We start from the raw sequence: 57,553 nt of genomic DNA, 5'->3' as shown, positions 1-57,553 counted from the left end.
GGCCCGCGGCCGGCCCGGCGTCCTGCACGGCTGCCGCTCGCTGTTCCTGCAGGACGACGACGGGCAGATCACCCCGGCGCACTCCATCGCCGCCGGGCTCGACTACCCGGGGGTCGGCCCCGAGCACGCCCACCTCCGCGATCTGGGCCGGGCCCGGTACGTCACGGTGACCGACGACGAGGCCGCCGGCGCGGCGGTGCGCCTGGCGCGCACCGAGGGCATCGTCCCGGCGCTCGAATCGGCGCACGCCCTGGCCTGGGTGATCCGGGCCGCGGGCGGCGGCGAGCTGCCCGCCGGGTCGACGGTGCTGATGACGTTGTCCGGCCGGGGCGACAAGGACACCTCCACGCTGAAGGAGCTGGTATGACGAACCCCACCCTGGCCGCGGGGGCGGTCGAACACCACCTGCGCGCCCGCCGGGACGCCGGCCGCGGCCTGCTCATGCCGTACGTCACCGGGGAGATCACGCCCGGGTGGACGGACTACCTGCGGGCGTTCGCCGCCGCCGGCGCGGACGCGATCGAGGTCGGCCTGCCCTTCTCCGACCCCACGCTGGACGGCGTCACCATCCAGCAGGCGAACGACACGGCGCTGGCCCGGGGGGCGAGCACCCGCCGGATCCTCGCCGGCCTGGCCGGAGTCCCGGATCTGGGCGTGCCCCTGGTCGCCAGCACCTACTACAACCTGGTGCTGCACGACGGGGGCGAGGCGTTCTGCGCCGCGCTGCGCCGGGCCGGCGTCAGCGGTCTGATCGTGCCCGACCTGCCGGTGCACGAGGCGGACGAGCTGACCGAGGTGGCCGCCGCCGCCGGGATCGAGCTGGTCCTGCTGGCGTCGCCGGCCACGCCGGAGCCGAGGTTGCAGGAGATCTCGCGCCGCAGCCGCGGATTCGTCTACGCGGTGTCGCTGATGGGCACCACCGGCGAGCGGGCCGGACTCGCCGGCTCGGCGGCGGAGCTCGCCGCGCGGATCAGGCGGGGCACCGGCCGGCCGGTCTTGCTAGGATTTGGCATTTCCACGCCCGACCAGGCGCGGGAAGCCGGCCGGCACGCCGACGGCGTGGTGGTCGGCGCCGCGGTCATGCGGCGGGTGCTCGACGGGGCGGGTCCGGACGATCTGCTGGCCTTCCTCGCGACCCTGCGGCGGGCCCTCGACCAGGAGTGACGCACCACGATGACCCCCGACGCCGGGCACGAGGCGAGATACCGCGCCATCGCCGCCGACCTCGCCGCGAAGATCCGGTCGGGACACTACGCACCCGGAGAGGCCCTGCCGCCGCAGCGGGAGCTGAGCGCCTCCTACGGGGTGACCCTCATGACGCTGCGCCAGGCGTTGCGGGAGCTCAGCGACGAGAGGCTGATCGTGCAGCGGCCCGGCAAGGGCACGTACGTGGCCCCGCCCCATCTGGCGTACCAGCTCGGCTCGCTCCGCAGCCTGGCCGACGATCTGCGCGAGCAGGGCCACGCCGTGCGCACCGTGGTGGCCGGGCGGGCGATGCGCCGGGCCCCGGCCCCGATCGCCGCGGAGCTGCGGCTGCGTCCCGGCGACACCGCCCTGCGGCTGGAACGGGTGCGCGAGTTCGCCGGCCGTCCCGCCGTCCACCAGGTGTCCTGGGTCCGCCGGCCGGTGGCCGACCAGATCCGCGACCGCGACTTCACCGCCGTCTCCCTCTACACCGCCCTCGCCGACGCGGGAGTGGCGGTCGCCCGGGCGTCGGAGGTGGTCCGGCCGGACCTGCTCGGCCCCGCCGCCGCCCGCCGCCTCCACGAGCCCGAGGGCAGCCCCGTGCTCGTCAGCACCCGGATCACCTACACGCCCGACGCCGTTCCCCTGGTGTCCGACCATGCCACCATCCTGGGCACCATGATGGAGATCCGCACCGAACGCGCCGCCACCGGCCTGTCCCTGTCCTGGCGCGCCACCAGCTAGACCTGGCAGGAGCCGGTGCACGCCGATAGGGTCCGATGTTGTGGGGCGATCGAGGGCCGGTTCCGGGCCGGCCGAGGACCTGCTGATCGAGCTCGACCGCGACGCCGGGGTGCCCCTGCACCGGCAGATCGAGGCGTCCATCCGGGCGAGCGTCCGGGCCGGCCGGCTGCGGGCGGGCGCGTCGCTGCCGCCGACCCGCACCCTCGCGGCCGGCCTCGGGGTTTCCCGCGGGGTGGTCGTGGAGGCCTACCAGCAACTCGTGGCCGAGGGCTACCTCGCCAGCCGGTCGGGCGGCTACACCCAGGTCGCCGCGTCGATGCCGCCCGCCGCCGGTGCGCGCACCGCGGCGTCGACGGCGCGGCCGGCCGCGCGTGGCGCCGGCATCAGGGTCGACTTCGGGTACGGGCGCACCGACGTGTCGCAGTTCCCGCGGGCCGCCTGGTTGCGCTCGGTTCGTGCCGTGCTCACCACCGCGCCCAACGACCGGTTCGCCTACCTCGACGGGCGTGGCGTGCCCGAACTGCACGAGGCCCTGTGCGACTACCTCAACCGGGTGCGCGGCACGGCCGCCGTCCCCGGCAACGTGGTGATCTGCAACGGCTACGGGCAGGGCGTCGGGCTGCTCATCCAGGTGCTCGTCCAGCGCGGCGCCAGGCGCATCGCCCTGGAGGACCCGTCGTCCAACGACGACGCCCGGGTGCTGGCCGGCGCCGCCGGCCTGGACGTGGTCGGCGTCCCGGTGGGCCCGGCCGGCGTCCAGGTCGATGCGCTCCAGCGGGCCGACGCCGATGCGGTCGTGCTCACGCCGTCGCACCAGTGGCCCACCGGAGGGGTGTTGTCGGCCGCGGCGAGGGCAGCGGTGATCCGCTGGGCGAAGCGTCGCGGCGCGATGGTGGTCGAGGACGACTACGACGCCGAATACCGCTACGACCGGTCGCCGGTGGGCGCCATGCAGGGCCTGGCGCCCGATCATGTCGTCTACTGCGGCACGGCCAGCAAGACGCTCGCGCCGGGGCTGCGGCTCGGCTGGCTGGTGGTGCCTCCCCGGCTGGTCGCCGACGTCACCGCGGCGAAGGTGCTCGCCGACCGCGGTTCACCGGTCATCGACCAGTTGACGTTCGCCGACTTCCTGGCGCGCGGCGAGTTCGACCGCCACCTGCGCCGGATGCGTCCGGTGTACCGCCGCCGCCGTGACGCGCTGCTGGACGCCCTGCGCACCCACCTGCCCGATCTGGAGCCGGCGGGGGTCGCCGCCGGGCAGCATGTGGTCGCCTGGCTCCCGCCCGGCCTCGACGAGACGGCGGTGGTGACGGCCGCCGCCCGGCACGGGCTCGGCATCCGCGGCGTCGGCCCGTACCGGATCTCCGGCGGCGGACCGGGTGGCCTCATCTTCGGCTACGCCGTCCTCGGCGAGAGCGCCATCGCCGAGGGGGTCGCGCTGCTGGCGACGGCCGTCCGGGAGGCACGCGGGGCCTGACCCGCCGCGCCGGCGGCCCGCCCAGGGCATGCGCATCAGTCCGCCGGGCGGATGTTCTGGTTCAGGTGGAAGACGTTGGCCGGGTCGTACGCGGTCTTCACCGCGGTCAGCCGGGCCAGCTTCGCGGCCGAGTACGCCCGCCGGATGCCGCGCCGCCCGTCGGCCATCTCGTCGGCGGTCAACGAGTTGACGTACACCCCGCTCGCGTACGGTTCGAGTGCGGCGCCGGCGTCGCGGGCGGCGCCCATCCTGGCGTCGTCCTCGGCCGGGTCGGTCCAGCGGGAACCGGCGCCGAACTCGAACATCGTGCCGCGGTGGCTGAACGCCGCGTCCGCCTCCGGGACGTCGTCGATCGCGCCGCCGTGCGCCTGCAGGCCGACGCCCGGCAGGTACGGGCTCGCGCTCAGGTCGGCGCCGCCGCGCAGCAGGAACGCCTCGATCGCCGCGGTGGGGAATCGCCGCAGGTAGTGGCCCTTGGAGTAGCGGCGGTAGGCGTGTCCGCCGGTGGAGTCGTCGCGTCGCTGGAGTTCGAGGTACGACGGCGTGGTGACGCGCGACGCGACGGGACGCCCGAGCGCCCGCATCGCGGGCAGCAGCCGGCGGCCCTCGGCCGGGTCCCCGGCCCACACGAACCCCAGCGTGGCGATCGGGCCGGCGGGACCGCCGGCGACGCCGGCGGTGAACGTCGCCTGCCGGGGCGCGACGGCGTTCAGGTCACGCCAGCCCTCGATGGCCGGGACGGCGTCCTCTGCGCGGAAGTCGAACTCGGCGACCAGCGCACGCGTGCCGGTGCGATGCAGCCGGAACTCGAACTCGGTGACGATGCCGAAGTTGCCGCCGCCGCCGCGCAGGCCCCAGAACAGGTCGGGGTTCTGCTCGCGGCTCGCGGTCACCACGTGCCCCTCGGCGGTGACCATCGTGTAGGAGACGACGTTGTCGCAGGCCAGGCCGTACTGGCGGGCCAGCCAGCCCATGCCGCCGCCGAGCGTGAGCCCGCCGACGCCGGTGTGCGAGACGTTGCCGGCGGTGGTGGCCAGGCCGTGCGCCTGGGCCGCCCGGTCCAGCGCGCCGAGCAGCGCGCCGCCCTGCACCCGGGCCCGGCGACGGGCCGGGTCGATCCGCACGCCGCCCATCGGCGTCAGGTCGATCATGAGGCCGCCGTCGGGAACGGCGAAGCCGGCGACGTTGTGGCCGCCGCAGCGCACGCCGATCTCGAGGTCCAGTTCCCGGGCCAGCCGCACGGCGGCGACCACGTCGGCCACGCCGGCCGCACGGAGGATCATGCGTGGCCGCCGGTCGACCATGGCGTTCCAGACTGTCCGGGCGGTGTCGTAGCCGGCGTCGCCAGGTGTGAGGAGCCGGCCGTCGAAGCGGGTCGCTGTCGTTGTCATGCCCCTCAGGCTGACAGGAATTGGTACCCGCGATAAGGGCCGATTATTCAGGGTATTTCAGGACCAATTCCGCGAGGAGGACCCCCTCCGATCAGGAGACCTGGCGGGCCGGGGTGCAGTCGGGACCGTCGCGCCACAGCGTGCCGGCGGAGCCCGCGGCGAGATGGTCGGCGTACAGCGCGACCTTCGCCTGGATCACGTCCAGCGCCTCCTGCAGGTCGGCTACCTGTTGCCGCACCCTGGCCTCGTGCAGGCGCAGGATCTCGAACCGTTCCGTCTCGGTGCCCGCGCCCTTCCTGACCAGTTCGGCGTACCGGCGGATGTCCGACAGAGGCATCCCCGAGGAGCGCAGCTTCGCGCAGACCCGCAACCACCCGACTTCCTGCTCGGTGAACACCCGCCGCCCCGCGGCGTTGCGGCGCACCGCCTCGACGAACAGGCCCTCCTGCTCGTAGAAGCGCAACGTGTGCGTCGTCAGGCCGGTCAGCGCGCTGACTTCGCCGATGCTCAACATCGTTTCCGCAGCAGCCGTCATGCGGCCCAGTGTACGCGTTTGACTTCGAGTAGACTCGAACTCATACCGTCGGTGCGACACGCTGACGGAAGGAAAGAGCCCATGTCCAGAACGTGGTTCATCACCGGCACGTCCTCAGGTTTCGGCCGGCTCCTCACCGAGCGGCTGCTGGCGCGGGGCGATCGGGTCGCCGCGACGCTTCGCCGGCCGGAGGCTCTCGACGACCTTCGCGCCGCCCACGGCGAGCGTCTCTGGGTGGCCCGGCTCGACGTCACCGACGCGGCCCGGGTCCGGCACGTCGTGGACGAGGCGTTCGCGACCCTCGGCACGATCGACGTGGTGGTCAACAACGCCGGGTTCGGCGTCTTCGCCTCGGTCGAGGAGGCCGCCGACGAGCAGATCCGGCAGGTGATCGAGACGAACCTGCTCGGCTCGATCCACGTGATCCGGGCCGCGCTGCCGCACCTGCGCGCCCAAGGGCACGGCCGCATCCTGCAGGTCTCCACCGCAGGCGGGCAGACCACGTACCCGAACTTCGGCTACTACCACGCCTCCAAGTGGGGCATCGAGGGTTTCTGCGAGACCGTCGCTCGCGAGATCGAGCCGTTCGGCATCGGCCTGACCATCGTCGAGCCCGGCGCGACACCGACCGGGTTCGGCGGCGCGCTGGCCACCGCGCCGCCCATGGCCGAGTACGACCGGACACCCGCGGGCGACACCAGACGAGCCCTCGCGGACGGCACCTTCCCCCTGGACAACGACCCGGAGAAGATCGCCCGCGCGATGATCGACCTGGTGGACAGCCGCGAGGTCCCCTTGCGGCTGCCGCTCGGATCCGACACCTACCGCCACGTGCGGGAGTCCCTCGTGGCGCGCCTCGCCGAACACGACGCGCACCGGGAGGTCGCCCTGTCAGTCGTCCGTGACGACCTGGTGGCGTCGGGGTGACGTCGGGCTCGGCGGCGTCCCTGACCGCGCGCCGCTACCCGCCGCCCTCGTGGCGTGAGCCGGGCCGGAACCCCGCGGTGAGGTGGGCCGTCAAGCGCGCCGGCGCGTCCTCCTGAAGGAGGTGACCGGCCCCCTCGATCCAGTGGAGCTCGGCGTGCGGGATCCTCTCGCGCAACCACTGGGCGTGCTCCGGGGGAAGGATGCGATCCTCACGGCCCCAGATGAGGCGCACCGGCACCGGGATCCCGCCCAGCAGCTGCTCGTAGCCGGCCGTGTCCGCCTGCCTGATCTGGCTGTACTGGCGGTAGAACGCGGCCTGCCCCTGAGCGCCCCGCCACGGCGCCAGGAAGGCGTCGAGGACCCCTGGCCGGAAGCCGGCATGCGTGGCGTGGCGCAGGTGGCCGGCCACCAGGGCCTCGTGCGCGTAACCGGGAAGCTGCTCGAAGACCTCCGCCTGCTTGAGGATGAGCTGGAAGAGTCCTCTCTCCCACTGGCCGCCGCTCACCGCGTCGAAGAGGGTGAGATCCCCGAAGTCCGCTCCTTCCAGCAGCAGGGCCCGCAACGCGACCGCGCCGCCGATGTCGTGGGCGACCACGCTCGGGCGGGACACCTCCCAGTGGTCCAGCAGCCGCCGGAAGTTCCTGGCATGAGCCGCGAGGCCGAGGTCCTGGCCCTCGTGCTGGTCCGACCGGCCGAACCCGAGATGGTCGAAGACGAAGACCCTACGGGTGAGAGCCAGCGCCGGCGCGACATCCCGCCACAGGAAGGACGAGTACGGGGTGCCGTGCACGAGCACGACGGGGTCGCCGCGGCCCATGACCGCCCATCGTATGGTCCCGTCGGGCGTGTCGAATGTTTCGCGCAGCGTCCAGTCCACGGCCGTCCTCCTGTTCCGTCGTCTCCCCCCTCTCCCCGGCGACCGCGCCGTCATGCCGGACCGCCGCCTCCCCCGTCGTCCGGGACGCAGGTCGTCACGTACGTGTCGCCCGTCCGTGGGCCAGGTCCTGGAGGCCGACCACGCGCAGCAGTTCCAGCCGCTCGTAGGACCTGCTGCCCGGACGGGCGGAGTAGATGATCAGCCGCTGATCGTGCTCCGGGTTCGCCAGCACCTCGCAGTCCAGCTCCAGCAGGCCGACGACCGGGTGCAGGTAACGCTTGACGTCGGCGCGGCGCACGGCCACGTGGTGGCTGTCCCACAGCGTCGCGAACTCCTCGCTGCGGGCGCGGAGCCGGCGTACGAGCCCGGCCAGCCGTACGTCGTCCTGGCGGCGGGCGAGCGTGGCACGCAGATCCGCCACCGCCGTGCGGGCGGCACGCTCACGGTCCTCGGCCGGGAAGAGCTCCCGCGCGGCCGGGTCCGTGAAGAAGCGCCACGCGATGTTGCGGTCCGCCTCGGGGAGGGCGGAGGCGTCGCCGTGCAGCGCCTTGGCCATCGCGTTCTGGGCGAGGATGTCGCCGCGGTCGCTCAGCACCTGGGCGGGAGTGTCGGTCAGCCGGTCGAGGACGAGAAGCAGGCCGGGACGTACGTGCTCCGTGGCCGGCCGGGTGTTGCGCGGCGGCTCCTCGCCGGCCAGGTGGAAGAGGTGGTCGCGTTCGTCGCCGGTCAGCCGCAGCGCGCGGGCGACGGCGGCGAGCATCTGGCGGGACGGGCGCGAGCCCCTGGCCTGCTCAAGCCGCGTGTAGTGGTCGGTGGACATGCCCGCCAGCTGCGCCACTTCCTCGCGGCGCAGTCCGGGGGTGCGGCGCCGCGCGCCCTGCGACAGCCCGACGTCGGCAGGGGCGAGGCGGGTACGGCAGCGGCGCAGGAAGTCGGCAAGTTCGGTTCTGTCCACGCTTCCACCATGCCCGGTACGCCGTGGCGCAGCCAGGGACGGCCCGTCCCCGGACAAGGGCGTCTCTCCCGCCGCCGCCCGTACCGCCGCACGCTGGGAACCGGCACGCCCCGGAGGGGTGCCCCACGTTCATTCACGGAGAAGGGCATATCTCGCCATGCACTACCGCACGCTCGGCCGGACCGGGATCAAGGTCAGCCCCTATGCGCTCGGCGCCTTGATGTTCGCCACGTCCGTCGGCAACCCCGACCCCGGCGACTCGGCCCGCATCATCCACAAGGCGCTGGACGCGGGGATCAACGTCATCGACACCGCCGACGCCTACGGCGACTCCGAAGAGGTCGTCGGCAAGGCGCTCAAGGGGCGACGGGACAATGTCGTCCTCGCGACCAAGGTGAGCCGCCCGATGGGTGACGACCCCAACCAGCAGGGCGCCTCGCGGCGCTGGATCATGACCGCGGTCGAGAACTCGCTGCGCCGCCTGCAGACCGACCACATCGACCTCTACCAGATCCAGCGGCCCGACCCCGCCACCGACATCGAGGAGACGCTGTCCGCGCTCTCCGACCTGATCCGCAGCGGGAAGGTCCGCGCGATCGGCACGTCCACGATGCCGGCGTCCGACATCGTCGAAGCCCAGTGGGCCGGCGAGCGGCGCGCTCTGGCGCGCTTCCACACCGAGCAGCCGCCGTACTCCCTGCTCGACCGCGGCATCGAACGCGAGGTGCTGCCGGTCGCCCAGCGCCACGGGATGGGCACGCTGGTGTGGGGGTCGCTCGGGCAGGGGCTGCTCACGGGGCGCGTCCGCAAGGGCCGGCCGAACGAGCTCCGTCGCGCCGGCTTCTTCCGGCACCTCAACGACGAGCGCCGGCTCGACGTCGTCGAACGGTTCGTCTCGCTCGCCGGGGAGGCGGGCCTGCCGATGACCCACCTCGCCATGGCGTTCGCGATCGTTCATCCCGGGGTGACCAGCGCGATCGTCGGGCCGCGCACGATGAGCCACCTCGACGACCTTCTCGCCGGCGTCGACGTGGCACTCGGCGACGACATCCTCGACCGGATCGACGAGATCGTCCCGCCGGGCGCCGACGTCGGCGCGCTCGACCAGGTCCACGTGCCGCCGGCTCTCCAGCAGGCGGGCCTTCGCCGCCGGCCCGTCAGCGACCGCGCCGCCGCCTGACCGCCGCCGGTCCCGCTACCGGCTCTCGAGGTGGGCGACCAGGTCGTCGAGGGCACGGCCGAGGGCTTCGGCGTTGGCGGCGGTGAACCACGTGGTGCGGATGCGTTCGTTGTTCCCCCTCGGGGTCTCGTGGTCGCCCGCGAGCTGGTGCAGGGAACGGGACTCGTCGCTCAGGGCACGCCCGACGCCCTGGAAGAGGCTGCGCACGTAGCGGTCCGCGACGTCGGAGGGGACGCCGCGGCCGACGGCCCACGACGTGAGCGTGGCGACGTACCAGTAGTGGGTGGTGAGCGTTCCGGTCAGCGCGGAGAAGACGTTGAAGGCCGCCTCGTCCTCGACCGGGAGAACCCCTCCCAGGTGGTCGAAGAGAGAGTCGACCACCGGGTGCGACGGGCACGTCACCGTGACGGAGGCGCGCTCGCGGATGGCGGGCAGGGGAATGGCCCGCACCAAGGGGGCGTCGGTGGCGAGCATCCGGCGCAGGTCGTCGTTCCCGACGCCGGTCATCACGTTGACCACGATCTTGTCGTCGTCCACCCTCAGCCCGGCCAGCGCCTCGGACCGGTCATGAGGGCGTACGGCGATGATCACCAGCTCCGAACGGTCCACCACCACCTGGTTGGCGGCGCACACCTGCACACCCTCGTAGCGCTCGGACAGCTCCGCGGCCGTACGGGCTCCCCGAGGAGAGAGGAACACCTCCGGGGAGGTGTCACCTCCGTCACACAGTCCCGTCACGATGGCTCGGCCGATCTCGCCGACGCCGATGATGCCGACGCGCTTCACGTTCACGGTGTCCTCCCCGAAGGCCTTGGTCACCTGTGGTCCTTGGTGACCGTGCCCTCCCGCCGGCGGCGGTGACGGTCGGTCCATCATCGCGTGCTCGGCCGGAGTGCGGGGAAGCGCCTTCGGCGACCGCGGGACGTGGCTGTCAGGCGTCCGCGGCCGGCGCGCGCCCTGGCCAGTCCAGCTTGACGGCCTGCTTGACGAAGACGATGCCGTCGATCGTGCCGAGCTGGGCCTGGTCGAGAGGGAAATAGGCGAAATCGCGGGAAACGCGCTTGGCAGGTTCGGTGACGGCCTCGGCCAGGCGGCGGGCGTCGATGAGAGCCTGATCCCACGGGAGGGTGGACAGGACGCCCTCGGCGGTGTCCGGGTGCGGGGCGTCGTCGCCGACCACGCCGAAGGCCGAGGCCAGGAAGGCGTACCGGTCACCAAGGTGCTTCGCGGTGATCGCCCCCGCGCTCCACCACTCCAGCACCTGGTCGCCGAACGGCATGAGGCTCTTGTTCCGCTGCAGGTGGAGGTTGCTGGCGAAGACCAGGGCCGGGCCGCGCTCGGCGACGGCGCTCAGGTTGGCGGCCATCATCGCGTCCCGCAGGGCCGACAGCCGGGTCCACCGTGCCGGGGAGGCGTCGGCCAGCCAGTAGTGGTAGCGGAGCAGGCCGGTGGCGGTGCGCGCGTACAGCGCCGCCCGCTCCCACTCCTCCGCGCCCAGCCGGGGCGCCTGCGTGTCGAGCAGCGCCACCAGGTCGTCGGCGATCAGGCGCAGCCGCTGGGCGTCGGCGGACCGGCCGATCGACTGGGACGGATCCATGGCCGAGGCCTCGTTCGCCCACCGCTCGTCCGGGCCCAGCAGCGCGTCGAGGGTTTCCCTGGTGCAGGGCAGCGGCCCGTCGAGGAGGGCGTACAGGGCGGTGAGCGCCTGGCGCGGGCTCGCCGCCCAGTACTCCAGAGGACCGTCGAAGCCGTGGAACCGGAGCTTTTCGTCATGCTCCTCGTTGTACGCCCGCATCCAGCGCACGAGCTCGCGGTTGGCCGCGAACGTGCCGAAGTTGTGGCTGAAGCCGCGTTCCATGACGTCGTCGAGCGTGCCCGCGCCCGTCACGACATACTCGTCGACCACGAGGCCCATGAGACAGTCGCTCTCGATGGCGAACGACCGGTAGCCCTCGTGCTCGACCAGGTGCCGGAAGATCTCGTTGCGCGCCTCGCCGAGCTCTCCCACGAAGTGCCTGGCCTCGCCCAGGCCGAGCAGGAGGGGCTGGGCGGGCAACGACCGGAGGAACGCCGAGACGCCCGCGCCGTCGAGCGGCCGGGCGATGTCCTTGATATCCATATGTTCAACGGTATCGTTGAACATTCGGTATAGACTTTTCCCGCAGAATTCCCCCGTCTGTCGCGAAAACTCTCAATCGGTGGTGTATCCATGAGGCCGGTGGACCTGGCGCGCGAGCACGGCCTGTCCACGCAGGCGGTCAGGAACTACGAGGAGGCCGGCATCCTGCCCGCCGCCGAACGCACCGCCCACGGCTACCGCACCTATACGCCGCTGCACGCCCAGGCGCTGCGCGCGTTCCTCGCCCTGGCGCCCGCGCACGGCCACCAGACGGCCACGTCGATCATGCGGGCGGTCAACCGGGACGCCACCGAGGACGCGCTGCGGCTCATCGACGAGAGCCACGGCCAGCTCCTCGACGACCGGCGCACCCTCCAGGCCGTCGAAGCCGCGCTCCGCGATCTGGCGCCCGTGCCTCAGGAGCGCGGCGACACGTTCATCGGCCCGCTGGCCAGGAGGCTCGGCATCCGCCCCGCCACCCTGCGCAAATGGGAGAAAGCAGGGCTGGTCCGGCCGCGCCGCGATCCGCAGACGGGCTACCGGGTCTACAGCGCGGCCGACGTACGGGACGTCCGGCTGGCCCACCAGCTGCGGCGGGGCGGCTACCTGCTGGAGCAGATCGCGCCGCTGATCGCTCAGGTGCGCTCCGCCGGAGGCGTCGCCCCGCTCGAGTCGACCCTGCGCGACTGGCAGGCCCGCCTGTCCTCCCGGGGCCGCGCCATGGTCAAGGGCGCCGCCGCGCTGGACGCGTACCTCCGGGCCCGCGAACCCTGAGCCCGCGTCACCAGCAGCTCATCGTGACGGAGAATGCTCACGGCCTGGCGGCTTATCCGGTAAGTGACATTCCGTGAACACAAGCAGAATTTCGCGATTATATCTGGATTCAGATGTACATCAAAGAGGTTTTATGGGTTTACATAAACGGTTTCCGTTTCTAACATCGCGGTTATGGGAGCGCTCCCAAACGCCGATCCGGCGATGAGACCGCAGCTACGCGACGACGTACGGTTCGTCGAATGCCCCGACGGTGCTTACGTGCACAGCGACTACGGTGCGTGCACACTGCGAGGGCGGCAGGCGTACGCCTGGCTGGCCAGGCTGGCACCCGCACTGACCGGCCGCCACACCCTGGCCGAGCTCACGGCGCAGCTTGCCGGCGACCGGCGGGCCATGGTCGAGCGGCTGGTGGGCCAGCTCGCCGAACAACGGTTCGTGGTGGACGCGCGACAGGCGCGGCCGCACGGGCTGACCGGCGCCGAACTGCGTGCGTACGCGGAGGAGATCGCCTTCATCGGCTACGCGCTCGACTCGCCGGAGTCGCGGTTCGAGCGGATACGGCGCACCCGCCTCGTGCTGACCGGCGCGGGCCCGCTGCTGGAGGCGCTGGCGGGGGCGTGTGCCGGCTCGGGGTGGCGGCGGGTCACGGTGATCTGCCCCGCTCCTGAGGCGGCCGTCCGGGCCGCGGACGCCGCCCGCCGCGACCCCGGCCAGGAGATCAGGACGCTCTCCTCCGCCGGCGACGCCGGCGTGGTCCGCCGGACGATCGCCGACGATGCCGACGTCGTGCTCCAGGTGAGTGCCGACCTCGACGAGCTGGTGGCGACGGCCCGCGCGTGCGCGGCGGCCGGGGTCGTGCTGGGGCAGGCCCTCGTCGCCTCCGGGGAGGTCTGGCTCAGCCAGGTGGGACGGCCCGCGGTGACAGCGGCGGAGTCGGGCTGGCACCGGCTGGCCGGGCTGCCCGCCGCGGTTCCGGCCCCACCGGAGGAGGACCTGCTGTCAGGCCCGGTGCCCACGGTGGTCGCCGCCATGACGGCGCTCGCGTGCTTCGCTCACGTCACCGGGCTCGACACGGGCTCGGAACGCATGCTCACCAGGGTGGACCTGCGCACTCTCGACACGGTCCCGCACCGGTTCCTGCCCCATCCCCGGGCGGGCGCCCGTCCTGGCGCAGGCACGGCAGCGATCAGCGGGCTGGCGGAGGCGCTGGCCGGAGCGCCGGGGACCTTCCCGGCGGAGAAGGCGGCATCCGCCGCCGACGCGGAAGGACTGATCGGCCTCACCGCCGAACTGGTCGGCTCCCGGCTGGGGCTGCTCGGCATGCTGGACGAGCAGGCGCTCACGCAGTCCCCTCTGGCGGTGTGCCAGGCGGTCGTCTCCGACCCGCTCGGCGTGCTGCCCGGGTGGGCGCCGCAACCGATGGCGTACGGCTGGGGGCCGGACCAGCGCGCAGCCCGGCTGCGCTGCCTGCTCGCCGCCCTCGCCACGTACGGCCTGCTGGCCCTGGACCCCGGCGAGGAGGACGTGGTGTCGGGTGTGGAACTGCCGGACGGGCGGCCTCGCCGCGTGCCCGCGGCGGACCTCCGGCTCGCCGGCACCGGCACGCCGCACCCGCCTGTCGGCACCGGCGCCGGCCTGAGCTGGCCGCAGGCCCTGGCCGCCGGCCTTCGGGCCCACTGCGAGCACCTGCTGGCCACCCGCCTGCCTGCCACCCCCGATCACCACACCGCTCCCGAACACCACACCGGCCCGGCTCGCACAGCCGCCCCGGCCGCCTTCCCGGCACCGGCGGCGGACCCCCCAGGGGAGGGCGCGCCGCTGACACCTTCGGGAGACCCGGTCGCCGAGGCGCTGTTGCGCCAGCTCACGCTGGCCGGTGAGACCCCGCGGATCCGCGACCACACGGCCGTCCTCGGGGTGCCCGCCGTCGCACTGACGGTCCCGGGCCGGGAGCCGCTCGTGTCCGTGGCCGCCACCGTCTCGGACGCGCTGCGCGACGGCCTGGAACGGCTGCTGCTGCGCTGGCAGTCCAGGACCACCCGGCAGCACGCGTACGCCGGGGCCCGTCCCCTCTGGCCGCCGGACGGCGACCCGTCCCAGGCCGTGCGGACGATGGCCGGGGCGCTGCGCCGCGCGGGCAAGGTGCCGGTGGCGGTGCCGCTCGACGGCGATCCCGAGGCGGCCAGGCTCCTGCCCTTCGTCACCCGAGTCGTCCTGCTCGATGGCTGAGGCCACCATCACCACGGTCCCGTCCGACCCGGACCCTGACCTGGTGACCGTCCTGGGCGGTGGCCGCCTGCACGCGGCCATCAGGGAAGCCCTCACCACCGGACCTGGAGGCGGCGCCATCGTCGTCGCGAGCGACGCCGACGACGTGCGGCCGTACCCCGCGGTGGCGCGCCGCGCGGCCGGGCGGGAGGTGCCGTGGCTGCCGGTGCGTGTCGAGGCCGGCTGGGTGCTGGTGGGCCCGTCGGTCCGCCCGTCCCGGCCCGGCTGCCCGACCTGTGTGGGACGCAGGCGCGCCGGCAACCGGCCGGACGCGGTGGCACGTGACGCGCTGCGCGCCTTGTGGGCCGCCGAGCTCGACTCGCGGCCCAACGCCCTGCTCACCCCGCTCGTCTCACGTACGGTCGCCGCGCTGGTCGCCGACGAGGTGCGCCGGCTGCGGCACGACACCGGCTCCGCGCGGACCGTGGGCGCGCTGCTGAAGGTCCACCTGACGACGGCCGCGGTGCGCCGCCATCCGTTCCTGCCGGACCCGCTCTGCCCGGACTGCGGGGCGCGCCCTGACGACGGTCCACATTCCGGACGGTACGTCTCGCGCCCGGCGCCCAAGCCGGACCGGGGGACCTTCCGGGTCAGCGGGATCAGCGGCCGGGAGTCGGAACTGGAACAGCGGTTCGTCGACGCGGAGACCGGCATCGTGCAGGCCCTGATCAAGGAGGAGCACGGCGGCGGCCCGATGGCCGTCGCGCGGCTCAGCCCGGCCCGCACCGAGCACGAAAGTCACCACGGCTACGGCCGCAGCGACGACTTCGCCTCCGCTCGGGCCACCGCCGTCGCCGAGGCGCTGGAGCGTATCGCGGGCATCCACCCGCGTGGCCGGCGGACCGCCGTACGCGCCGCGTACGTGGACATCGCCGGCCAGGCCCTCGACCCGCGCACGCTGGGCCTCTATCCCGACGACTGGTACGACCAGCCGGGTTTCCTGTTCACCCGCTTCGCCCCCGAGCGCCCCACGACCTGGGTGTGGGCCTACTCCTTCGCCCGCGACGCCCCGGTGCTGGTGCCGGAGAGCTACGCCTTCTTCGGCCCCCGCCCGGCGGACGACCTCGGCTTCGCCTACGAGTGCTCCAACGGCTGCGCCCTGGGAGGCCACCCGGCGGAGGCGATCCTGTACGGCCTGCTGGAGGTGGCGGAGCGGGACGCGGCCCTGGCCACCTGGTACGCCCGGATGCCCATCCCGCGGGTCGACCTCGGCTCGGCCGCCGACCGCCGCATCCCGATGCTCGCCCAGCGGGTACGGGACCGGCTGGGGTACGAGGTGCACGCGTTCGCGGCGCTGCTGGAGCAGCGGGTGCCGGTGTTCTGGGTGATGGCCGTCGACGCGCTGGGCCGGCCGGACCGGCCGCGTGCGCTGTGCGGGTCCGCCTCGCACCTGGACCCGGAACGAGCGCTCCGCCGGGCGCTGGAGGACCTGGTCCCGATGCTGGCCGGCCATGTCGAGCGCTACGACCCGGTGTCGTCGGCGCGGCTGGCGGCCGACTCCGACGAGGTGCGGCTGCTGGAGCACCATCCGCTGGTCTACGGCCACCCGGACGCGTTCGGCCGGCTGGGCTTCCTGCCGCTCGAAGGATCCTCGCTGACCGTGGCCGAGGTGGCGGCCCGGGTGGGCTGGCCCGGGCACGACGACCTCTGCGCGGACCTGGCCGAGCTGGCCGGGCGCTATCTGGCCGGCGGGCTCGACGTGATCGCCGTCGACATCACCTCGCCGGAGGCGCGGGCATGCGGCCTGCACGCCGCGAAGGTGTTCGTGCCGGGGACGATGTCCATGACCTTCGGGCACCGCTACCGGCGCGTCCACGGCCTGCCGCGGCTGCTCAGCCTGCCGCGGCTCCTCGGCTACCGGGACCGCGACCTGCGGCCCGCGGAGCTGAACCCGTACCCCCATCCGTTCCCCTGACCGGTCTCCACGGAGGAAGCGAGGCGGACGCCGCGTGCACATGACCACGGCGACGAGCGCGCCAGGCGCGGCCACGAGCCGCTACCTGGCCGCCATGCGGAACCGGGGGCCGCTGTCCATCGACTGGGCGGCCGCGCCGACCCGGCACAAGCGCTACCCCGGCGCCGAACGCGTGCGGCTGCCCTGGACCGCCGGTGACGGCCCGGCCCTGGGCCTGCTCGGCGAGCTGCTGCGGGACCTGCTCGGCATGACCAGGACCGTGTGGTCCCACCACCTCGGCGACGGCGGCGAGCCTCTGGGACGGCCGCCCATGCTGCTCACCGGCCGGCCCGCGCCGTCGGGCGGAGGGTTGTACCCGATCGAGGCGTACGCGGCCGCGGGCGGGCCGCGCCTGCCCGGCCTGCCCTCCGCCCTCTACCACTACGACCCGGTGCACCACGTGCTGGAGCGCGTGCGCGACGACGACCACGTCCCTGCGCTGACCGGCCTGCTCACGGACGTCCCTGTGGACAGCGCTCCGGCGGACCTGGCGATCCTCCTCTCCGCGGTGTTCTGGCGGTCGATGTTCAAGTACGGCGACTTCGGCTACCGCCTGATCTGCCAGGAGACCGGCGTCCTCGTGGCCCAGGCGCTGGCCGTGGGCGGGCGGCTGGGGCTGGCCGGCCGGGCCCGCCTGCGCTTCCCTGACGGCGAGATCGACCGGCTGCTCGGTCTCGACGGCGTCCGGGAGGCCGCGCTGGCCGTGCTCACCTTCACCCTGCCGTCCGGCGGGGCACGGCCCCCGGACACCGGGCGGCCGCGCGCCTCCTCCCCGTCCGGGAGGCCGCTGCCGGCGTCGTCCCCGGCCGGGGAGCTGATGTCCCGGCCGGTCGCCGATGAGAGCAGGCCGCTGCCCAGAACGATGCCCGACGGCCACGCCGCCGCCCTGCACCGGGCCTGCGCGTCCGCCTTCCCCGGCTCGCCACGTTCCGCGGACGCGCCGCGCTCCCCCGGTTCGCCTGAACCGGCCGTCGTGCCGCCGCCCCGGCCCCGGGTGCGCGCGGGCCGGGCGCTTCCGGCTCCCGAGCCCGCGGGCGGTGCCCACCCGGCCGCGGGAGTGCCGCGCCGCACGTCGCCGGTCGCCGGCTACCGTCCGGTGCCGCTCACGGGCGGGGCGCTCGGCGCGGTGCTGGCCGCGGCCGGCGGCGGCTACCCCGCCGATCTGCCCGGCGCCGCGACGGGACCGGCCGCGACGGCGCTGTGCCTGCTGTCCCTGCGGGTGGAGGGCCTGCCCCGCGGCGCCTACTGGTACGACCCGGCCCGCCACACCCTCCACGAGCTGGCCGGGGCCGGCGAGGTGGAGGCCGTGGCCACCGGGCGGCTGCTGGCCAACACGCGGGTGGCGCTGCGCGGGGCCGCCGCCGCGCTGGTTCCCGTGGGCGATCCGCTCGCGGGCGCGAACCTGTTCGGGGACCGCTGGTATCGCATGCAGCAGATGGAGGCGGGCCTGGTCGCGCATCGGGCCGCGCTGGCCGCCGCGGCGCTCGGCCTGGCCGCCCGCATCCACTCCGACGGCGCGAACGAGACCACCGACGAGGTGCTCGGCCTCGCCCCGACCTGCCTGAGGAGCCTGTCCTTCCTGGCGATGGGCACCCCACCGACCGGCGGGCCCCTGGTGGCCCGCCACATCCCGGTCCTCGCCGACGAGGAGGTGGTGCCGGATCCGACGCCATCGTGACGCGTTCGGATCGACCGAGTTCATCAGCTGTGTCCATCAACTGTGTTCATCACATCCCCATGTCAGGAGACACACATGTCGGAGAACCTCAAACTCGACCTGCGCGGCCTGGACGTCGACTCCATCGACGTCGTGTCGGCCGACTCCATCGTGGCGGAGGGGCACGGCGCCATCGAGACCGGCGCCTCCTCCTCCCCCGGCTACTGCTCGTCGTACCTGACGGCGATGAGCTGCTGGGCTCCGGAGCTGTAGAGCCGGCGTCGGCCCTCCGGTGAGCTGCGTACGGCCACCGGTATGACGAGCAGGGCCGAGGGCGCCCGTGCCGTGGGCGCCCTCGGCCCCTGACGAACCCCTTCGAGGAGCGCGTTCCTTTGACCTATGTAGCGCACGCCGTCCCCGTCGCGGGGGACGGCGACTCTGCCGGGCTCGCCGATCCCGATTATGCCCTGTCGCCCGTTCTGGCAGTCCGCGTCGCGGGGCTGCCGGTGGCGGGGCTCGACCGGATGCGCTGCACCCGGACGTGGCGGCTGGTGGACGAGCTGGCGAACGTCTCGGCCCGGCTGCGGCGGGAGGGCGCGGAACTGTCCGGTCCGTTGCACGATGTGATCGGCGGCGTGGCGGCGGGCCCGCTCAGGTCCGGGCTGGTGGCGTTGCGGCGCGCGGTGTTCGCGGGGCGCCGGCCGGGCGGCCCGGCCGCGTCCGCCGGGGTGCTGGCGGCGCTGCCCGCGGACCTGGCCGCCCGGATCAGCGCGTGGACCACCCTGCGGCAGCGCGCGGAGACGTTGCGCGGCGCGCTGCCCGCCGTGCTGGCGGAGGAGTCGCGGGAGAAGACGGCGGTGCTGCGCGAGGCGGTGTCCGACGCCGGCTTCCGCCACGGCCTCGCCCAGGGCAGCGCGGTGCTGGCCGGCCGGCTCGAAGCCTGGCTCGCCGGCCCCGCCGACCGCCCGCCGGACCGGCAGGAACTGCTGCGGCTGGCCCGCTACCTCGCCCGGGCGAGCGTCAAGACCAGCCCGTACGCCACCTTCACGCTCAGCGGCCTGGGCCGGTGGGAGGCGGACGGTCCCGCCGTGCGGACCGGCGGCGAGCCGGCCTGGCACGTCATGGTGGAGCTGGACCGGGCGGTCCTGCGCCCGCTGTGGGCGGCGCTCACCCGGCACCGGCGGGTGCGGGAGCGGGCCCGATTGCGCGTCAACCCGTCCGCCGCCGACGACGGCGACCGGATCTGGTTCCTCGGCTACGGGCACGGCGAGCCGCTGTCCGGGGTGGCCGCGAGCCCCGCGGTGCGGGAGGCTCTCGCCTGGGTGCGCGGGCGGGACTTCGCCACCCTGGCCGCAGCGCCGGGGGTCGAGCCGCTGGTCGACGCGGGACTGCTCGAACTGGTCCCGCCGTACGACGAGCAGGGCGCCGACCCTGTGGGGCGGCTGGCGTCGTGGCTGGCCGAGGACGGTCCGGCGCCGTACGCGCGGGCCGTCGGCCGGGTCGCCGAGGCGCTGCGCGACGGTGTCACCCACCCCGGCGACGGCGCACGCACGGCCGGGGACGTGCGTGCGGCGCTGAGCGAGGTGCTGCCGCCGGGGCCGTCGCTGCCCGGCAAGAACCTGCTCTGGCACAGCGCCGTCATGCCCGGCGTGGCCGGACGGCTGAGCGCGACGGCCTGGCGCGGGGTGTGCGACGACCTCGACGCGCTGCGCGGGCTGCTCGGCCTCTTCGACCCCGACCTGCCCGTCAAGATCGCCGCCACCGCGTTCTTCCTGGACCGGTACGGCCCCGGCGGGCGGATCGCCGCCGTGGACCTCTACCGCGAGATCCACCGGCAGGCGCCGGGCGAGGGCGGGGCGCTGCTGCGCGGCATGCTGCGCGACCCGGTCGCGGGCACGCGCGCGATACCGGGCGCCGAGCACCCGCCCGGCCTGACGCGGCTGACGGAGCTGCGGCGCAGCTTCTGGGAACGGGCCGGCGCCGGGCCCGGCGGCGGCGAGCCGGTGGTGGAGCTGACGGCGTCCCGCCTGGCCGCCATGGCGGAGAGCTGGCCGCGCTTCGTCCGGCCGCCGGGGTCGATCTGCTGTTACCTGCAGGCCGTGCCGGGCCCCGGCGGCGTGCGCGCGGTCGTCAACTCGGTCTCCGCCGGGTACGGGCGCGGGCTGTCGCGGCTGCACCGGCTGGTCACCCTGGCCGGAGGGGAGGCGCCGCCCGCCGCCGGCCTGCGGGCGGCGCAGGACGGCGTCATGGTGGCCGAGTGCCGCGGGCTCGTCGGCGGCGGCCTCAACGTCCGCCCCGCCACCGCCGACCTCGCCCTCGACCACCCCTTCACCGCTCCCGACGCGCACCTCCCGCGGGTGTCGCCTGCGGAGCTCGTGGCCGGCTACGACCCCGGGTGCGACCGGCTGACGCTGTTCGACGGTGCGGGCCGCCCGGTCAAGCCGGTCCACCTGGGCATGACGGCCCAGTACTGGCTGCCGCCGTGGTTGCAGTTCCTGGTGCGGGCGTTCGGCGAGCCGTCCACGGCGATGGTGCCCGGCTGGGTGTTCCGCACCCGGGCCGAACCGCCTGACGAGGGCGTGGTGGAGCGCTGGCCGCGGATGGACCTCGGGCGGGTGACGGTCGCGCGGGCGGTCTGGCGGCTGCGAGCCGGGGCGTTCCCGGTGCCGGCCAAGGGCGAGGGCGAGGCCGCGTACCTGCCCAGGCTGGCCGAGTGGCTGGCGCTGCACGGAGTGCCCCGCCGGTTCTTCGCCCGGGTGGTGGATCTCCGGCGCGGCCTGCTGGCGGGCCTGCTGAGCAAGGACCGAAAGCCCATGTACGTGGACGTCACCGACCTGCTGCTGCTGACCGGGTTCGTCCGCACGCTGCGTGACCCCGGCGCGCTGCTAGTGCTCGAAGAGGCGCTGCCCGACCCCTACCAGGCGCCCCGCTACGGCGCGGGCGGCCGCGTCACCGAGTACGTCGTGCAGCTGTCGGAAAGGCCGGGCCGATGACGGCGGCGCGGGAGGACGCGGCCACCGGTGACGGCTGGGTCGGCGCGCACCTGTTCCATTTCGGCGACCTCGACCCGCTGATCACCGGCGTGGTGGACCCGGTGACGCGGGAGCTGGCGGCGGACGGCACCGCGCGCCGCGCCTTCTTCCTGCGCTACTGGGAGGGCGGCCAGCACGTGCGGCTGCGGCTGGAGGTGCCGGACCCGGCGCTGCGGCCGCGCGTCCAGAACCTGGTACGCGAGCGGGCGGCGGCCCACTTCGCCGCCCGCCCGTCCCCTTCCGTCGACGCGGCGGCCTACCGCGCCTTCGCCGCCGCCATGGCGAGGGGCGAGCGGCGCACGCACTACGACGAGCGGCTGCACCCCGCCGGCTCGGTCGCGTTCATCGGCTACCGGCCCGAGCACGAGGCGTACGGCGACGCCGCCTGCGTGGCCGCCGCGGAACGGCATTTCGCGGTGTCGAGCGGGCTCGCGCTGGACGTGTTGCGCGCCGGGACGGAGATGGGCCGGCGGGCGGCGATCGGGCTGGCCGCGCTGACCATCGCGGCCGCCGTGTGCGAGCCCGACCTGGCCGCCGCCGCGCGCCGCCTGGCCAGGGCCGCCCGCGAGGCGCCGGGCGCCGGTCTCGCCCCGCCCGCTCCCGGCAGCGAGGAGGATTGGCGGCGCCGCGAGAGCGCCCTGCTCTCCCAGACGCGCAGGTTGTGGGACACGCCCGAGTCGGGCGGCGACCTGCTGGCCGCGTGGGCTTCGTCGGTGCGCGCGCTCCGCGACGACCTCGACGCGCTGCGCTCCGCCGGCCGGTGCGCGCCGCTCGACCCGGGCTCGCCCCACGCGTTCTTCGCTTTGGCCGCGCCGCCGGAGCGGCGCACGGTGTCGCTGATCCTGATGCGCTGCGCGCATCTGCTCCACAACCGGCTGGGGCTGCGCGCAGGAACCGAGCAGCACATGTCGTTCCTGGCGGGCCGTGCCATCGCCGGCCTCGCCGACTCCCGGAGGTGGTCCCCTTGACCGGCTTGCCCGATTCCGACGCTCCCGCCTGGCACTGCGTGCACGTCCACTACCACGCGCCGGACAAGGACGGCCTGCTGCTGGACGCCGTGCGGCCGCTCCTCGACGGGCTGCGCGGCCAGGTGGCGGCGGCGTACGTGCTGCGCCACTGGCGGCAGGGCCCGCACCTGCGGATCAACGTCAAGGCGGAGCCGGCCGTCTGGCGGCGGGTCGTGCGCCCGCGCGTGGCCGAGGTCGTCGGCGGCTGGCTGCGCGAGCACCCCTCGACGGCCGTGCTCGACCCGGCCGAGAGCCTGTCCAGGCACCGCCTGCTCGCCCTGCGCGAGCAGGAGCGCGGCCCGCTCACGCCGTGGCCGCCGGACAACTCCATCCGCGACGCGCCGTACGACTCGCGCCGGCACGTGCTCGGCAGCGACGAGGCGGTGGACCTGCTCACCGCGTTCTACGTCGATGCCACCCCGCTGCTGTTCGGCATGCTGGAGCACGTGCGCGCGGGCCGCGACAGCAGGATCGGGCTGGCGCTGAGCCTCATGCTGACGATCGCGCACACCTCGCAGCGCATCGACCGCAGCTACCTGTCGTTCCGGATGCACGCGGAGGGATACCTCACGTGGGCGGCAGACCCGGATGGCGCCCGCGCCCTCTTCGAGCGCGGCTTCAGGGAGCGGCGCGCGGCCCTGACGCAGCGTGTGCGCGAGGTCGTCGCCTGCCTGGACGACGGCGGCGCCCCGGCCGTCCCGTTCGTACGGGAGTGGGCGTCCCTGCTGGAGCAGTACCGCAGGCGGGTCGCGGCGCTGGACGACGGCCGGCTGATCCAGCCGATGATCGGGCCGGGCGAGGCCCTCCGGGTGCGGCCGGGCGACCCGCCGGCGCCGCGCCGCGAGCCGAGCGAGCTGCAACGCCTGGTCTTCGACAATCCCGCCTACCACGAGGCGATCTTCGCCGACCCCGCGTTCCGGCGCTACCGGGTGCTGCTCAACTACACGTACCTGCACCTGACGCGGCTCGGGCTCACCCCGCTCGACCGGTTCAGGACCTGCCATCTGCTGGCCGACGCGGTGGAGGACGTCTACGGCCTGTCAGGGCTGGACGCCCTGCGCCGCTTCGCCGGCCGCCCGGCGGCCGCCGGCTGACGTCGATCCTGCGACGGCGGTCGAGCACGCCTGGGGTCGCCTGAAATGCGTTGGCTTCGTACGCATCGGCTGGGCTAGCGTTGCTGCCGTCACGCGCCAGGACGACGCGCTTCCGCCCGCGTCCCGGCGAGTCAGCAGATAGGAGACGCCGGATGGCTGCCCAGCTCGTCGCGCTCTGCATCGATGCCAACGACCCGCCCGCTCTCGCCCGCTTCTGGGCCGGGGTCCTGGGCTGGGAGATGGTCGACGACCCCCACGACGGGCTCGTGCTCGTGCCGGGCGACGACACCGGGTTCCGCATCCGCTGCCTGCCGACCCAGGAGAAGAGGACCGCCCCGAACCAGATCCACTTCGATCTGACCAGCGCGACCCACGACGACCAGCAGCGGACGGTGGACAGGGTGCTCGCGCTCGGCGGGCGCCACATCGACGTCGGCCAGCGCCCCGAGGAGGGTCATGTGGTGCTCGCCGACCCCGAGGGCAACGAGATGTGCGTCATCCCGGCGGGCAACAACTTCCTCGCCGACTGCGGGTTCGTCGGAGCGCTCTCGTGCGACGGCACGCAGGAGGTCGGCTACTTCTGGAGCGAGGCGCTGGGGTGGCCGCTGGTCTGGGACCAGGACCAGGAGACCGCGATCCGCTCGCCGCACGGAGGTCCGAAGATCACGTGGGGTGGTCCTCCGGTGGCGCCGAAGACCGGGAAGAACAGGCTCCACTTCGACCTCGCTCCGCCTGCCGGCGGGGATCAGCAGGCGGAGGTCGACCGCCTGGTCGCCCTCGGAGCCACGCGCGTCGACATCGGCCAGCGCGAGGTCAGCTGGGTCGTGATGGCCGATCCCGACGGCAACGAGTTCTGCGTGCTGGCCCCCCGATAGCGTTCGCCGCCCCGCATCGCGCGGCGGCCCCTACGGACGCCCGTGGCCGGGCGTCACCAGCCCGGCCTCGTAGGCGACGATCACCGCCTGGGCCCGGTCGCGCACGCCGAGCTTGGCGAACAGGTCGCTCGCCCGGTTCTTCACCGTCGACACCGACAGCCCCAACTCCTCCGCGATCTGCGCGTTCGACAGGCCACGCGCGATGAGCTCCAGCACCCGCAGCTCGCGCTCGCTCAGCACGGACAACTCGGCGGGCGTCACGACCGCGCGCGGGCGGGACGGGCGCACGAAGGTGCCGATCAGGCCGAGCAGGAGCCGGGGCGCCACCGTCGCCTCGCCCCGGTGCACGATCCTGATGCCTTCGATCAGCTCCTCCGGCGACACGTCCTTGGGCAGGAAGCCGGACGCCCCCGCCCGCAGCGCCGCCACCACGTGCTCCTCCAGGTCGAACGTGCTCAGCGCGAGCACTCTGACCTCCGGCAGCTCGGAGATGATCCGCTCGGTGGCGGCCACCCCGTCCATGTCCGGCATGTGCAGGTCCATCAGGACGACGTCCGGACGCAGGTCGTGGCTGAGGCGTACCGCGTCGAGCCCGTCGGCCGCCTCCCCCACCGGGGTCAGATCGGGTGCGGTGTCGAGCAGCAGGCGCAGCCCGACGCGGACGACGGCGTGGTCGTCCACGAGCAGTACTCTGATCACATCGTCTCCGGCAGCGGGATGCGGGCGTGTACGGTGAAGCCTCCCTCAGGGGAGGGCCCGGCGCGGATCTCGCCGCCGCACAGCGACACCCGCTCGGCCATCCCCGCCAGCCCCAGTCCCGGTCCGGCGGTGCCCGGACGGGCCGGCCCGTCGTCGTCGATCTCCACCTCCACCCGATCGGGCAGGTACGCCAGCCGCACCCGCGACCGGGCCCCGCCCGCGTGCTTGCGCGTGTTGGTGAGCGCCTCCTGGACGATGCGGTAGACCGCGTGGTCCACGGTCGTCGGCAGGACGACGGCCTCACCCGAAACCTGCAGCGTGGCGTTGCCCGACGCGTCGACGAGCGCGGGCAGCCGCGCCACCCCGACGCCTGCCTGGTTGTCGATCGGCTCGCCGTCGGTACGCAACACGTCCAGCAGGCGGCGCATCTCCGTCATCGCCTGGCGGGCCGTTTCCTCGCCGGTGAGCAGGGCGGACCGGGCACGTTCCGGGTCGGTCGGGATCGTCCGCCTGGCCACGCCCATGTAGAGGCCGACCACGCTGACGTGGTGGGCGATCACGTCGTGCAGTTCGCGGGCGATGCGGCGGCGTTCCTCGCGTACCGCGCTCTCGGCGACCTGCTGCTCGCGCCGCTGGGACAGCTCCGCACGCAGGCGCTCGGCGTACCCGACCGCCACCGGGTACGCCGGGGCGAGCGTGACGGTCAGGAACATCAGGAACGGGGCCGTCGCGGGCGCCGGGCCGAGGACGACGACGCCGCCGGCCACGGCCAGGACCGCCGTGACGATCGACGTCGGCGCCGAGGTGTGCCTGCCCACGGCGAAAAGGGCGATGAGCATGGCGCTGACCGGCGCGTCGTACGTGGGCGGCTGTATGCCCGCCAGGTAGAGGACGGCGACGAGAGCGGCCACGACGATCGGATGCCGCCGGCGCGCCGGCATCAGTCCCGCGGCCGCCACCGCGATCAGCACCACCCTGCCGTCCAGCCCCGCGGCGGGGGAGCCGAGAAGCTCCGCCGCCAGCACCACCGCGGCGATCGCGGCGTCTCCCGTCCAGGGACGGCTCTTCCAGGCCTTGACGATCATTTCTCCAACGCATCACGAACGGCGGCCGCATGGCAATCGCCGGACCGGCCGGCTCGTGATCCCTGGACGCTCCCGCGGCCGGTGGCGGGACGCACGGCGCCCGCGCGGCGGGTGCCTCCAGGATCGGGCGGACCCGGCGTCACCGCGCCGCTCACGCCGCACGCCGCGTCCCCGTCACCGCGATGTGGGTGATCCGCGTCAAGGTGCGGCTGCCGGGCCGCAGGTAGGTGTGATGCCAGGCGTCGCCGGCGTCGACGACTCGTGCCCCGAACCCGGCGCTCACGGGATCGGCGCCGAACCCGAACGGCCCGATCCGCAGGCCGGCGCGGAGGACGTCGTCGTTGCTGCCGAGCGCCGCCCAGACCCGCGCCGACGTGTGCAGGTCGGCTGCCTGTCCGACGCCCAGGCCAGGGCTGCCGGTGACGATGAGATCGCGCACCGGCGAACCCCCCGCGACGGCACGAGCGCACACCACCGAACCATAGCTGTGGCAGACCAGGCTGATCCGCAGGGTTCGCGGCAGCGCGGAGAGGAGGGATCTCAGCCGCCGCGCCCCTCTGTCGGCGGGCCAGGTGGTGAGGATCTCCGGGTGGGCGAGTGACGGGGTGTCGTAGCCCAGCCAGCCGATCACCGCGGTCCCCGGCCCCAGCGCGGCGGCCTCGTCGTAGAGCGCGCGGGCGGCCCGCCCGGGGCTTTCCTGGGAGTCGTCGAAGGCGGCCAGGCTCTGCCCCGAGCCGGGCACGTAGACGATGGCCCTTCGCGCGCCGGCGAGATCTCCTACGACCTCGATCGCCTGGCCCTCACCCTGACGGCTCAACGCCAGGAACTGCCGGCCCGGCCACGCGTCACGTTCGTAGCGTTCCTGGAGCGCGCGGGCGGTGAAGGCGGAGGGAAGGGGCAACTCGGCCGCCACCGGCCGGCAGGCGGCGGCCGTCCCGGCGGCGAGCGCGGCGGCCAGCAGCACGGTCCTGAGCAGCCGCGTGCGCGGGGAAACGGTGGTGCCCGGTTCCCGCGCACGCGCGGCGCGGTCTCGCGAGAGGGGCTCCACGCGTGCGTACGCGATGACGGCGTACGGGCGCACCGGGTGCTCGTACGTGTCGATCTCAACCGGCTCGGCGTCATACCGCCGCGGGTCGGGAACGTGGTGCATCCACTCGAAGAAGCGGCGGAGAAAGCGGCCGTGAACGGAAGCGGGCAAGAGGGAGGCGGCTCGGAAGAACATCCTGTGCAGGCGAGCGCGGACGTCGGGCATGTATGCCAGCCTGCTGACGCCGGTGCCGCGCTTCATCGGCGTCAGGAACGATCTCTCGCCGGGACCTGGCTCCCGCCACCGCGGCGTCTGCGGTACTCCGGACCCGAGGGCTCCGGGGGGATCAACCGCCCATCGCCACTCCGTAGAGGGCCGCGAGCGCGTCGTCGATGGGATGGGGCTGCGGTTTCCCCGAGGCGTCGAGCCTGTTCCACCTCTGCAGGTTGAGCGCGACGGACATCTGCCGCCCGCCGTCGGCGCGCGTCATGGACAGTGTCCCGCCACCCCAGACCGTGCCGCCGTGACCCCAGAAGGTCCCGCCGCCGGGGACCTCCGTCGGGTGCAGGCCGAGACCGTAGTCGATCACCTTTCCCTCCTGGGAGACGACCGGGACGGTGCGCTGCATCTGCGCCAGCGACGACGGGCTGACGATCTCCCCGGCCAGCAGCATGCCGAAGAAGCGGTTGAGATCCGCCATCGTCGATATCAGCGAGGCCGAGGGCCCCACCCACGACATGTCGTAGACGCTGTAGTCGCGCGGCGGGTCGATCATGCCGAACCACGCCTCGTAGATCTGCGAGTGCGGCCCGTGGACGTGCGGTCCGTCCGGGAAGCGGGTGTCCGGCAGCCCGGCGCGGTCAATGACGTTCCGGGTGATCAGCTTCTCCGCGGGAACGCCGGTCACGTGTTCCAGGAGCCGGCCGAGCAGCAGGTAGTTGGTGTTGGAGTACACCCCGGGGGTGCCGCCCGGCGCGCCGACGGCGGGCGCCGTGACTCCCATCTCGATCAGATCGGCGGGCTGGAACCGCGTGAGCCGGTGGTCGTCCAGGCTTTGCGGCCCCGTGTCCGCCAAGGAGGGGAACGCCTTGAGGGACGGGTAGGCGTGCGGGAGGTATTCGGCGAGGCCGCTGGTGTGGTTGATCAACATCCGGACCGTGATCGCGTCGCCGCGGTCTCCCGGGACCAGCCGCGGCAGGTAATGGCCGATCGGCGTGTCCAGCCCGATCTGGCCGCTCTCGACCAGCTGCAGCACCGCGGCGGCGGTGAAGGTCTTGGTGATGCTGCCGACGCGGTGCCGCATGTCGGCCGTGACGGGACGGCCGGTGGCGACGTCGGCGACCCCTGCGGCGCCCCGCCAGACCTGGTCGCCGTCACGCACCTCGGCGAACACTCCGGGCACTCCCGCGCGGTGGACGTTCTCCATGGCGGTTCGCAGCGCCACGGCGTCAAGGGGGTCGGTCACGATGCGTGTCCTCTCGTCATGAGTGGATGGACGGTCTCCCCATTATGCACGCGGTGCGTGCAACGGTGGGTGCATAGGTTAGGTTGGGTTCGGATGAGAGGGGTGACATGACAGGCCGACGGCGTTGGTCGACCGAAGAGATCCTGGACACGGCGGCGGAGCTGCTACGCACGAGCGACGCCGAGTCCTTCAGCGTGCGCCGGCTCGCCGCAGCCCTGGGGACCGACTCCTCCAGCCTCTACCGGCACTTCCGCAACAAGACCGAGCTGTTGCGCGCGGTCACCGACCGCATCCTCATCGCCGCCATGGACGGCTACCACCCCGAGGGCGACTGGAAGCAGCGCATCACCACCGTGGCCACCCGGTTGAGGGAGGCCTTCGGCCGGCATCCCCAGGTCGCCGTGATCTGGGCACGCTACGTCTCGGGCGGCACCGGCTCCCGGCTCGTCATAGAGGAGACGCTGACGGCCCTGCGGGCGTCGGGCCTGCCCGACGAGGAGATCCCGGCGCACTACCACCGGCTCGCGATCCTCCTCGCGGCGTTGATCTCCTCCGAGGCGGCGGCCGGCAGCATCACCGCCGAAGAGCACGAACAGGGCCTCGAGTCGTTCCGCGTCGCGGTGCTGGGCGCCGACCCCGCGCGCTTCCCCGCCCTGGCCCGTTTCTCCCGCGACATCCGCCCCCTGTCCGACAACCGCCACGCCGTGTTCGAAGCGATCCTCGCCGCCCAGCTCAGCGCGATCGAGGCCAGGATCCCCCGGCCCGCGCCGGGCTCCGGAACCGGAACCTGAACGCGCCGGCTCCCCGAGCCCTCGTGACCGCGCGGGTCAAGGCCGGGCAAGCAAGGTCGTCTCCTCGGCGGTTCCCCTAGGTCCGCGGCCGGATCCTGCCTATCGTGAGCGCCTGTTTCCTAGGAGAGCGGACGCGGCATGCTCGATCGGCGATCTCGGAGCCGCCGCGCGGCCATGCGGTCCGTACGTGTGCAGGGCGGAGCGGAATGAGCAAGTCACGATACTCCCGGGTGGCGGGGGTGGCGGCGCACCTGCCGGCGGACAGCCTGACGACGGAGCAGCTGGAAGACCTGCTGGCCGAGCGCAACCCCGGCATCGACGTTCCGCGCGGCCTGATCGAACGGCACAGCGGGGTCAGGCGCCGCCATGTCGCCCCGCCGGAGTGCATGGCATCGGACCTGGCGGCGGAGGCGGCGAGCCGGCTGCTGCGGCAGACCGGGCACACGCCGCCCTCGATCGACCTGATCATTTACGCGGGCGTGTCCGGCGACGCCGTCGAACCCGCGACGGGACACATGGTGGCGGCCAAGCTGGGCGCCGGCTGCCCCGTCTTCGACGTGCGGGACGCGTGCAACAGCGTCCTGCGGGCGATTCACCTCGCCGACGCGCTCATCACCGCCGGCCATCACCGCACGGTCCTCATCGTCTGCGGCGAGGTCATCACCTCGAGCATCCGGTGGCACGTGGAGTCGCAGGAGGACTTCGAGCCGGCGATCCCGTCCTACACGGTCTCGGACTCGGGCACGGCGCTGCTGCTGGAGCTCAGCGGCACCCCTGGCGTGCTCGGGCACGCGTTCGGCGCGAACTCCGCGGACTGGCGGGCCTCCATCATGCCGTTCGTCCGCGACGCCTCCGGCGGGTTCCGCACCGGGCCCTTCACCATCGACTCCGTGGGCCTGGCCATCGGCGTGCAGAAGCTGGACTTCGGCGTGCTGCGGCAGCCCCTGGCCGAGCGCGGGCTCGGCTGGGACGACATGGACGTGGTGTGCGTGCACCAGCCGTCGCTGGCGGCGCTGCACTGGGGCTGCGAGCTCATGGGAGCCTCCCCGGGCAGGGCCGAGGTGACGATCGTCGACCACGGCAACCTCGCCGCCTCCACGCTGCCGATGCAGTTGCACCTGGCCGAACGGGCCGGCCGGCTCAAGCGGGGCGACCTCGTCGCCCTGGTGGGCGTGGCCAGCGGGCTCAGCGCCGGCACCGTGCTGCTGCGCTGGTAGGAGCCGCGGAGGGCGCATCGCCCGATCGGCGCGTACGGAACCGCCGCGCCGTGGCGGGCTCACTCGTTGCGGTCCCCGCTCTCATCGCATAGTAGTTGATCGTTTGCGATGAGTGACATCGAGGGAGCTGGCGGATGAGCGGTACCAAGGGGACAGACACGGCGGTGGCGGTGATCGGCGTGGGCTGCCGGCTTCCGGGCGGCATCACCGACATGAACGGCCTCTGGCAGGCCCTGGAGCAGGGCTCCGACCTGGTCGGGCAGGTGCCGCCCGACCGCTTCGACGCCGACCGCTTCGTCGACGAGCACACGCCCCGCCCGGGCAAGAGCTACACGCGGGCCGGCGGATTCCTCGACGACATCGCCGGCTTCGACGCCGCGTACTTCAAGATCTCGCCCAAGGAGGCGGCCGCCATGGATCCCCAGCAGCGCCTGCTGCTGGAGATGACGGCCGAGGCGCTGGACGACGCGGGCGTGGACCCGGCGGGCCTCGCCGGAAGCGACACCGCGGTGTTCGTCGGCATCTCCGACACCTCCTACGGCTTCCAGCAGATGCTGGAGAAACAGGACGTCACCCCGTACACCATGGCGGGCGCCACGCTGTCGATCGCGGCCAACCGCATCTCCCACACCTTCGACCTGCACGGCCCCAGCATGGCGGTCGACACCGCGTGCTCGTCCTCCCTGCTGGCGGTGGAGCGCGCCTACCGGACGCTGCTCGCGGGCACCAGCAGGCTGGCGCTGGCCGGTGGCGTGAACGTGCTGGTGTCGCCCGGCAGCTTCACCGGGTTCAGCCAGGCGCAGATGCTCTCCCCCACGGGCCGGTGCGCCGCCTTCTCCGCCGGTGCCGACGGCTTCGTACGGGCCGAGGGCGGCGGCGTGGTGGTGCTGAAACGGCTGGCCGACGCGCTGGCGGACGGCGACCGTGTCCACGGCGTCATCGTCGGGGCCGGCACCAACAACGACGGCCGCACCATGGGGCTGGCTCTGCCCAACCCCGAAGCGCAGGAGGCGCTGCTGCGCCAGGTGTACGGGCCGGACGCGCTCGACCCGGACGACCTGGTGTACGTCGAAGCGCACGGCACCGGCACCCAGGCCGGGGACCCGGCCGAATGCGAGGCGCTCGGCCGGGTGCTCGGCCGCGGGCGCGCGCGGGGGCCGTTGCCCATCGGGTCGGTCAAGTCCAACCTCGGCCATCTGGAGCCGGCGTCGGGCATGCCGGGACTGTTCAAGGCGCTGCTGGTGCTGCGGCACGGCAGGATCCCCGCCTCCTTGCACGCGGAGGAGCTCAATCCGCGCATCGACTTCGACGGCCTCAACCTGTCGGTGGCGACGAGGGCCACCGCGGTGAGCGCACCCGGCGGCGGGCGAGCGCTGGCGGGGGTGAACAGTTTCGGTTTCGGCGGCAGCAACGTGCACGTCACCCTCACCACGCCGCCCCCGCCGGCGCGCCTTCCCGGGCCTGCGCCGAGCCCGGGGACGACGCTGCCGGTGCTGGTGTCGGCCCGGACGGACACGGCGTTGCGGCAGGCGATCGAGCGCACCGCCGACCGTCTGACGCGTCTGGGCGACGACGAGGAGGCCTGGTACGACTGCGCCTACACCTCCACCCGCCGCCGGGGCGGCCACCCGCGCCGGGCGGTGGCGCTGGCGGACTCGCCCGCGCAGGCGGCCAGGGCGTTGCGCGGCCTGCTGGCCGATCAGCCCCGCACGGGCGGCCCCGAACGGGCACAAGGCCCGGACCGGACGGCGGGCCCCCAGCGGGCGCAGGGCCCCGGGCAGGCGGCGAGCTCCGAGCAAGCGACCGGCCAGGAGGCACAGGACGCTGAGCGAGGGCGGGGCGTGGCGGCGGTGGTGGACGCGGCCGAGCACGGCCGGGTGGTGTTCGTCTTCTCCGGCAACGGCTCGCAGTGGGCGGGCATGGGCGCCGACCTGCTGGCCACCGACGAGACCTTCCGCGCTGCCGTGCGGGAGGCCGACGCCGCGCTGCGGCCTTACCTCGGCTGGTCGGTGCTGCGCGAGATGGAGCGGCCGCCCCGGCAGTGGCGGTTGTCGGCGACGGAGGTCGCCCAGCCCCTGTTGTTCGCCGTACAGGCCGGGCTGCTGGCCGTGTTGCGCGCGGCGGGTGTCCACCCGGAGGCCGTGCTGGGCCACAGCGTGGGCGAGGTCGCGGCCGCCTACGCCGCCGGAGCCTTGTCGCTGGAGCAGGCCGCGCGCGTGATCGCGGCACGCGGCACGGCGCAGGCCGCCACGATGGGAACGGGCCGGATGGCCGCCGTCGGGCTGCCGGAGGAGCGTGCCCGCGCGGTGCTGGCCCGCTGTCCGGACGTGGAGGTCGCGGCGGTCAACACCGATCGCGACGTCACGCTCGCCGGGCCGGAGGGGCAGCTCAAGCAGCTCGGCGCGGACCTGGAGGCGGACGGCGTGTTCGTCCGCCACCTGGACCTCGACTATCCCTTCCACAGCGCCGCCATGGACGCCGTCCGCGAGCCGCTGCTGCGCTCCCTCGACGGGCTGCGCCCCCGTTCGGGCGGCGTCACGCTGCTGTCCACCGTGACAGGGCGCGAGCTGGACGGAAGCGAGCTGACGGCAGGCTACTGGTGGCGCAACGTCCGCGAGCCGGTACGGTTCGCGGACGCCGTCGACGGCGCGCTGGCCGGCGGCCACGACGTCTTCGTGGAAGTGGGGCCGCATCCGGTGCTCCGCTCCTACCTGCGCCGGATGACCGCGCGGGCCCGCCGGCGGGCCTGCGTGGTGCCGACCCTGCGCCGCGAGCAGCCCGCCGCCGTGCCGGCCACGGTCGCCGAGATCATCGCCGCCGGCGCCCAGCTCGACTGGGACGCCTACTTCCCGCGCCCGGGCCGGGTCGTGTCCCTGCCGCCCTACCCGTGGCAGCGCGAGCGGTACTGGATCGGCGGCCCTGACACGTGGGTGCGCTCCAGCGGCACAGGAGCGCTGCAACATCCGCTGCTGGGCGAGCGCCTGCCGGCCCCGCACCCCACCTGGCACGGCCCGATCGAACGCACGCTGGCGCCCTGGCTGGTCGACCACCGCGCGGGGGGCGTGCCCGTCCTGCCCGTCACCGGATACATCGAGATGGCGTTGTCGGCCGCCAGGCTGGCCATGCCGGAGGCCGGCGAAGCCGTGGAGGTCGACCGTGCGGCCGTCACCCGGGCGCTGGTGATCCCCGAGTCGGCCGACGCCCGGCCGCTGTACGCGCAGACGTCGTTGACGCCCGAGACCGGCGCGGTGGTCGTGACCAGCACCGACGATCTGGCGCTGCCGCCGCAGGAGCACTTCAGGGCACGTGTACGGCTGCTGCTTCGGCCCTGCCCGCCGCCGCTGGACCTGGCCGCGCTGCGTGCCCGCGTCACCGCCGAGGCCGACGTGGACGCCTTCTACCGGGACACCGCCCGCGGCGGGATGGCCTACGGGCCCTCCTTCCGGGTCCTGACCGGCCTGCGGCTGGGCGAGGGTGAGGTGCTGGCCGCCTACAGCGTGCCCGCGCAGGCCGAAGGCCGCTACCACGTGCACCCGGTGCTGCTGGACAGCGCGCTGCAGGCAGGGGTGGCCTGGCTGGTGGAGACCATGCTGCGGGGCAACGCCTTCATGCCCTCGGCCATCGGCGCGGTGCGGGTGTGGCGCGCCCCGGCCGCGGAGGGCGTCCTGCACGTACGCGAACGCGCGCGCGGCGACGACGAGGTGTGCTGGGACATCCTGGTGGCCGACCCCGACGGCACGGTCACCGTCGAGGTGGAGGGATGCCGGCTGCGGCGCACCCAGCTCAGCACGGTCCTGCCGCTGGAGCACTTCCGCACCGAACTGCGCGCCCTGCCGCACGAGAACACGCCCGCCGCGCCATGGCCGCTGGCCGGCCCCGTGGAGATCGTCGACGCGGTCGCCGGCAGGCTCGCCGATCTCCGTTCGGCCTGGCGGGCCCTGGACCACGGCCGTTTCGCCGACCGTGCGGAGGCGTCGTTCGCCGTCGCCCTGGCCGCCGCCCTGGAGGACGTCGACTGCCCGGCCGGCCGGGAGATCGGCGTGACCGACCTGGTACGGGCAGGGGTGACGGGCCGCGGCGTGGCGATGGTGCAGCACGCCCTTCCGCTCCTGGAACGGCACGGCCTGGCCCGGCGCCTGGGCGAGGCACGTTTCGAGCTGGCCGGCCCGCACCGCGACGGCCCGGCCGCCGGACCGGCCGCCGGACCGGCCGGGCGGGACGGGACGGCGGCGTTCTTCGGGCAGGCGACGCCGTTCGCCGCCGAACAAGCTCTGACCGCGCTGTGCGTCCGGCACCTGGTCCCCGTCCTGCTCGGCGAGGACGACCCCGCCGAGCTGCTGCATTCCGGCGGGGGCGCCGAACTGCTGGACCAGGTGCACGACATCGCTCCCCTGTGCCTGCACGGCAACCGGCTCATTCGCGCCCTGGCCGGGGAGATCGCCGCACGCTGGCCGGCGGACCGGCCGCTGCGCGTCGTGGAGGTGGGCGCGGGGACCGGCGGCACGGCCGCCATGCTGCTGCCGGTCCTGCCCGCCGACCGTACCCGCTACCTGGTCACCGACGTCGACGAGGTGGTCCTGGCGCGGGCGCAACGGCGGCTGGCCGGGTCGGACGTCGTGGAGTTCCGCCGCTTCGATCTCGACGCCGGCCCCGCCGAGCAGGGCCTGCCTCCTGGCTCCTTCGACCTGGTGATCGCCGCCCACACCCTGCACCGCTCCGCCGACCTCGCGGGCACGCTCGCCCGCCTGTCCGGGCTCCTGGTGCCGGGCGGGCTGCTGCTGGCGGTCGAACCCCACCGGCCGCCCGTCGCGGCCTACGCCGGGATGCTGCCCGGCTACTGGGGCAACGCCGACCGCGAGCTGCGGCCGCACTCGCCGCTGGTCGAGGCCGGGCGCTGGCCGCAGGTGCTGGCCGAGGCGGGATACCGCGAGGTCGCGCACCTGACCGATGACGACGATCCCGGGCGCGCGGCGTACTCGCTCCTGCTGGCCGCGGCGGCCGGAACGGTCCCTGCCCCGCAGCGGCTCGCGCTCGACGCCGCGCAGACCTGGATCGTCATCGCCGGCCACGCGGAGAACGACGCGGACGACCCGTCCCAGGTTCCAGCCCACGACCGCGCGCCCGCGCTCGCCGAAGGTCCGGCGCACGGGCACGCGCTGGCGGACGCGCTGGGGGACCTGATCGCCGGGCAGGGCCACGTCGAGCGGGCGGGCGCCGGAGAGGACGCGGCGCGGTTGCTGGGGCGGGTGCCGCAGGGGGCCACCGCCGTCACCTTCGTCCTCGTCGTGGAGAGCCCGGCCGGCCGGCGCGGCGCCGCCTGCCCGCCCGAGGCCGTCGTCGAGGAGATCGCCGGCCACATCGCCACCGTGCGCGCCGTGGCCCAGGCGTGCGCCCAGCTCCCGCCGTCCACAGCGGCGACGTTGTGGCTGGTCACGGACGAGTGCGCGGCCGTGCCCTGCCCCGGCCCCGGCGGCGGGGACACGCCGGTGGCCTCGGCCGTGTGGGGGGCGACCCGTACCCTGGCCAACGAGCAACCCCGCTTGACGATCCGGCGGGTGTCGGCGCACCGCGGCGGCGGCGCCGCCGAGCGGGTGTACGGCGAGCTCGCCCGCCCCGGGCATGAGGACGAGATCGTCCTGACCGGGCAGGGCCGCTTCGTCCCCCGCACGCGGCACACTCCGGCCCGCCCGCCCCGGCCCGCCGAAGGCGGTGGCCACCGGCTGGCGGTGCGCGATCCCGGGCCCGCGTACCGCCTGGTCTGGGAGCCGCTGTCGCCGCCGTCGCCCGGGCCCGGTCAGGTGCTGGTCGAGCTGCGGGCGGCGGGCCTGAACTTCCGCGACCTGGTCCACGCCGTCAACCTGCTGCCCGGCGAGGCGCTCGAGGGCTTCTACGGCGGCTTCCCGCTGGGGCTGGAGGGCGCCGGTGTGGTCGCCGCCGTCGGCCCGGACGTGACGGGCGTGCGCCCCGGCGACCGCGTGATGACGGCGCAGGCCGTGGGCCTGGGCACCCACGCCGTCGTCCCGGCCTGGGCGATCATGCCGGTGCCGGGGCGCATGAGCTTCACCGAGGCCGCCTCCATGCCCATGGCCCACCTGACCGCCCATGCCGCGCTGCGCACGGCCGGCCGGCTGCGGGCCGGTGAGACGGTGCTGGTCCACAGCGGCGCCGGCGGCGTGGGGCTGGCGGCGATCCAGTACGGCCGTCGCGTCGGCGCCCGCGTGATCGCCACCGCCGGCACCCGCGCGCGGCGCGACTTCCTGCGCGCCCACGGCGTCGAGCACGTGTACGATTCCCGCAGCCTGGACTTCGCCGAGCAGATCATGGAGCTGACCGGCGGGCGCGGCGTGGACGTGGTGCTCAACTCGCTGATCGGCGAGGCGCTGATCCGCAGCATGGAGATCCTCGCGCACGGCGGCCGGTTCATCGAGATCGGCAAGCGTGACATCTTCGCCGACCATCGGCTGCCGATGCGTCCGTTCGGCAACAACACCGCTTTCATCGGCCTGGACGTGGGCACGCTCATCACCCAGGAACCGGACCGGTCGGCCCGCGTGATGGCCGAGCTGGCCGGCGATGTGACCGCCGGGCGGGTCACGCCGCTGCCGCACACCGTCTATCCGGCCTCCCGCGTCGCGGACGCCTTCGCGGCGATGCGCCACTCGCGGCACATCGGCAAGATCGTCGTCTCGTTCGGCGGCGGTGACGAGTCCGTCCTCGTCGAGGCGGAGCCGCGCGCGCCGCGGTTCGACCCCCGCGGCACCTACCTGGTCAGCGGCGGGCTGGGCGGGTTCGGCGCGGCGACGGCCCGCTGGCTCGCCGCCCGCGGCGCCCGCCGTCTGGCGCTGGTCGGCCGGCGCGGCATCGACAGCCCCGAAGCGGCCGGTCTGCTGCGCGACCTGGCCGAGCTCGGGGCGGACACGCACGTGTACGCGGCCGACGTGAGCGATCGGGCGGCGATGACCCGCGTCGTCCAGGAGGCACGGGCGGAGGGCCGGCCGCTGCGCGGCGTCGTCCACGCGGCCATGCACCTCGACGACGGCCAGATCGGCGACCTCACCGATGACCGGATCGCGCCCGTGCTCCAGCCCAAGATCGCCGGGGCGCTGGTCCTCGACGACGTGACCCGGCAGGAGGAGCTGGACCTGTTCCTGCTGTACTCCTCGGTCACCACCACGCTCGGGCATGTGGGACAGACGTCGTACGTGGCCGCCAACCAGTTCATGGAGGCGCTGGCGCGCCGCAGGAGAGCCCGCGGCCTGCCCGCTCTGGCGGTCTGTCTGGGCGCGCTGGCTCAGACCGGCGTCGTGGCACGCGGCGCGGGCGACAGGCTGGCCGCGTTCGGGGTCGAGGCCATCAGCCCGCGGGAGGCGTTCACCGCGATCGAGGACATGCTCGCCGGTGGAGCGGACGTGGCCGGGGTGGGCCGCTGCGACTGGAGCCGGCTGCGCCAGGTCCTGCCCGCCCTGGACCGGCCGCGGATGTCGCCGGTCATGCCGGCGTCGATGCGGCAGGAGGACGTCAGCCCCGAGCAGATCGCCAGGGAGCTGGAGGCGATGGACGCCGGTGAGGTGCTGGCCTCCCTCACCGAGCACATCCCGCGGATCCTGGCGTCGATCCTGCAGATGCCGGCCGAGCAGATCGCCCACGATCGCAAGCTGGAGGACTACGGGATGGACTCCCTGATGGGCGCGCAGGTGCTGGCCTCGCTTCGCCACCAGTACGGCATCGACATCCCGCCGATGGAGATCCTGCGCAGCGGCGGCACGGTCGCCGACCTCGCCGGTCTCGTCCTGGAGCGGCTGCGGCCGCAGGCGGCCCGGGACACGGCGGCGCCCGGCCAGTAGACGCCGCCCCAGGGGAAAGCGCGGGAGAAGGACCGCCGCCCGCAGGTTCCGGGCGGCGGGAGGAGGAAGAGGAGCGCTCATGCCGGTTGGTGTCCGTCGCCGCCGTTCCCGCCACGGCGGCGCGGCCGTCTCCCCCACCGGCCTCTCCCCCGGACCTTCCGGTTCTCAGCCGGACGATCCCGGCGCCGGCTCCGCCGCGCTCGGCAGGCTGGGCCGGGCGGCGGCCCGCCGTGGACGGCTCGTCCTCGCGGTGTGGCTGCTCCTGGCCGCAGGGTCGGTGATGCTGCTGCCGGGCCTCATGCAGCGGCTGGCTCCGCCCTCGCTGGAAGTGCCCGGCTCCAGGTCCGCGGCGGCCGCGGCCATGATCGCACGCGGGCTCCCTGAACTGGGCGAGGAGCAGATGCTGCTGGCCTTCTCCTCGGCGCGCCTGGACGCGGGCGAGCCGCGCTTCCAGCAGGCGATGGCCGCCACGGTGGACGCGCTGGCCGCCCGCCCGGACATCGGCGCGCTGCTGCCGCTGCCGGAGATCGACGGCGGGCATCCCCGCCACGCCTACGTTCTGGCCGGCGTGCACGGTGACGAACTCACCCGTCAGCGGAATCTGCCCGCCCAGCTCGCGAGCGCGCGGCAGGCGGCCGGGGACGCGTCGGCGGGCGCGGTCGGCGTGACCATCCTCGGCGTCAGCCGCGCCTTCGGGCAGATGGCGCACACCGACATGGCCGACCTGCGGACGATGGAGGCCGTGACCATCCCGGTGGCGGCGCTGCTGCTGGTGCTCGGGCTGGGGACGGTGGGCGCCGCGGTCGTGCCCCTGGTGGTGGGCGGTGCGGCGATCACGACCGGGGCGGGCGCGCTCGCGGTGGCGGGCACGCTCGTGCCCGTCGACTCGACCATGCTGACCTACACGGTCACCATGTCCCTGGGGTTGGGGCTGGACTACACGCTGCTGATCCTGCTGCGTTACCGCCAGGCCCGTCGCGCGGGTCTGGCGCCCGCGGTGGCGGCAGGACGCGCCGCCGCCACCGCGGGCAGCACGGTGGCCTGGTGCGGAGCCGTCGTCGCCGTCACCTCCTGCGCGCTGCTGGTCGTCGGCGTCCCGTGGGCGCGTTCCCTGGCGCTGGCGGGGATGCTGGCCGCGTGCGTCACCCTGGCGGCCGCGCTGACGCTGGGCCCCGCGCTGCTGGCCCGGGTGGATCGCCGGCTGGAGTGGGGCAGGGTGCCGAGGTGGCGGGCCGGGCGCGGAGCGGAGCGGCCCGCGTGGGCGCGCGGTGGCGAGCATCTGACGAGGCGGCCCGCGTGGCTGCGCGGCGCGGAACATCTGATGAGGCGGCCAGGCTGGTACGCGGTGGCGGCCACCACCGTGCTGCTGCTGGCCGCCGCGCCGGTGCTGCATCTGCGGCTCGGGCTGCACTACGACCGGGGCGCGCTGGCCGGCACCGACATCGGCGCGGGCCTGGCCGAGCTGGAGCGGGACGGGGTGGCCGGGCTGACCGCGCTGGCGCTGCCGCACCCGGACGGCGCCGCCCCGGTGGACACCTTCGCCTTCGGCCAGGCTCTGCGGGCCGACCCGCGGGTGTCGGTGGCCACCGTGCTGGACAACGGCAGGGATCTGACGGTGATGCTGGTCGCCGGCAGGCCCGCCCCGGACAGCGACGCCGGCGCCGCCTTGCAGCAGGACGTGTACGCCCTCGCCGGGCGCCTGCTGCCCGCCGGTCAGCAGGTGCTGGCCACCGGGCCGGCGGCGCGGCTCGCCGACCTGGCGGAAGGCGCGCTGGGCGGACTGTGGCGGGTGCTGGCGGTCGTGCTGCTGGCGTCGTCCGCGCTCCTGCTGATCGTCTTCCGCAGCCTGCTGATCCCGGTGAAGGCGCTCGCCATGAACCTGCTGTGCGTCTGTGCCGCCTTCGGGCTGCTCACCGTCGTCTTCCAGGACCTGGGCGGGCAGGGCGCCGACATCAACGTGCTGTTGCCGCTGGTCGTCTTCACCATCGTCTTCGGCCTGTCCCTGGACTACGAGGTCTTCCTCGTGCACCGCATCGCCGAGCACTACCGCCGCGGCGGCGACAACACCGCCGCCGTCCTGCACGGGCTGCGGCACACGGCGCGTCCCATCACGCTGGCCGCCGCCATCATGGCCGTCACGTTCGGCGGCCTGATGTTCACGCGGCGGCTGGACTTCCAGCAGGGCGGGTTCGCGGTGGCGGCGGCGATCGTCATCGACGCGACCATCATCCGGATGGTGCTGGTCCCGTGCCTGATGCGGCTGCTGGGGCATCGCAACTGGTGGCTGCCAGGAACGCGGGTCAGTGCCCGGTCAGGGCGGCCCGGGGTGAAGGGGCCCGGCGCAGGGCGTCCGGTGGGAAGCGTCCGGGGCGAGGACCCGCTGGACGGCGTCCGGTCCGGGCCGGTCAGCGGCGCAGGAAGGCGCTGATGGCGGGGACGAGCCGGTCGTGGGCGTCTTCGAGCACGTAGTGGCCGGCATCGCGGAAGGCGTGGATCTGGGCGCGGGGCAGGCGCCGTCGCCACTCGCGCAGCATGAGCGGGTCGAACACCGGGTCGCGCATCCCCCAGCCGATCAGGACGGGCCGGTCCGCGAAGCCGGCCAGGCACTCCCCCGCCCGCACCAGCAGCGGCCAGGATCGGTGGCCGGGGCCGAGCGGGATGTCGTGCACGAACCGCTGGACGGCCAGCCGGTTCCCCTGGCGGTCGCCGGGGGCCAGGAAGGCGGCCCGCACGTCGGAGGGCAGCCGGTTGCGGACCCCGAACGGCGGCAGCGTGGCCAGGCGGGCGAAGGCGTGGTGGCGCAGGAACAGCCGCTCACCCAGGCGGGTCTCACGCAGCAGCCACAGCGGCAGCCGCAGCGCCGGCCGTACCCTCGGGCCGTGCGGGTTGGGGAATGCGGCGCTGTTGAGCACGACCAGCCGGGCCACCCGGCCGGGGTGGCGGCCGGCCCAGGCCATGCCGATCGGGCCGCCCCAGTCGTGCACCACGAGCGTCCAGCCACGGTCCGGTGCGCCCCGCTCGGCGACGAGGTGGGCGGTGAGCGCGTCGAGGTCGTCCACGCGGGAGGCCAGGGTGTGGGGATAGCGGTCCTGGCCGGGCTTGTCCGACAGGCCCATGCCGATGTGGTCGGGCGCGACGCAGCGGTGCTCGCCGCGCAGCGCCTCGATCAGCCGCCGCCACAGGTAGCTCCACGAAGGGTTGCCGTGCAGCATGAGCACGGGCGCCCCGTCGCCCTCGTCCAGGTAGTGCTGGCGCAGCCCGTCACGGGCGAACCAGCGGGAGACGAAGGGGTAGCCGGGCAGGCGCGGGACGTGGCCGGGCATCGGGACCTCAGGGCTGGATCGGTGGTACGGGCGGGCGTGCGGCGCGATCGCCGTCCGGGTCCGCGGCGTGGGCGGACAGGTGGGCGGCGAGCCTGGCCAGGCCCTCGGCCGTGCTGACGCGCGGCACGTAGCCGAGATCGCGGCGGGCGGCAGAGACGTCGAACCAGTGGGAGGTCGTGGCCTGGACGGCGGCGATCCGCGTGACGGGGGGCTGCGAGCGCGTGCGGGCGAGCCGGTAGCCGTATTCGACGACCGCGGCTCCCATCCGGGCCACGCCGGCCGGGACGTACCGGGTCACCGGCGGCAGGCCGGCCGCGCCCAGCAGGCCGTTGACCCAGGCGGCGACCGTGATGGGCTCGTCCTGGGTGATGAAGTAGGCGCGGCCGGCGACCGGCGATCCCGGGGCGAGCACGTCCAGGGCGAGCAGGGTGGCTTCGGCCGCGTTGCCGACGTAGACCGTGTCGATGCGCTTGCCGGGGGCGCGTGGCAGGACGAGCCGGCCGCGGCGGGCCTGGGCGACGAGCCTGGGCAGGAAATGCGGGTCTCCCGGCCCCCAGATGAGGTGCGGGCGCAGCGCGACGGTGGCCAGCCGCTCGTTGCCGGCGGCCAGCACGATCCGTTCGGCGATCGCCTTGCTCGCCGGGTAGTGGGCCAGGAAGCGGCGGGCGTAGGGGGCCGACTCGTCGACGCCCTCCAGGTCGCCTCCGTCGTGCACGACGCTGGGCGAGGAGATGTGCACCAGCCGGGTGACGCCGGCCCGCAGGCACGCCTCGATCAGGTTCGCCGTGCCCGCCACGTTGATCGACCGGTAGGCGTGGGCCGGTCCCCACATCCCGGCCAGGGCGGCGCAGTGCACGACGGCCTCGCAGCCGGCCACGGCGGCGCGTACGCCGTCCGGGTCACGGATGTCGGCGGCGTGCTGGACGACGCCGAGCGCGTCCAGCTCCGGGTGGCCGCGGCGGCCCAGCGTCGAGACGTGCTCGCCTCGCGCGGCCAGCAGCCGGCACACGGCCTGGCCGAGGAATCCGCCGCCGCCGGTCACCAGCACCTTCACCGCCCGTCACCGCCCAGCTCGCGCGCGGCCCAGCGGGCCAGCAGCGGGCGGCGGATCTTGCTGGCGTGCCGGACGTCCATGGGGAAGCCCGGGTGGGCCAGCACGTGCCCGATGCCGCCGATCGCGGCGGCCCGCACCCGTTCGACGATCTCGCGACGCTCGCGCCCGGGGGTGCCCGGCTCGCACTCCACGCACAACACCGGGCGCTGGCCGCCCGGCGGCCCCACGCCCACCAGCGCGCTGCGGTGCACGCCCGGCAGCGCGTTGACGATCGGCTCGACCTGGTCGGTGTACATCTCGCCGTCGGCGGTGCGCACGCGTTCGCTCTTGCGTCCCGCGAACCACAGCCGCCCCCGCTCGTCCTGCCAGCCGAGATCCCCCATGCGGTGCACCGGCTCGCCGTCGTCGTCGATGCGGGCCAGCGCGCTCTCGCGCGGGCGCTTCAGGTACGGGTCGCTGACCGCGGGGCCGGCCACGGTGATCTCCCCCACGGTGCCGGCCGGCACCACCAGATCGTCCGACCAGCGCGGGATCGCCTCGTCGGTGATGCCGATGACGCGGACCCGGTTCCCGGGCAGCGCCGAGCCCAGGCAGGTGCCGGCGCCGCGCGCGGTGTCCGCCGCCGTTCCCGCGAGCTCGGCCGCGTCCGCCACGGCGACCAGCAGGCATTCGGTCGCGCCGTACACCGAGCGGACGTCGGCGTGCGCGGGCAGGCACCGCTGGGCGCGCCGCAGCACCGAGAAGGGCAGGGGCGCGCCGGCGGTGAGCACGATCTGGAGGCTGTCCAGGACCTGCCCGTGGCGCGCGCAGTGACGGGTGAGCCGGTCCAGCAGCGCGGGCGCCGCGAACAGGCCCCGCACGCCGTGGGCGGCGATGGAGGCGGCCATGGCGGCCGGGTCGGTGCGTCCGGGACGGCGCAGGTCGAGCCGCGGGATGACCGAGGCGCACCCCATCGCCGGCGCCGCCACCGCGAACGGCAGGAAGGTCGAATACACCGTGGCGCCCGGCTCGAGCGCGCCCAGGTGCGCCAGCAGCTCGGTCTGCCCGGCCAGGTGCCGGTGGCGGTAGGGCACTCCTTTCGGCACGCCGGTGGAGCCGGAGGTGAAGGCGATCAACGCCAGATCGTCGGCGTACGGCGTCCGTGGGCGCGCCGCGGCGACCGGCGGCGTGCCGGCGTGGAGGCGGCGGATGCGGGCGAACCACAGGGCGGGCGTGGCGAACGTGACGGTGGCGGTCACGCTGCCGCGTGCCCAGCCCAGCAGGAGCCGCGCCAGATGAGCGCGCGGAACCGCGATGAACGCCTGGACGGCGGCCTCCTCGAGGCAGGCGCCGATGGCGCGCGCCCCGAGTCCCGGGTCGATCAGGACGGGTACGGCCCGCAGCCGGAGCAGCGCCAGCACCACCGCGACCAGGTCCCGGCCGGGCGGGATCATCACCGCGGCCCGCGTCCCGGCCGTCACCCCGGCGCGGGCCAGCCTGGCCGCCGCCTCGGTGATGAGCTCGTCGAGCCGCCCGTAGGTCAGCTCCTCGGCGCCGCGACGGCGATCGACGCGGCAGGCGACCGTGCCGGGCCGGGCGCGCGTCCAGTGTTCGGTCATCGCCACGACGTCGAAGAGCGGGGTGGTCACGCCTCACCTCTCACAGCTCGTTCTGGATCACTACCGTATGGTAACTCTACGTAGCAGAACATTACTTACAGTGAATGGATTCGCCATGCGCCGCCTCATCACCGTCCTCGCCTCCACAGCCGCAGGAAGCGCCCTCCTGGTCGTCACGGCAGGGCCCGCCCTCAGCGTCTCGATCATCGACTGCATGCTCGGCACCGGCGTGGTCCTGCCGAGCCCGACCAGCACGAGCCGCATGACCTGCTACGGCGGCACCTTCCACGGCTCCCCCGTGAGCGGGATCGCCTGACGGGCGGGCTCAGCAGGGCACGGCTTCCAGGAAGGGCATGGCCTTGGGCAGCCCGCCGCCAGGGAACCGCAGAGCGGGCGTCACCCCAGGCGTCACCACTGGCGTCACCACTGGCGTCACCACTGGTGTAACCCCCGGCTGGGACGGCGTTGGCTGGGGCGGCGTTGGCACCCCGACGCGCGGCGCCGCGCCGGCGGCGCGACTGACGACCAGACCCGGCGCGACGATCCTGGCCCAGGCTCTGGCGATGGCGTCGACGGGAACGTTGATGCAGATCTTGCCCTGCCCCACTTCCAGCCCCTCTTCCTGATCACCGGGCAGGGCATCGGGCGGGGCGTCGAGCGGGGCATCCGCCGACGGGAGCCCGGTGCCGGCGACGACAGGCCGGGGCGTCGCGGCGGGAACACCGGCGACGACCGGACCGGCCGGCGAGGGCACGATGCCGGGAACACCGGCGGCGACCGGTGAGGGCGTGGCGACGTCGGCGGCGACCGGACCGGCCGGCCCGCCGGCGAGCAGGACGGCGAGCGGGAAGGCGGACAGGACGGCGAGCGGGAAGGCGGGCAGGACGGCGGCGGTGACGCCGGTGAGAGCGGAGATGCGCACGACAGGTCCTCGGGTCAGCACGGCGAGAAGATCAGGGCGGCGTTGTGGCCGCCGAAACCGAAAGAGTTCGACATGACCGGCCGCGGCGTCATGGGCCGCACCCGGTCGACGACATCGACGTCGCACCGCGGGTCCACGTGCTCGAGGTTGGCCGTGGGCGGGATGGCACGTTCCTGCAGCGCCAGCACGGCCGCCACGGCCTCGATGGCGCCCGCGGCGGCGATGGCGTGCCCGGTGACCCCCTTGACCGAGGTGACCGCAACTTTCGCCGGGCCGAACACCTCGTTGATCGCCTGGGCCTCGGCCACGTCGTTGAGCGGTGTGCCGGTGCCGTGCGCGTTGACGTGCGCGATCTCCTCCGGGGCCAGGCCCGCGTCGGCGAGCGCGGCGCGCATGCAACGGGCCGCCCCCTCGCCCTGCGGCGACGGCGCGGTGAGATGGTGGGCGTCGGAGACGGAGGCGTAGCCGGTCAGCTCGGCGTAGACATGGGCGTCGCGGCGCATGGCGTGTTCGAGGTTCTCCAGGACGACGAACGCGGCGCCCTCGGCCAGCACGAAGCCGTCCCGATCACGGTCGAAGGGCCGGCTGGCACGCTCAGGCGCGTCGTTGCGCTGCGACAGGACCTGGCAACGCCGGAAGCCCAGCAGCACCGTCGGAGTGATACAGGCCTCCGCTCCACCGGCGATCGCCACGTCGGCGTGCCCTCCGCGCACCAGGCGGCCCGCCTCGCCGATCGCGTGGGAGCCTGAGGCGCAGGCCGTCTCCACCGACAGGCTGGGACCCTGGATGCGGTGGTGAATGCTGATCGCGGCGGCCGCCGAGTTGTGCATGGCCATCGGCACGCACAGCGGGCCCGGATCGCCGCGTCCGGAATGCTGCCCTCCGAGCATGACCGCCTCGTCCGTCATCCTGCCGCCGAAGCAGGTGCCGGTCACCACCGCCCGGCGCTGCGGCGGCGCTCGCAGGGCGCCCGCGTCGGCCAGAGCGTCGGTGGCGGCGCAGAAGGCCAGCTGAGCCATCCGGTCGAGCCGCGACGCCTGCTTGGCGGGCAGGTACGCCTCCATGTCCAGGTCGGCGATCTGGCAGGCGAAGCCGACGCCCAGCCCTTCGGTGTCGAACGAGGTGATCGGGCGGGCGGTGGACCGGCCGGCCAGCAGCGTGTTCCACACCTCCTTGGGGTGGGCGCCCGCCGGAGTACGCACCCCCAGGCCGGTCACCGCGACACGAACCCCGGGCACGCTCACACCGATCCCCTCAGCAGCAGGCGGGCCCTGGCGATCACATCGCCCACGGTCCGCACGTCAGCGAGGGTCTCGCGAGGCAGCGGCCCCCACCTGTCCTCCAAGGCCACGTGCAGCTCGGCCAGATCCAGGCTGTCGGCCTCCAGGTCCTCACGCAGCAGCGCGTCCACGGTCACCCGGCCCGGGTCGACCTTCAGGATCCGCACGCAGTGCTCCCGCACCACGGTCGCGATGTCGTCCTCACCCACGATGAAACTCCCTCCCCCAGGGCACAGTCAGCGCTCGTGCCACCCAGCGTCGCCCATACCGCGACAACTGATCACTTGTGGCACGGCGTGCGCCGTTAAGAAGTCGATCAAGTTTTCCCGCCAGGCGCCGCGCTCGCCGCCCCGCAGCACGCCCCCTCCTATCGTGGGCTCCACCTCAGAAGATCACCGAGCGCCGCACACCGGCCACCACCAGGACAAGGAGACGACATGCCCGTTCACCCGCTCATGCGCGCAGGCGCGGCCACGGCCGCGGCGGTGGCGATGACGACGGCGACCACATCACCCGCCTCGGCCACCACCCGGCAGACCCTGCTCACCTGCCAGGTCTCCACCACCGCCGAACGCCCCATCACGTTCGCCCCGCCGGTCAGGTTCCTGCCGGACACCGTCACCGCCCAGGCCAGGCTCGCGCTGACCGGCTGCACCGCCTCATCGCCCTCGGCCGCCGGGATGCGCTCCGGCGTCATGACCGTGCGCAGCACCGGCCGCGCCTCCTGCGCCGGCGCGCAAGACATACACGGCAAAGGCACCATCACCTGGTACGGCGCCGACGGCCGGCGAGCCGGCGTCTCCACCCTGCGACCATCGATGGAGAAGCTGACCGGCCACAACCCCGGCGACATGCTCCTCAGCGGACGGGTCAGCAAAGGAGCGCTGGCGGGCAGCAAGGTTGCCGGCACCGCCACCCCGACCTCCAACATCAGCATCTGCGCCACCAAGGGACTCAGCACCGTCCACGGCAAAGGAAGGATCACCTTCTTCGCCTGACCACCAGGATCCGGCCGCACGGTGACCCCGCCCCACCGGCACGCGCCGCGCGGGCCAGCCGTCGCCTGCGGCCGGACTCCCCCGCAGCCCTCCGGAAGTCCCCACACCGGCGCCCACCGGACCGCACCGCGCAACACGGCCTGCGGCCCCGAACACCGGCGGCGCTGTGTCGCGAAACCCCCTACCTCCCTTACCGATCATCGCGCTAACGTCAGACCTCAGATCCATGCCACGGGCACCGCAGTGCCGAGAACGTTCCTTCCACCCCCAGCAGAAGACCCCAAGGAGGAAAGAGCCGTGAGCTCTGGCAAGAAGATCTGGTCGGCGGCCCTGCTCGCCACCGCCATGCTGGCGGTCACCACGGCCTGCGGCGGCGGCGAGAGCACCGACGACGAGGTCAAGCTGCGCTTCGCCTACTGGGGCAGTGACGCGCGCCGCGAGATGACCGAAGCGGCGATCGCGAAATTCGAGGCGAAGAACCCGACCATCGACGTCGAGGGCGAGATCTCCGACTTTCCCAGCTACTACGAAAGGCTGGCCACCCAGGTCGCGGGCCGGGACGCGCCCGACGTCATCACCCTGGAAATCCGCGCGCTCCGCGAATACGCCGAACGCGGCGCGCTGGCCGACCTGGCCTCCAAGGTCAGCGCCGCCGACATCGACGCCAAAATACTGGCGACCGGCGTCGTCGACGGCAAGCAGTACGCCATCCCCACCGGCGTCAACTCCTTCGCGATGGTGATCAACTCCGCCCTGGTCAAGCGCGCCAGAGCCACGCTCCCCGACGACAGCTCCTGGACCTGGGAAGACTTCGTCGAACTCTGCTCCAAGGTCACGACCGGCACCGACGGGAAGATCACCGGCACCCAGCTGACCTGGAACCCCGCGTACCTGCAGATCTACGCCGCCCAGAAGGGCGAGCAACTCTACGCCGGCAACAAGATCGGCGTGTCCCCCCAGACCCTCGAAGACTGGTGGGCCATCACGCAGGACCTGATCAGGACCAAAGGCTCCCCCAGCGCCGACAAGAGCTCCGAACTGTACGACGCCGGCATCGAACAGACGCTCATCGGCACCAACACCGGCGCCACGAGCATGATCTGGACCAACGTCCTCGGCGCGGCCGCCAAGGCATCAGGCCAGGAACTCGACCTCGTGCGCATGCCGAAGATCGAAGGCGCCACGACCAGCGGCATGTTCCTGCAGCCGGCCATGTTCTACACCGCCTCCTCCAGGTCGGAGCACGCCGCCGAGGCCGCGAAGTTCATCGACTTCATGGTCAACGACGCCGAAGCCGGCCAGAACATCCTCAGCGACCGCGGCCTGCCCGCCAACGCCAAGGTGCTGTCCGCCGTCAGCGCCAAACTCCCGGAGGCCGACCAGAAGACCCTGGCGTTCGTGAACGAAGTCCGTGGCGAACTGGCCGACCCGCCCGCCGCCCCTCCCAAGGGCTCCAGCGCCATGGAAGGCATCCTCAGGCGCTACTCCGAGGAGGTCATCTTCAACCGGATGCCCCCCGACGAGGCCGCGCAGAAACTCATCACCGAGGCCAACGCCCTGCTCGCCGGCTGACCGCCGCCGCGCACCCCGCCGGCCTGCGGGGCCGGGAGGGTGCGCGGCGATCCAGTTCGACGCGCTCAGCGCACACCGCACCACCCGGCGTGAAGTCGCCTCCTGGGGCCCGGGAGAGCGGGGCGCCGCTCCCGCGCCGCCGAGTCCTCGCGTTGAACCCGCGGCCGCCGGCGCGCGTACCTGGACATGGTCTCTCCACCGCCGGACCCGAGAAAGGTGCGCGAGATGAGGCATCTGCGAATCATTGCGGCATCCAGCCTGACCGTCCTGGGCGTGGGCCTCGCCGTCTTCACGATCTTCGCTCCCGCACCGAGCAGCACCGCGACCGCCCATCACCACCCGACCCGACCCGTCGCGGGCGAACCCCTCCCCGGCGCCGGCCTGGACCGCATCCTCGCCGCCATCGAGTGTGACCGGCCGTCGGTCCAGGTCGATGCGAGCGAACTGCGCCAGGTGTCCTGCCGAACCGGCGCCGGCCGCTACGTCGTCATGACCTTCACCACGCGAGAGAACCAGGACGCGTGGTACGAAGGAGCCCGGGCCTACGGCGGGACGTATCTCGTGGGCGACCGGTGGACCGTCGTCTCCGATCCGAAGCTCCTGGCCGAGCCGCACGCTCGACTCGGCGGCCGCATCGAAAGCCACCAGCACTGATCGTACGGCCTGACCGGTGATGCTCTGTTTTCATCGCTGAATGCGGGAGTCGTTACCAGAGCGGGCGGCTTTACAAAGTAGAGCACAGATTTCCGGGGCGTCCGAGTATGCGGCAAACGGCATTTGAACCGGGCTTACTTGATTCTTGTGAATGATGGGCACAAGCCTGTTCCTGGGTTGCTCTCATCGTCCCAGGCAAGGAGCGGATGTCATGTCCCAGGTGTACGAGCCCCGCCACACGGCCGTGCTGCTGGTCGATCCCTACAACGACTTCCTGTCCGAGGGCGGCAAGGTGTGGCCGCACGTGGAGTCCGTGGCGAAGCAGGTCGGGCTGCTGGACCACCTGAGCTCCGTGATCGCCGCCGCCCGAAGGACCGGCATCCGGATAATGATCGTTCCGCACCGCCGCTGGGAGCCGGGCGACTACGAGACCTGGGATCACCCCAACCCGACGCAACGCGCCATCATGAAGCGTCACAGCTTCGCCCGCGGGACCTGGGGTGGGGAGTTCCACCCCGACTTCCGGCCGCAGCCCGGCGACGTCGTGGCACGGGAGCACTGGGCGCAGAGCGGGTTCGCCAACACCGACCTCGACTTCCAGCTCAAGCAGCACGGCATCACCCATGTCGTGCTCATCGGCCTGCTGGCGAACACCTGCATCGAGTCCACCGGCCGATTCGCCATGGAACTCGGCTACCACGTCACGCTGGTGCGCGACGCCACCGCGGCGTTCCTGCCCGAGATGATGCACGCCGCACACGAGCTGAACGGCCCCACCTTCGCCCACGCCATCACCACCGCCGACGAGCTCGCCGCCGCATGGTGCATCTCGCCGGCCGCCAGGACGGCCTGACCAGTACGTCACCGCGGACGACCGGGCCGTGCGGTCCTGACCGCGTCCGCCGTCGGGACCGTCCGCGGAGACCGGACATCAACCGGACATCGACCGGCCATTTCTTAATATCGGGCGCCTATGTCGGTCCGAGCAGGAGAACGTCGCTAATGTTCCTTCCCGTACATCACCCTGTCCGGCAAGGAAAGATGGACCATGAAGAAGAATGTGCTGGTAGCGAGCGCGCTGACCGCCGCGGCGGCCATCGTCGGAGTCGGCGCGCCCGCCGCTCAGGCGGAGGCCAGGACGGTGCCGCTGGTGCGTTATTTCGACGGGCTCAAGCACTATGTCACCAGCGGCGCCCGGCCTGGCCCGAAATATCGCGAGGAAGGACGGGTGCCCATTCTCACCAAGAAAGAGCCGGGCACCAGGGCCATCTACGGCTGCCTCTCCGGAAACGCGAAGCGCGACCAATTCCTGTCCGGCGCGGCCGACTGCGAGAACAGCGTCAACCCCTCGGCCAAGCGGCACGCCAAACTGCGTACCGAGGGTTATCTCTTCACCAGCCCCGGCCCCGGCAGAAGGGCGCTGTACCGCTGCTACGTCCCGCACACGCAGAGCCACTTCGTCTCGCTGAGGCCGGACTGTGAGTCGAAGCCGCCCACCTCGAAGGTGAACAAGGAGTTCGTCCTCGGATACTTCCCCCACGCATAGGGAGCGCCCCGGCCGCGCGTCGCGCCGTCATCGCCGCGCGGCCGACCGCGGTCAGGAGCCGGGTCAGCCGAGCTTGAGCAGCAGATCGGCGAGCTCGGCCGGCATGGTGATCATGCAGTCGTGGCCCGTCTCCAGTTCCCACACCTGCGCCGGGCTGCCGTTGGGCTGTGTCGCCGGGACCGGCCGCCGCTCGATGCCCTCCGGCACGCCGGCCACGCAGTGGATGTGGGTCCGCGCAATGGTGCGCACGGCCGGGTCGTCCAGCCGGACCGGCTGCTGGAGGCAGAGCACCGGCTGATCGGACAACATCGCCCGCAGCCACGCCACGTCCGCCGGGTCGGTCACCCCGAACAGGCCCAGGGGCGGCGGCAACTCCGGCATCGGCGGGATCCGCCAGGGCGCCGCGGACTCCGCCGCGCCGTCGATGAGGGCCTGGGTCACAGGCTGCACGTCCACCGCGCTCTCGCCGTCCTCCGGGACCATCGCGTCGAGATAGACCAGATGGGAGATCCGATCCGGGATCCGGTTGGCGGCGGAGGAGATGACCAGCCCGGCGTAGCTGTGCCCCACCAGGATCACGTCGGTGAGGTCCTGCTCGATGATCAGCTCGACGACGTCGTCGGCGTGTGTGTCCAGCCCCACCTCGGGACCGAGCAGATGCGCCCTGTCGCCGTAGCCGGTCAGCGACGGCGCCAGCGCCCGGTGCCCGGCCGCGGCCAGCAACGGCACCACCCGTTCCCAGCATTGCCCGCTGTGCCAGGCCCCGTGCACCAGCAAATATGTAGACATGGTGTAGCTCCTTGCCGTGTCACCGCTGTTCGTACGGAGGCGAGGTTTCCGCTTGCCGGCCGGCGGAGCCAGGGTCCCGGCGATCCTGGGGGCGAGGGGACCAGGCACGCGCGAAGGCGCGCGCACTACTGTGGCGGCATGAGCGACGAATCCAACCTCCTGGGCGACTACGTACGCGCCCGCAGGGAGCTCGTCACTCCCGAACAGGCCGGCATCTCCTCGGTGGGCGTACGGCGGGTGCCCGGCCTGCGCCGGGAGGAGGTCGCGATGCTCGCCGGTATCAGCGCCGACTACTACCTGCGCCTGGAACAGGGGCGCGACCGCAACCCCTCCGCCCAGGTCCTCGAGTCCCTGGCCCGCGTGCTGCGGCTCGACGACGACGCGACCGCCTACCTGCTACGGCTGGGGACGGAGGGACCTCGGCGGCGACGGCGGCCCAGGAAGGAGTCCGTTCCCACGGGTGTCGCCAAGCTCGTCGGCACGCTCGCGCTGCCCGCGTACGTGGAGGGCCGCTACTTCGACGTCCTGGCCGCCAACGCGCCGGCGACCGCTCTGTCACCGCGACTCGTGGCGGGGCGCAACCGCCTGCGGGACGTGTTCCTCGACCCCGCCGAGCAGGCCCTGTTCCCGGACTGGAAGGACGCCGCGCAGGGCATGGTCGCCGGCTTCCGCAAGTCCGTCGGCACCGACACCGACGACCCCAGGTTCATCGAGCTCGTCGGCGAGCTCTCCCTCGCCCACCCTCACTTCAGCAGGCTGTGGGCCCGCCACGACGTGAACACGTGCGACGGCGCGTCCAAGCACCTCGACCATCCCCAGGTCGGCGACCTGTGGCTGAACCGGGAGAGGCTGGGGGTCAGCGGCGCGCCAGGTCAGACGCTCGTCATCCTCCACCCGGACCCCGGCACCGACAGCGCCGACAAGCTGGCTCTTCTCGCGTCCATCACGCGCACAGCGGAGACCCCGCCTCGTCCGGACCCGTGCTGAACTGCTGCGCAGCCTCGGCGTGGACGAGCCGGTCGACTCCGCCGCACCCCTGAGATCGCGTCAGGTTGCTCCGGGCGCGTGGAGTGTGCGGCGAACGGCGTCGCGGCCTCCAGTTCCTCTGCCTGGAACCGGAACGAGACGCCCGGCGCCTCCTGCCGGGCCAGGCGCAGCAGTCCGGGGGCCAGCGCCGCACCACGGCGGCGGCTGACGCCCGAGCGGTCACAGTGATCAGCGGGCTTTGCCGCGGGTGACGTAGAGGTTCATGTCGGTGAAGTCGGTGGTGACGGTGTAGGGCTTGTAGAAGCAGTGGGCGAAGTGGCCCAGCACGTCGAAGCCGTGAGGGCTGAGCGGCAGGTGCGGGTCCGAGTAGCAGTAGACGTTTTCGGCGACGGCGTCGCCCAGGCGGAGCTCGTTCGGGTAGCACGGGTAGGCGACGGCCGGCTGGCTGTGGGCGAAAGTCTCGATCGGGCGGTCGTGGTCGACACGGACGTCCAGCAGCTCGGCCGCCGGCCCGTGCAGGCCCGCGGCGATCTCGCCGACGCCGCCGAAGCCCACGCCCAGCACCCGGGTGCCGGAGCCGGCGATGCTGCCCCTGCTGAACGTCTGGTGCTCACGGGCCAGATACAGCGGCAGAGGCTCGGTGCCTGCCCGCACCGCGGCGGCGCGTACCTTTCTGGCCGTTTCGGGGGTCTTGCGGCGCAGGATGAGCGACCGGCCGGCGTAGTCGAAGGTGGGCAGCAGGTGGTAGAAGACCCACATGCCGATCATGCCGTCGCTCCGCGCGTCGACGTCGTCGCCGGACTCCGACTCCAGCCAGGCCACGGGGACGTTGCGCAGCTCCATGCCGCCGACCTCGAACGAGGCCAGCACCCCCACGTTCCGCCATGCGATGCCGCCCAGGTGATCGATCTGCTTCCTGGCCACGGCGCTCACCCCTGCTTCCCTGGCCACCGACGCCGACAAGCTCAGTGCCGGGGCGCCGGTGTAGAACTGGAAGCGCTTCGCCGACCCGCCATTGACCGAGGCTTCGACCAGCGGAAACGGGTCCATCTGCAGCCAGGGCACCTGCGTGGTGTCGCCGTGGATCTGGTACGGCTCGCCGCGGACCGCCGCGAACCAGGTGGCGTTCAGCTCGTTGCCGGCCGCCTTCCAGTGCGGTGCGGACAGGGCGAACTTGTCCTGCCGGATGTAGCAGTCGGCGAGGTACTGGTTGGCCTGCCTGTCGTCGGGCGCCAGCTCGACGGCCATCGTGAGGTATTTCTCGGCCGCCGGGAACCGGTTGGACAGCAGCGCGATGAAGCCGCGCCGGCGGGCCGCGTGCAGATTCGCGGGGTCCGTTCCGAGGATCTCCTCGTACGCGCGGGCGGCCTGGTCGAACTCCCCGGCCTTGAACAGCGCGTCCGCGTCGGCGCCGCGGGCTCGCGCCGTTGCCGTCCCGCCCAGCAGCGGCGCGACGGCGGTGGCGCCGGCCAGCAAGGCGGCACCCCGCAACACCGAACGCCGGTCCCACGCTCCACCATCAGCCAAGGCCCTCTCCTCGATCATCTCAGCTGTGACCTGTGTCCAGCGGACGGTCACAGCGGCCCAGGCGGGGCCGCGGCGCGCCGCCGAGTGTCAACAGCGCACCGCGTGAACTCGCCCGCCGGTCAACTCCACCCACTGTCGACCGGCCGTGTCCCCGCCCGGGCCGCGCCGTGTCATCGTCGTGTCACCGCCACGGCGGAGTGGCCCGCCTGGGCCGGCTCACGGCCGGGCCAGGCGGACGGGGCGGCGCGAGGCTGCGGGGGTGTGCTCTCAGCGCCACTGGTAGCGCGTTTGGGACGATCGGCTACCGGTGGCGAAGGCGAACGCCTTGTCGGGCTGGATCTGGCAGAGGTCAGCTTCTCGGCCGTAAACGACTCTGTTGGCCGGTTACGACCGAGCTTGCAGTTCCTCGCCGTACATGGGGTGCACGGTCTGGTCCGCGTCAGGCAGCGTGACTCACTGCCCAGCCCGTATCACCGCGTGAGGCGATGTTGCGGGCTGCGTTGACGTCGGCGTGCTCAGCGAAGCCGCACGACGTGCAGGAGAAGGTGGCCTGGTCGGGCCGGTTGCGCCGGTCCACGTGCCCGCACTGCGAGCACCGCTGTGAGGTGTAGGACGGATCGACGTAGATGACGGCAACACCGGCCCGGGCCGCCTTGTAGTCGATGAAGCCGCCCAACTGGTGGAAGCTCCACCCATGCAGCGTGACCCGCTGGGGCTTGCGAAGCCGTACCCGCTCGCGGATGCCCTGGAGGTCTTCCAGAGCGATCCCGCGCCCGGTGCGTTCCGCCTCGGTCACGATCTGCTTGGCGATCACATGATTGGTGTCGGCCGCGAAACGGGTCTCCTTGCGGCGACGGCGCTTGAGCAGCCGCTTGGCGGACTTGGTGGCTTTGGCCTGCAACCGGCGGCGCAATGCACGATGCCGGTGCCGCACCGCGTTCAGCCCTTTACCACTGCGCCGGACGCCGTCGCTGGTGGTGGCGATGTTGGCGATGCCCAGGTCCACGCCCAAGAACCCCTCCGGCGCGGCGGCCGGGACGTCGGGGACCTCGATGGTGGCGTGCAGGAACCACGTCCCGTCCCGGCACACCAGATCCGACTCGCCACGGCGGTGGGCGGCCAGCAGGGCCAGGTGCTCCTCTGAGCCGGTGAAGGCCACCCCTTTCAGCCGGCCGACGGTCGTCCAGATCGACACCGTCCGCTGATCGTGCTGCCAGGACAGGCACCGGTCGTCATACGGCTGAGCCGCCAGCGGCCGGAAGGAGACCGGCTTGGCTTCGGCCTTGAGACGGCGCGGGGATCCGGGCTTGCCCAGATTCCCCCCGGCCAGGTTGGCGTGCAGCGTGCGATAGGCGTCGGCGACCTTCTTGATCACATGCTGGGCGGCCTGGGCCGCCAGCCCGAACTCCGCCTTGATCTGATCGTAGGCGTGCTTACGCAGATCGAAGTTACGGAAACACCGCTGTTCGAAGGCGAGGGCGGCGACCACAGTCGCCGCAGCGTTGGCGGCGCGCAGGGTCGCCTCCAACGCCGTCGCCTGCTGCGGCGTCGGCAGGAGCTTCACCTGCACCACCAGTTTCACAATCGAACACACTATCAAGAGGTCCATGTCACCGCCGGTTATCAGGGTGGGGAACCCAACCCCGATATCCGGCAGGGCCGTAGCGTGGTCCGCAGCCTGCATGCGCATTCGGTCTTCACGCCCAAAGACCGGCGCAAGGTGTTCACCGACGAGATCCCGCGCCGCGCCACGAGGACATCATGATCGAGGTGTGCGACAGCTTCGGCGCCACGCTGGCGGAGTTCAACGGCGAACACGACCACCTCAACCTGCTGGTGCACTATCCACCCAAGGTGGCGCTCTCGACTCTGGCCAACTCTCTCAAGGGCGTCTCGGCGCGGCTGCGCGCAAGAAGGTTCCCGGTCCACATCCGCCGGTATCTGCAGGGCGGCCATTTCTGGTCCCCCTCGTATTTCGCCGCGCCCTGCGGCGGGCCACCCCTGTCGATCATCAAGATCAGCGCGCCGTCCTGATGGACAGCCACCTGCACGCCGGTCTCCGCGCCGGTGGCGACCAGCGTGTCGATATGACGCTGGATCCGGTCCTGTACCTCGCTCATCGCATCCTCCCCACTCGCCGGCCACGCGGAGAAATCTTCCGGAGGTAGACGGCCGGCGGAGGGAGAACTCATCGGTCGAACGCGCCGCGGCACACCCGCACGGCGGGCTGCTTTCTCCTCCGGCGCCTCAGCGCCTGGTCCTTCGCCAGGGCGGCCACGTCAGCCTGATCGCCCGCCGGCCGCCACCAAGACTGACGCCGTGGGTCCGGACGAGTCCCGCGGCCGGCACGGATCCGGCGAGCTCATCCGGCAGGACATAGCCGTCATGGCCGGCCTCGGGAGTGACGACCCAGATCCAGCCGGCGTCGGCGAGGTTGCCCATCGCGTCCATGAGGGCGTCGACCAGGTCGTCGCCGCCTCCGTCGCCCGCGCGCCAGCACAACAACACGACGTCGACGACCTCGTCGGCGCTCTCGTCCAGCAGTTCGCCGCCGCACCGTTGTTCCAGCGCGGCTCGGACGCCGTCGAGCCAGGCGGCGGCCTCCGGGGCCGGGTTCCTCGTCTGGACGGCCATCCCCCGCTCGATGCCGAGCAGATCGGCGATGCCCTCCTCCATCGCCTCACCGGGCACCGCCACCGCCTCCTCCCGTGCTGCTCCCGCCGCCACCGTGGTGCCCGCTGGACGAGCCGCCGGGATCGCGGTCGCACGGCTCCGACGGGGCTTGACGCGTCCGTCGCCGCAAGCCTGCATGCCGACGGCGCGGCGTCGGCCCGCGCCGGAAGGTGGTGTTCCGGCGCGGGGCCCGCTCAGCGTCGTCAGACCTCTTCGACGCTGCTCGGCTCGCGCCGGGACAGGTCGATTCCGAGCTCCTCCGCGGCGCGGAAGACGTCCTCGTCGGTGTCACGCATCTCGATGGACATGCCGTCGCTGGAGAGCACCTCGACGTTCAGGCACAGCGACTGCATCTCCTTGATGAGGACCTTGAAGGACTCGGGGATGCCCGGCTCGGGGATGTTCTCGCCCTTGACGATGGCCTCGTAGACCTTCACCCGGCCGAGAA

At 73.4% G+C, this 57,553-nt stretch carries 47 protein-coding genes and 1 pseudogene (1 of these 48 cut by a window edge); 27 read left to right on the top strand and 21 right to left on the bottom strand.

Translation table 11 applies throughout. From position 1 onward, the window contains the following. The 4 genes in view from trpB to ABGB14_RS42010 are tightly spaced (at most 40 nt apart) and all read left to right on the top strand, a layout consistent with a single transcriptional unit that may run on beyond the window. Positions 1 to 367 carry the 3' portion of a tryptophan synthase subunit beta gene (trpB, locus tag ABGB14_RS42025; RefSeq protein ID WP_347649464.1) on the top strand. It extends 839 nt beyond the left edge of the window, so the window shows 367 of its 1,206 coding nt (coding positions 840–1,206); its start codon lies off the left edge, out of view; it ends in the stop codon at positions 365 to 367. Further along, positions 364 to 1,164 carry a tryptophan synthase subunit alpha gene (gene trpA / locus ABGB14_RS42020; RefSeq protein WP_347649463.1) on the top strand — a complete coding sequence of 267 codons (801 nt, stop codon included), beginning with the start codon at positions 364 to 366 and terminating at the stop codon, positions 1,162 to 1,164. Before trpB ends, trpA begins: the two co-directional genes overlap by 4 nt. A 9-nt stretch (positions 1,165 to 1,173) precedes the next feature. Next, on the top strand, positions 1,174 to 1,929 hold the full coding sequence (locus tag ABGB14_RS42015; RefSeq protein ID WP_347649462.1) for a GntR family transcriptional regulator: 756 nt from the start codon (positions 1,174 to 1,176) through the stop codon (positions 1,927 to 1,929). A gap of 40 nt (positions 1,930 to 1,969) precedes the next feature. Then, positions 1,970 to 3,406, top strand: coding sequence for a PLP-dependent aminotransferase family protein (locus ABGB14_RS42010; RefSeq protein ID WP_347649461.1), 1,437 nt, complete (start codon positions 1,970 to 1,972; stop codon positions 3,404 to 3,406). A gap of 35 nt (positions 3,407 to 3,441) precedes the next feature. On the opposite strand, the gene ABGB14_RS42005 is transcribed toward ABGB14_RS42010, so the two are convergent. Together ABGB14_RS42005 and ABGB14_RS42000 are read right to left on the bottom strand one after the other, a co-directional pair. Continuing rightward, complete coding sequence (locus ABGB14_RS42005; protein WP_347649460.1) at positions 3,442 to 4,797, bottom strand: FAD-dependent oxidoreductase; 1,356 nt, start codon at positions 4,795 to 4,797, stop codon at positions 3,442 to 3,444. A gap of 91 nt (positions 4,798 to 4,888) precedes the next feature. Continuing rightward, entirely contained in the window at positions 4,889 to 5,332 is a 444-nt protein-coding gene (locus tag ABGB14_RS42000) for a MerR family transcriptional regulator (protein WP_347649459.1), read from the bottom strand. A gap of 81 nt (positions 5,333 to 5,413) precedes the next feature. Here ABGB14_RS42000 and ABGB14_RS41995 point away from each other — a divergent pair, with 81 nt between their 5' ends. Further along, positions 5,414 to 6,259: an SDR family oxidoreductase gene (locus ABGB14_RS41995; protein ID WP_347649458.1), complete on the top strand. Its 846-nt coding sequence runs from the start codon at positions 5,414 to 5,416 to the stop codon at positions 6,257 to 6,259. Positions 6,260 to 6,293: 34 nt separating this feature from the next. On the opposite strand, the gene ABGB14_RS41990 is transcribed toward ABGB14_RS41995, so the two are convergent. Both ABGB14_RS41990 and ABGB14_RS41985 read right to left on the bottom strand, forming a co-directional pair. Further along, the gene (locus ABGB14_RS41990; protein ID WP_347649457.1) at positions 6,294 to 7,136 is read right to left on the bottom strand and encodes an alpha/beta hydrolase; all 843 of its coding nucleotides are present in this window, start codon (positions 7,134 to 7,136) and stop codon (positions 6,294 to 6,296) included. Positions 7,137 to 7,230: 94 nt separating this feature from the next. Further along, complete coding sequence (locus ABGB14_RS41985; RefSeq protein ID WP_347649456.1) at positions 7,231 to 8,091, bottom strand: helix-turn-helix transcriptional regulator; 861 nt, start codon at positions 8,089 to 8,091, stop codon at positions 7,231 to 7,233. Between the two features lie 157 nt (positions 8,092 to 8,248). On the opposite strand from ABGB14_RS41985, the gene ABGB14_RS41980 reads away from it, so the two are divergent. Next, a complete protein-coding gene (locus ABGB14_RS41980; RefSeq protein WP_347649455.1) occupies positions 8,249 to 9,271 on the top strand; it encodes an aldo/keto reductase in 1,023 nt (340 codons plus the stop codon). A gap of 15 nt (positions 9,272 to 9,286) precedes the next feature. Here ABGB14_RS41980 and ABGB14_RS41975 read toward each other — a convergent pair whose 3' ends face one another. Beyond that, positions 9,287 to 10,090, bottom strand: coding sequence for an NAD(P)-binding domain-containing protein (locus ABGB14_RS41975; protein ID WP_347649454.1), 804 nt, complete (start codon positions 10,088 to 10,090; stop codon positions 9,287 to 9,289). A gap of 112 nt (positions 10,091 to 10,202) precedes the next feature. After that, a complete protein-coding gene (locus ABGB14_RS41970; protein WP_347649453.1) occupies positions 10,203 to 11,390 on the bottom strand; it encodes an erythromycin esterase family protein in 1,188 nt (395 codons plus the stop codon). A gap of 90 nt (positions 11,391 to 11,480) precedes the next feature. On the opposite strand from ABGB14_RS41970, the gene ABGB14_RS41965 reads away from it, so the two are divergent. From ABGB14_RS41965 to ABGB14_RS41925, 9 genes are all read left to right on the top strand, one after another. Further along, positions 11,481 to 12,164: a TioE family transcriptional regulator gene (locus ABGB14_RS41965; RefSeq protein WP_347649452.1), complete on the top strand. Its 684-nt coding sequence runs from the start codon at positions 11,481 to 11,483 to the stop codon at positions 12,162 to 12,164. 174 nt (positions 12,165 to 12,338) lie between these two features. Then, positions 12,339 to 14,396, top strand: coding sequence for a hypothetical protein (locus tag ABGB14_RS41960; protein WP_347649451.1), 2,058 nt, complete (start codon positions 12,339 to 12,341; stop codon positions 14,394 to 14,396). Then, the gene (locus ABGB14_RS41955; protein WP_347649450.1) at positions 14,389 to 16,350 is read left to right on the top strand and encodes a TOMM precursor leader peptide-binding protein; all 1,962 of its coding nucleotides are present in this window, start codon (positions 14,389 to 14,391) and stop codon (positions 16,348 to 16,350) included. The genes ABGB14_RS41960 and ABGB14_RS41955 overlap by 8 nt, the downstream gene beginning before the upstream one ends. Positions 16,351 to 16,390: 40 nt before the next feature. Further along, a complete protein-coding gene (locus ABGB14_RS41950) occupies positions 16,391 to 18,067 on the top strand; it encodes a SagB family peptide dehydrogenase (RefSeq protein ID WP_347649449.1) in 1,677 nt (558 codons plus the stop codon). 75 nt (positions 18,068 to 18,142) lie between these two features. Then, positions 18,143 to 18,319 carry a hypothetical protein gene (locus tag ABGB14_RS41945; protein WP_347622853.1) on the top strand — a complete coding sequence of 59 codons (177 nt, stop codon included), beginning with the start codon at positions 18,143 to 18,145 and terminating at the stop codon, positions 18,317 to 18,319. Positions 18,320 to 18,438: 119 nt separating this feature from the next. Further along, positions 18,439 to 21,039, top strand: a complete 2,601-nt coding sequence (locus tag ABGB14_RS41940; protein ID WP_347649448.1) for a lantibiotic dehydratase — start codon at positions 18,439 to 18,441, stop codon at positions 21,037 to 21,039. Then, positions 21,036 to 22,046, top strand: coding sequence for a lantibiotic dehydratase C-terminal domain-containing protein (locus tag ABGB14_RS41935; protein ID WP_347649447.1), 1,011 nt, complete (start codon positions 21,036 to 21,038; stop codon positions 22,044 to 22,046). The genes ABGB14_RS41940 and ABGB14_RS41935 overlap by 4 nt, the downstream gene beginning before the upstream one ends. After that, on the top strand, positions 22,043 to 23,179 hold the full coding sequence (locus ABGB14_RS41930; protein WP_347649446.1) for a thiopeptide maturation pyridine synthase: 1,137 nt from the start codon (positions 22,043 to 22,045) through the stop codon (positions 23,177 to 23,179). Before ABGB14_RS41935 ends, ABGB14_RS41930 begins: the two co-directional genes overlap by 4 nt. Positions 23,180 to 23,331: 152 nt before the next feature. Beyond that, positions 23,332 to 24,054: a VOC family protein gene (locus ABGB14_RS41925; RefSeq protein WP_347649445.1), complete on the top strand. Its 723-nt coding sequence runs from the start codon at positions 23,332 to 23,334 to the stop codon at positions 24,052 to 24,054. A gap of 30 nt (positions 24,055 to 24,084) precedes the next feature. On the opposite strand, the gene ABGB14_RS41920 is transcribed toward ABGB14_RS41925, so the two are convergent. The 4 genes from ABGB14_RS41920 to ABGB14_RS41905 form a co-directional block, all read right to left on the bottom strand. Continuing rightward, positions 24,085 to 24,753 (bottom strand): response regulator transcription factor, encoded by a 669-nt coding sequence (locus ABGB14_RS41920; RefSeq protein WP_347649444.1) that lies wholly within the window; start codon positions 24,751 to 24,753, stop codon positions 24,085 to 24,087. Then, positions 24,750 to 25,838, bottom strand: coding sequence for a histidine kinase (locus tag ABGB14_RS41915; RefSeq protein ID WP_347649443.1), 1,089 nt, complete (start codon positions 25,836 to 25,838; stop codon positions 24,750 to 24,752). The genes ABGB14_RS41920 and ABGB14_RS41915 overlap by 4 nt, the downstream gene beginning before the upstream one ends. 151 nt (positions 25,839 to 25,989) lie before the next feature. Further along, entirely contained in the window at positions 25,990 to 27,126 is a 1,137-nt protein-coding gene (locus ABGB14_RS41910) for an alpha/beta hydrolase (RefSeq protein WP_347649442.1), read from the bottom strand. An 85-nt stretch (positions 27,127 to 27,211) separates the two neighbouring features. Next, complete coding sequence (locus ABGB14_RS41905; protein ID WP_347649441.1) at positions 27,212 to 28,330, bottom strand: serine hydrolase domain-containing protein; 1,119 nt, start codon at positions 28,328 to 28,330, stop codon at positions 27,212 to 27,214. Between the two features lie 107 nt (positions 28,331 to 28,437). Here ABGB14_RS41905 and ABGB14_RS41900 point away from each other — a divergent pair, with 107 nt between their 5' ends. From ABGB14_RS41900 to ABGB14_RS41885, 4 genes are all read left to right on the top strand, one after another. Further along, entirely contained in the window at positions 28,438 to 29,121 is a 684-nt protein-coding gene (locus tag ABGB14_RS41900) for a TetR/AcrR family transcriptional regulator (RefSeq protein ID WP_347649440.1), read from the top strand. Between the two features lie 206 nt (positions 29,122 to 29,327). Then, complete coding sequence (locus ABGB14_RS41895; protein ID WP_347649439.1) at positions 29,328 to 30,338, top strand: 3-oxoacyl-[acyl-carrier-protein] synthase III C-terminal domain-containing protein; 1,011 nt, start codon at positions 29,328 to 29,330, stop codon at positions 30,336 to 30,338. A gap of 134 nt (positions 30,339 to 30,472) precedes the next feature. Beyond that, positions 30,473 to 38,182 (top strand): SDR family NAD(P)-dependent oxidoreductase, encoded by a 7,710-nt coding sequence (locus ABGB14_RS41890; RefSeq protein ID WP_347649438.1) that lies wholly within the window; start codon positions 30,473 to 30,475, stop codon positions 38,180 to 38,182. 79 nt (positions 38,183 to 38,261) lie between these two features. Then, complete coding sequence (locus tag ABGB14_RS41885; protein WP_347649437.1) at positions 38,262 to 40,610, top strand: MMPL family transporter; 2,349 nt, start codon at positions 38,262 to 38,264, stop codon at positions 40,608 to 40,610. On the opposite strand, the gene ABGB14_RS41880 is transcribed toward ABGB14_RS41885, so the two are convergent. The 3 genes from ABGB14_RS41880 to ABGB14_RS41870 are packed head-to-tail and all read right to left on the bottom strand — an operon-like array spanning position 40,588 to position 44,187. Continuing rightward, the gene (locus ABGB14_RS41880; RefSeq protein ID WP_347649436.1) at positions 40,588 to 41,505 is read right to left on the bottom strand and encodes an alpha/beta fold hydrolase; all 918 of its coding nucleotides are present in this window, start codon (positions 41,503 to 41,505) and stop codon (positions 40,588 to 40,590) included. The two genes, ABGB14_RS41885 and ABGB14_RS41880, sit on opposite strands and share 23 nt — an antisense overlap. Positions 41,506 to 41,512: 7 nt before the next feature. Then, on the bottom strand, positions 41,513 to 42,559 hold the full coding sequence (locus ABGB14_RS41875; protein WP_347649435.1) for an NAD-dependent epimerase/dehydratase family protein: 1,047 nt from the start codon (positions 42,557 to 42,559) through the stop codon (positions 41,513 to 41,515). Beyond that, positions 42,556 to 44,187 (bottom strand): fatty acid CoA ligase family protein, encoded by a 1,632-nt coding sequence (locus tag ABGB14_RS41870; protein ID WP_347649434.1) that lies wholly within the window; start codon positions 44,185 to 44,187, stop codon positions 42,556 to 42,558. The genes ABGB14_RS41875 and ABGB14_RS41870 overlap by 4 nt, the downstream gene beginning before the upstream one ends. Before the next feature lie 85 nt (positions 44,188 to 44,272). On the opposite strand from ABGB14_RS41870, the gene ABGB14_RS41865 reads away from it, so the two are divergent. After that, positions 44,273 to 44,473 carry a hypothetical protein gene (locus tag ABGB14_RS41865; RefSeq protein WP_347649433.1) on the top strand — a complete coding sequence of 67 codons (201 nt, stop codon included), beginning with the start codon at positions 44,273 to 44,275 and terminating at the stop codon, positions 44,471 to 44,473. 9 nt (positions 44,474 to 44,482) lie between these two features. Here ABGB14_RS41865 and ABGB14_RS41860 read toward each other — a convergent pair whose 3' ends face one another. From ABGB14_RS41860 to ABGB14_RS41850, 3 genes are read right to left on the bottom strand one after another with little or no spacing between them, the layout of a single operon-like run. After that, complete coding sequence (locus tag ABGB14_RS41860) at positions 44,483 to 45,079, bottom strand: hypothetical protein (protein WP_347649432.1); 597 nt, start codon at positions 45,077 to 45,079, stop codon at positions 44,483 to 44,485. Between the two features lie 14 nt (positions 45,080 to 45,093). Beyond that, positions 45,094 to 46,323 carry a beta-ketoacyl-[acyl-carrier-protein] synthase family protein gene (locus ABGB14_RS41855; RefSeq protein ID WP_347649431.1) on the bottom strand — a complete coding sequence of 410 codons (1,230 nt, stop codon included), beginning with the start codon at positions 46,321 to 46,323 and terminating at the stop codon, positions 45,094 to 45,096. Next, positions 46,320 to 46,568 (bottom strand): acyl carrier protein, encoded by a 249-nt coding sequence (locus tag ABGB14_RS41850; protein ID WP_347649430.1) that lies wholly within the window; start codon positions 46,566 to 46,568, stop codon positions 46,320 to 46,322. Before ABGB14_RS41850 ends, ABGB14_RS41855 begins: the two co-directional genes overlap by 4 nt. Positions 46,569 to 46,796: 228 nt before the next feature. On the opposite strand from ABGB14_RS41850, the gene ABGB14_RS41845 reads away from it, so the two are divergent. The 5 genes from ABGB14_RS41845 (at position 46,797) to ABGB14_RS41825 (ending at position 51,129) form a co-directional block, all read left to right on the top strand. Beyond that, a complete protein-coding gene (locus ABGB14_RS41845; RefSeq protein ID WP_347649429.1) occupies positions 46,797 to 47,357 on the top strand; it encodes a hypothetical protein in 561 nt (186 codons plus the stop codon). Positions 47,358 to 47,654: 297 nt separating this feature from the next. After that, entirely contained in the window at positions 47,655 to 48,929 is a 1,275-nt protein-coding gene (locus ABGB14_RS41840) for an extracellular solute-binding protein (protein WP_347649428.1), read from the top strand. Between the two features lie 225 nt (positions 48,930 to 49,154). After that, positions 49,155 to 49,583, top strand: a complete 429-nt coding sequence (locus ABGB14_RS41835) for a hypothetical protein (RefSeq protein ID WP_347649427.1) — start codon at positions 49,155 to 49,157, stop codon at positions 49,581 to 49,583. Between the two features lie 211 nt (positions 49,584 to 49,794). Further along, positions 49,795 to 50,436: a cysteine hydrolase gene (locus tag ABGB14_RS41830; RefSeq protein WP_347649426.1), complete on the top strand. Its 642-nt coding sequence runs from the start codon at positions 49,795 to 49,797 to the stop codon at positions 50,434 to 50,436. Between the two features lie 195 nt (positions 50,437 to 50,631). Continuing rightward, complete coding sequence (locus ABGB14_RS41825; RefSeq protein WP_347649425.1) at positions 50,632 to 51,129, top strand: hypothetical protein; 498 nt, start codon at positions 50,632 to 50,634, stop codon at positions 51,127 to 51,129. 63 nt (positions 51,130 to 51,192) lie between these two features. Here the strand turns inward: ABGB14_RS41825 and ABGB14_RS41820 are convergent, their stop codons facing one another. After that, entirely contained in the window at positions 51,193 to 51,918 is a 726-nt protein-coding gene (locus ABGB14_RS41820; protein WP_347649424.1) for an alpha/beta hydrolase, read from the bottom strand. Positions 51,919 to 52,056: 138 nt separating this feature from the next. Between ABGB14_RS41820 and ABGB14_RS41815 the strand changes: the two genes are divergently transcribed. Beyond that, positions 52,057 to 52,905, top strand: a complete 849-nt coding sequence (locus ABGB14_RS41815; protein ID WP_347649423.1) for a helix-turn-helix transcriptional regulator — start codon at positions 52,057 to 52,059, stop codon at positions 52,903 to 52,905. Positions 52,906 to 53,133: 228 nt separating this feature from the next. On the opposite strand, the gene ABGB14_RS41810 is transcribed toward ABGB14_RS41815, so the two are convergent. Beyond that, positions 53,134 to 54,432, bottom strand: coding sequence for an aspartyl protease family protein (locus ABGB14_RS41810; protein WP_347649422.1), 1,299 nt, complete (start codon positions 54,430 to 54,432; stop codon positions 53,134 to 53,136). 439 nt (positions 54,433 to 54,871) lie between these two features. Beyond that, complete coding sequence (locus tag ABGB14_RS41805) at positions 54,872 to 56,041, bottom strand: transposase (protein ID WP_347649421.1); 1,170 nt, start codon at positions 56,039 to 56,041, stop codon at positions 54,872 to 54,874. A gap of 39 nt (positions 56,042 to 56,080) precedes the next feature. On the opposite strand from ABGB14_RS41805, the pseudogene tnpA reads away from it, so the two are divergent. After that, positions 56,081 to 56,466 (top strand): annotated as a pseudogene (gene tnpA / locus ABGB14_RS41800) (IS200/IS605 family transposase). Positions 56,467 to 56,679: 213 nt separating this feature from the next. Here tnpA and ABGB14_RS41795 read toward each other — a convergent pair. Together ABGB14_RS41795 and ABGB14_RS41790 are read right to left on the bottom strand one after the other, a co-directional pair. Then, entirely contained in the window at positions 56,680 to 57,129 is a 450-nt protein-coding gene (locus ABGB14_RS41795; RefSeq protein WP_347649420.1) for a DUF3052 family protein, read from the bottom strand. Positions 57,130 to 57,308: 179 nt separating this feature from the next. Beyond that, positions 57,309 to 57,553: hypothetical protein (locus ABGB14_RS41790; protein WP_347646470.1), on the bottom strand; the 245-nt coding region annotated here is incomplete at its 5' end.

It is taken from the genome of Nonomuraea sp. B10E15, assembly GCF_039871615.1.
Classification (GTDB): Bacteria; Actinomycetota; Actinomycetes; order Streptosporangiales; family Streptosporangiaceae; genus Nonomuraea.
The sequence above is the reverse complement of the archived record's forward strand: the minus strand, read 5'-3'. Positions and strand labels throughout refer to the sequence as shown.

Bases quoted from the DNA above. Each gene is read 5' to 3' on its own strand.
- trpA (WP_347649463.1), top strand. From the start codon at position 364: ATGACGAACCCCACCCTGGCCGCGGGGGCGGTCGAACACCACCTGCGC.
- ABGB14_RS42015 (WP_347649462.1), top strand. From the start codon at position 1,174: ATGACCCCCGACGCCGGGCACGAGGCGAGATACCGCGCCATCGCCGCC.
- ABGB14_RS42005 (WP_347649460.1), bottom strand. From the start codon at position 4,797: ATGACAACGACAGCGACCCGCTTCGACGGCCGGCTCCTCACACCTGGC.
- ABGB14_RS42000 (WP_347649459.1), bottom strand. From the start codon at position 5,332: ATGACGGCTGCTGCGGAAACGATGTTGAGCATCGGCGAAGTCAGCGCG.
- ABGB14_RS41995 (WP_347649458.1), top strand. From the start codon at position 5,414: ATGTCCAGAACGTGGTTCATCACCGGCACGTCCTCAGGTTTCGGCCGG.
- ABGB14_RS41980 (WP_347649455.1), top strand. From the start codon at position 8,249: ATGCACTACCGCACGCTCGGCCGGACCGGGATCAAGGTCAGCCCCTAT.
- ABGB14_RS41970 (WP_347649453.1), bottom strand. From the start codon at position 11,390: ATGGATATCAAGGACATCGCCCGGCCGCTCGACGGCGCGGGCGTCTCG.
- ABGB14_RS41965 (WP_347649452.1), top strand. From the start codon at position 11,481: ATGAGGCCGGTGGACCTGGCGCGCGAGCACGGCCTGTCCACGCAGGCG.
- ABGB14_RS41960 (WP_347649451.1), top strand. From the start codon at position 12,339: ATGGGAGCGCTCCCAAACGCCGATCCGGCGATGAGACCGCAGCTACGC.
- ABGB14_RS41955 (WP_347649450.1), top strand. From the start codon at position 14,389: ATGGCTGAGGCCACCATCACCACGGTCCCGTCCGACCCGGACCCTGAC.
- ABGB14_RS41950 (WP_347649449.1), top strand. From the start codon at position 16,391: ATGACCACGGCGACGAGCGCGCCAGGCGCGGCCACGAGCCGCTACCTG.
- ABGB14_RS41945 (WP_347622853.1), top strand. From the start codon at position 18,143: ATGTCGGAGAACCTCAAACTCGACCTGCGCGGCCTGGACGTCGACTCC.
- ABGB14_RS41935 (WP_347649447.1), top strand. From the start codon at position 21,036: ATGACGGCGGCGCGGGAGGACGCGGCCACCGGTGACGGCTGGGTCGGC.
- ABGB14_RS41925 (WP_347649445.1), top strand. From the start codon at position 23,332: ATGGCTGCCCAGCTCGTCGCGCTCTGCATCGATGCCAACGACCCGCCC.
- ABGB14_RS41915 (WP_347649443.1), bottom strand. From the start codon at position 25,838: ATGATCGTCAAGGCCTGGAAGAGCCGTCCCTGGACGGGAGACGCCGCG.
- ABGB14_RS41910 (WP_347649442.1), bottom strand. From the start codon at position 27,126: ATGAAGCGCGGCACCGGCGTCAGCAGGCTGGCATACATGCCCGACGTC.
- ABGB14_RS41900 (WP_347649440.1), top strand. From the start codon at position 28,438: ATGACAGGCCGACGGCGTTGGTCGACCGAAGAGATCCTGGACACGGCG.
- ABGB14_RS41895 (WP_347649439.1), top strand. From the start codon at position 29,328: ATGAGCAAGTCACGATACTCCCGGGTGGCGGGGGTGGCGGCGCACCTG.
- ABGB14_RS41890 (WP_347649438.1), top strand. From the start codon at position 30,473: ATGAGCGGTACCAAGGGGACAGACACGGCGGTGGCGGTGATCGGCGTG.
- ABGB14_RS41885 (WP_347649437.1), top strand. From the start codon at position 38,262: ATGCCGGTTGGTGTCCGTCGCCGCCGTTCCCGCCACGGCGGCGCGGCC.
- ABGB14_RS41880 (WP_347649436.1), bottom strand. From the start codon at position 41,505: ATGCCCGGCCACGTCCCGCGCCTGCCCGGCTACCCCTTCGTCTCCCGC.
- ABGB14_RS41865 (WP_347649433.1), top strand. From the start codon at position 44,273: ATGCGCCGCCTCATCACCGTCCTCGCCTCCACAGCCGCAGGAAGCGCC.
- ABGB14_RS41845 (WP_347649429.1), top strand. From the start codon at position 46,797: ATGCCCGTTCACCCGCTCATGCGCGCAGGCGCGGCCACGGCCGCGGCG.
- ABGB14_RS41835 (WP_347649427.1), top strand. From the start codon at position 49,155: ATGAGGCATCTGCGAATCATTGCGGCATCCAGCCTGACCGTCCTGGGC.
- ABGB14_RS41830 (WP_347649426.1), top strand. From the start codon at position 49,795: ATGTCCCAGGTGTACGAGCCCCGCCACACGGCCGTGCTGCTGGTCGAT.
- ABGB14_RS41825 (WP_347649425.1), top strand. From the start codon at position 50,632: ATGAAGAAGAATGTGCTGGTAGCGAGCGCGCTGACCGCCGCGGCGGCC.
- ABGB14_RS41820 (WP_347649424.1), bottom strand. From the start codon at position 51,918: ATGTCTACATATTTGCTGGTGCACGGGGCCTGGCACAGCGGGCAATGC.
- ABGB14_RS41815 (WP_347649423.1), top strand. From the start codon at position 52,057: ATGAGCGACGAATCCAACCTCCTGGGCGACTACGTACGCGCCCGCAGG.
- ABGB14_RS41805 (WP_347649421.1), bottom strand. From the start codon at position 56,041: ATGGACCTCTTGATAGTGTGTTCGATTGTGAAACTGGTGGTGCAGGTG.